48 protein-coding genes and 3 tRNA genes (2 of these 51 cut by a window edge) are annotated in these 57,671 nt (G+C 60.7%); 12 read left to right on the top strand and 39 right to left on the bottom strand.

Annotation, left to right across the window (positions count from 1 at the left end; all coding sequences use genetic code 11):
• Positions 1-632, bottom strand: the 5' end (the start) of a protein-coding gene (locus tag AD659_RS03450) for an alpha-xenorhabdolysin family binary toxin subunit A (RefSeq protein ID WP_053118394.1). 1,630 nt of this gene lie to the left of the window's left edge; the window shows 632 of its 2,262 coding nt (coding positions 1-632); the start codon lies at positions 630-632; its stop codon lies beyond the left edge, outside the window.
• A gap of 575 nt (positions 633-1,207) precedes the next feature.
• On the opposite strand from AD659_RS03450, the gene AD659_RS03445 reads away from it, so the two are divergent.
• On the top strand, positions 1,208-3,733 hold the full coding sequence (locus AD659_RS03445; RefSeq protein WP_175582346.1) for a PepSY domain-containing protein: 2,526 nt from the start codon (positions 1,208-1,210) through the stop codon (positions 3,731-3,733).
• 145 nt (positions 3,734-3,878) lie between these two features.
• Here AD659_RS03445 and AD659_RS03440 read toward each other — a convergent pair whose 3' ends face one another.
• The 4 genes from AD659_RS03440 to ptsP form a co-directional block, all read right to left on the bottom strand.
• Positions 3,879-5,420, bottom strand: a complete 1,542-nt coding sequence (locus tag AD659_RS03440; protein WP_053118389.1) for an alkaline phosphatase D family protein — start codon at positions 5,418-5,420, stop codon at positions 3,879-3,881.
• Between the two features lie 195 nt (positions 5,421-5,615).
• Complete coding sequence (locus tag AD659_RS03435; RefSeq protein ID WP_053118387.1) at positions 5,616-7,361, bottom strand: PTS fructose-like transporter subunit IIB; 1,746 nt, start codon at positions 7,359-7,361, stop codon at positions 5,616-5,618.
• 13 nt (positions 7,362-7,374) lie between these two features.
• The gene (gene pfkB / locus AD659_RS03430; protein ID WP_053118385.1) at positions 7,375-8,316 is read right to left on the bottom strand and encodes a 1-phosphofructokinase; all 942 of its coding nucleotides are present in this window, start codon (positions 8,314-8,316) and stop codon (positions 7,375-7,377) included.
• On the bottom strand, positions 8,316-11,180 hold the full coding sequence (gene ptsP, locus AD659_RS03425; RefSeq protein WP_053118384.1) for a phosphoenolpyruvate--protein phosphotransferase: 2,865 nt from the start codon (positions 11,178-11,180) through the stop codon (positions 8,316-8,318). The genes pfkB and ptsP overlap by 1 nt, the downstream gene beginning before the upstream one ends.
• Before the next feature lie 288 nt (positions 11,181-11,468).
• On the opposite strand from ptsP, the gene cra reads away from it, so the two are divergent.
• Positions 11,469-12,464, top strand: a complete 996-nt coding sequence (gene cra, locus AD659_RS03420; protein WP_053118382.1) for a catabolite repressor/activator — start codon at positions 11,469-11,471, stop codon at positions 12,462-12,464.
• Between the two features lie 20 nt (positions 12,465-12,484).
• Positions 12,485-13,261 carry a TatD family hydrolase gene (locus tag AD659_RS03415; protein ID WP_053118380.1) on the top strand — a complete coding sequence of 259 codons (777 nt, stop codon included), beginning with the start codon at positions 12,485-12,487 and terminating at the stop codon, positions 13,259-13,261.
• A 35-nt stretch (positions 13,262-13,296) separates the two neighbouring features.
• Here AD659_RS03415 and AD659_RS30445 read toward each other — a convergent pair whose 3' ends face one another.
• The 4 genes from AD659_RS30445 to AD659_RS03395 form a co-directional block, all read right to left on the bottom strand.
• A complete protein-coding gene (locus tag AD659_RS30445; RefSeq protein ID WP_411387461.1) occupies positions 13,297-14,001 on the bottom strand; it encodes a methyl-accepting chemotaxis protein in 705 nt (234 codons plus the stop codon).
• Positions 14,002-15,650: 1,649 nt separating this feature from the next.
• Positions 15,651-16,487: a regulatory signaling modulator protein AmpE gene (ampE, locus tag AD659_RS03405; RefSeq protein ID WP_053118376.1), complete on the bottom strand. Its 837-nt coding sequence runs from the start codon at positions 16,485-16,487 to the stop codon at positions 15,651-15,653.
• Positions 16,484-17,044 carry a 1,6-anhydro-N-acetylmuramyl-L-alanine amidase AmpD gene (gene ampD, locus AD659_RS03400; protein ID WP_053118374.1) on the bottom strand — a complete coding sequence of 187 codons (561 nt, stop codon included), beginning with the start codon at positions 17,042-17,044 and terminating at the stop codon, positions 16,484-16,486. Before ampD ends, ampE begins: the two co-directional genes overlap by 4 nt.
• Positions 17,045-17,108: 64 nt before the next feature.
• Entirely contained in the window at positions 17,109-19,322 is a 2,214-nt protein-coding gene (locus tag AD659_RS03395; protein WP_053118373.1) for a DUF1631 domain-containing protein, read from the bottom strand.
• 223 nt (positions 19,323-19,545) lie between these two features.
• On the opposite strand from AD659_RS03395, the gene nadC reads away from it, so the two are divergent.
• A complete protein-coding gene (gene nadC / locus AD659_RS03390) occupies positions 19,546-20,394 on the top strand; it encodes a carboxylating nicotinate-nucleotide diphosphorylase (RefSeq protein WP_053118372.1) in 849 nt (282 codons plus the stop codon).
• 39 nt (positions 20,395-20,433) lie between these two features.
• Here the strand turns inward: nadC and AD659_RS03385 are convergent, their stop codons facing one another.
• A complete protein-coding gene (locus tag AD659_RS03385; protein ID WP_053118369.1) occupies positions 20,434-20,739 on the bottom strand; it encodes a DUF6388 family protein in 306 nt (101 codons plus the stop codon).
• 353 nt (positions 20,740-21,092) lie between these two features.
• Here AD659_RS03385 and AD659_RS03380 point away from each other — a divergent pair, with 353 nt between their 5' ends.
• Positions 21,093-21,344 (top strand): type II toxin-antitoxin system HicA family toxin, encoded by a 252-nt coding sequence (locus tag AD659_RS03380; protein WP_053118367.1) that lies wholly within the window; start codon positions 21,093-21,095, stop codon positions 21,342-21,344.
• Positions 21,341-21,682: a type II toxin-antitoxin system HicB family antitoxin gene (locus tag AD659_RS03375; protein WP_053118365.1), complete on the top strand. Its 342-nt coding sequence runs from the start codon at positions 21,341-21,343 to the stop codon at positions 21,680-21,682. The genes AD659_RS03380 and AD659_RS03375 overlap by 4 nt, the downstream gene beginning before the upstream one ends.
• 22 nt (positions 21,683-21,704) lie before the next feature.
• Here the strand turns inward: AD659_RS03375 and AD659_RS03370 are convergent.
• From AD659_RS03370 to rlmE, 16 genes are all read right to left on the bottom strand, one after another.
• Positions 21,705-21,777 (bottom strand) — tRNA-Thr (locus AD659_RS03370).
• Positions 21,778-21,902: 125 nt separating this feature from the next.
• The gene (pnp, locus tag AD659_RS03365; RefSeq protein WP_030139794.1) at positions 21,903-24,008 is read right to left on the bottom strand and encodes a polyribonucleotide nucleotidyltransferase; all 2,106 of its coding nucleotides are present in this window, start codon (positions 24,006-24,008) and stop codon (positions 21,903-21,905) included.
• A 194-nt stretch (positions 24,009-24,202) separates the two neighbouring features.
• Positions 24,203-24,472: a 30S ribosomal protein S15 gene (gene rpsO, locus AD659_RS03360; RefSeq protein ID WP_003177875.1), complete on the bottom strand. Its 270-nt coding sequence runs from the start codon at positions 24,470-24,472 to the stop codon at positions 24,203-24,205.
• A 143-nt stretch (positions 24,473-24,615) separates the two neighbouring features.
• Positions 24,616-25,533: a tRNA pseudouridine(55) synthase TruB gene (truB, locus tag AD659_RS03355; protein WP_030139793.1), complete on the bottom strand. Its 918-nt coding sequence runs from the start codon at positions 25,531-25,533 to the stop codon at positions 24,616-24,618.
• 3 nt (positions 25,534-25,536) lie between these two features.
• Positions 25,537-25,938, bottom strand: coding sequence for a 30S ribosome-binding factor RbfA (gene rbfA, locus AD659_RS03350; protein WP_053118363.1), 402 nt, complete (start codon positions 25,936-25,938; stop codon positions 25,537-25,539).
• Between the two features lie 159 nt (positions 25,939-26,097).
• On the bottom strand, positions 26,098-28,617 hold the full coding sequence (infB, locus tag AD659_RS03345) for a translation initiation factor IF-2 (RefSeq protein ID WP_053118361.1): 2,520 nt from the start codon (positions 28,615-28,617) through the stop codon (positions 26,098-26,100).
• Positions 28,618-28,644: 27 nt separating this feature from the next.
• Positions 28,645-30,126, bottom strand: a complete 1,482-nt coding sequence (gene nusA, locus AD659_RS03340; protein ID WP_003177868.1) for a transcription termination factor NusA — start codon at positions 30,124-30,126, stop codon at positions 28,645-28,647.
• 59 nt (positions 30,127-30,185) lie between these two features.
• Positions 30,186-30,644: a ribosome maturation factor RimP gene (rimP, locus tag AD659_RS03335; RefSeq protein ID WP_053118762.1), complete on the bottom strand. Its 459-nt coding sequence runs from the start codon at positions 30,642-30,644 to the stop codon at positions 30,186-30,188.
• Between the two features lie 140 nt (positions 30,645-30,784).
• Positions 30,785-30,861 (bottom strand) — tRNA-Met (locus AD659_RS03330).
• A 97-nt stretch (positions 30,862-30,958) separates the two neighbouring features.
• A tRNA-Leu gene (locus AD659_RS03325) sits at positions 30,959-31,044 on the bottom strand.
• Between the two features lie 21 nt (positions 31,045-31,065).
• Positions 31,066-31,449, bottom strand: a complete 384-nt coding sequence (gene secG / locus AD659_RS28985; RefSeq protein WP_025211789.1) for a preprotein translocase subunit SecG — start codon at positions 31,447-31,449, stop codon at positions 31,066-31,068.
• Positions 31,450-31,453: 4 nt separating this feature from the next.
• Positions 31,454-32,209 carry a triose-phosphate isomerase gene (gene tpiA, locus AD659_RS03315; protein WP_053118357.1) on the bottom strand — a complete coding sequence of 252 codons (756 nt, stop codon included), beginning with the start codon at positions 32,207-32,209 and terminating at the stop codon, positions 31,454-31,456.
• 66 nt (positions 32,210-32,275) lie between these two features.
• Positions 32,276-33,613 (bottom strand): phosphoglucosamine mutase, encoded by a 1,338-nt coding sequence (gene glmM / locus AD659_RS03310; RefSeq protein WP_053118355.1) that lies wholly within the window; start codon positions 33,611-33,613, stop codon positions 32,276-32,278.
• 16 nt (positions 33,614-33,629) lie between these two features.
• Positions 33,630-34,481 carry a dihydropteroate synthase gene (folP, locus tag AD659_RS03305; protein WP_053118353.1) on the bottom strand — a complete coding sequence of 284 codons (852 nt, stop codon included), beginning with the start codon at positions 34,479-34,481 and terminating at the stop codon, positions 33,630-33,632.
• A gap of 8 nt (positions 34,482-34,489) precedes the next feature.
• Positions 34,490-36,403, bottom strand: a complete 1,914-nt coding sequence (gene ftsH / locus AD659_RS03300; RefSeq protein ID WP_053118351.1) for an ATP-dependent zinc metalloprotease FtsH — start codon at positions 36,401-36,403, stop codon at positions 34,490-34,492.
• A gap of 200 nt (positions 36,404-36,603) precedes the next feature.
• Positions 36,604-37,236, bottom strand: coding sequence for a 23S rRNA (uridine(2552)-2'-O)-methyltransferase RlmE (rlmE, locus tag AD659_RS03295; RefSeq protein ID WP_003177853.1), 633 nt, complete (start codon positions 37,234-37,236; stop codon positions 36,604-36,606).
• A 105-nt stretch (positions 37,237-37,341) separates the two neighbouring features.
• Here rlmE and AD659_RS03290 point away from each other — a divergent pair, with 105 nt between their 5' ends.
• Entirely contained in the window at positions 37,342-37,650 is a 309-nt protein-coding gene (locus AD659_RS03290) for a YhbY family RNA-binding protein (RefSeq protein ID WP_003177852.1), read from the top strand.
• Positions 37,651-37,659: 9 nt separating this feature from the next.
• On the opposite strand, the gene AD659_RS03285 is transcribed toward AD659_RS03290, so the two are convergent.
• The 8 genes from AD659_RS03285 to grpE all read right to left on the bottom strand — a co-directional run bounded on the left by AD659_RS03285 (position 37,660) and on the right by grpE (position 48,106).
• Positions 37,660-38,064 (bottom strand): hypothetical protein, encoded by a 405-nt coding sequence (locus tag AD659_RS03285; protein WP_053118347.1) that lies wholly within the window; start codon positions 38,062-38,064, stop codon positions 37,660-37,662.
• A 28-nt stretch (positions 38,065-38,092) separates the two neighbouring features.
• The gene (greA, locus tag AD659_RS03280; RefSeq protein ID WP_053118761.1) at positions 38,093-38,569 is read right to left on the bottom strand and encodes a transcription elongation factor GreA; all 477 of its coding nucleotides are present in this window, start codon (positions 38,567-38,569) and stop codon (positions 38,093-38,095) included.
• Positions 38,570-38,571: 2 nt separating this feature from the next.
• On the bottom strand, positions 38,572-41,793 hold the full coding sequence (gene carB, locus AD659_RS03275) for a carbamoyl-phosphate synthase large subunit (protein WP_053118345.1): 3,222 nt from the start codon (positions 41,791-41,793) through the stop codon (positions 38,572-38,574).
• A 105-nt stretch (positions 41,794-41,898) separates the two neighbouring features.
• Complete coding sequence (gene carA / locus AD659_RS03270; RefSeq protein WP_053118343.1) at positions 41,899-43,035, bottom strand: glutamine-hydrolyzing carbamoyl-phosphate synthase small subunit; 1,137 nt, start codon at positions 43,033-43,035, stop codon at positions 41,899-41,901.
• Between the two features lie 255 nt (positions 43,036-43,290).
• Entirely contained in the window at positions 43,291-44,097 is an 807-nt protein-coding gene (gene dapB / locus AD659_RS03265; RefSeq protein ID WP_053118341.1) for a 4-hydroxy-tetrahydrodipicolinate reductase, read from the bottom strand.
• A gap of 9 nt (positions 44,098-44,106) precedes the next feature.
• Positions 44,107-45,231, bottom strand: coding sequence for a molecular chaperone DnaJ (gene dnaJ, locus AD659_RS03260; RefSeq protein WP_053118339.1), 1,125 nt, complete (start codon positions 45,229-45,231; stop codon positions 44,107-44,109).
• Positions 45,232-45,521: 290 nt separating this feature from the next.
• Complete coding sequence (gene dnaK, locus AD659_RS03255) at positions 45,522-47,438, bottom strand: molecular chaperone DnaK (protein ID WP_014336568.1); 1,917 nt, start codon at positions 47,436-47,438, stop codon at positions 45,522-45,524.
• 101 nt (positions 47,439-47,539) lie between these two features.
• The gene (gene grpE, locus AD659_RS03250; protein WP_053118337.1) at positions 47,540-48,106 is read right to left on the bottom strand and encodes a nucleotide exchange factor GrpE; all 567 of its coding nucleotides are present in this window, start codon (positions 48,104-48,106) and stop codon (positions 47,540-47,542) included.
• 243 nt (positions 48,107-48,349) lie between these two features.
• Between grpE and recN the strand changes: the two genes are divergently transcribed.
• A complete protein-coding gene (recN, locus tag AD659_RS03245) occupies positions 48,350-50,023 on the top strand; it encodes a DNA repair protein RecN (protein WP_053118332.1) in 1,674 nt (557 codons plus the stop codon).
• 76 nt (positions 50,024-50,099) lie between these two features.
• Here recN and fur read toward each other — a convergent pair whose 3' ends face one another.
• Positions 50,100-50,504 carry a ferric iron uptake transcriptional regulator gene (fur, locus tag AD659_RS03240; protein WP_003197684.1) on the bottom strand — a complete coding sequence of 135 codons (405 nt, stop codon included), beginning with the start codon at positions 50,502-50,504 and terminating at the stop codon, positions 50,100-50,102.
• A 97-nt stretch (positions 50,505-50,601) separates the two neighbouring features.
• Here fur and AD659_RS03235 point away from each other — a divergent pair, with 97 nt between their 5' ends.
• Positions 50,602-51,129: an outer membrane protein assembly factor BamE gene (locus AD659_RS03235; protein ID WP_053118331.1), complete on the top strand. Its 528-nt coding sequence runs from the start codon at positions 50,602-50,604 to the stop codon at positions 51,127-51,129.
• A gap of 59 nt (positions 51,130-51,188) precedes the next feature.
• Here the strand turns inward: AD659_RS03235 and AD659_RS03230 are convergent, their stop codons facing one another.
• The 3 genes from AD659_RS03230 to AD659_RS03220 are packed head-to-tail and all read right to left on the bottom strand — an operon-like array spanning position 51,189 to position 53,342.
• Positions 51,189-51,491 (bottom strand): RnfH family protein, encoded by a 303-nt coding sequence (locus tag AD659_RS03230; protein WP_053118330.1) that lies wholly within the window; start codon positions 51,489-51,491, stop codon positions 51,189-51,191.
• On the bottom strand, positions 51,488-51,931 hold the full coding sequence (locus tag AD659_RS03225; RefSeq protein ID WP_053118329.1) for a type II toxin-antitoxin system RatA family toxin: 444 nt from the start codon (positions 51,929-51,931) through the stop codon (positions 51,488-51,490). Before AD659_RS03225 ends, AD659_RS03230 begins: the two co-directional genes overlap by 4 nt.
• Before the next feature lie 7 nt (positions 51,932-51,938).
• On the bottom strand, positions 51,939-53,342 hold the full coding sequence (locus tag AD659_RS03220) for a sodium-dependent transporter (protein WP_053118760.1): 1,404 nt from the start codon (positions 53,340-53,342) through the stop codon (positions 51,939-51,941).
• A 118-nt stretch (positions 53,343-53,460) separates the two neighbouring features.
• Between AD659_RS03220 and smpB the strand changes: the two genes are divergently transcribed.
• Complete coding sequence (gene smpB / locus AD659_RS03215) at positions 53,461-53,943, top strand: SsrA-binding protein SmpB (protein ID WP_042730880.1); 483 nt, start codon at positions 53,461-53,463, stop codon at positions 53,941-53,943.
• A 117-nt stretch (positions 53,944-54,060) separates the two neighbouring features.
• On the opposite strand, the gene AD659_RS03210 is transcribed toward smpB, so the two are convergent.
• Positions 54,061-54,828: an FCD domain-containing protein gene (locus AD659_RS03210; protein ID WP_053118328.1), complete on the bottom strand. Its 768-nt coding sequence runs from the start codon at positions 54,826-54,828 to the stop codon at positions 54,061-54,063.
• Positions 54,829-55,091: 263 nt separating this feature from the next.
• Here AD659_RS03210 and AD659_RS03205 point away from each other — a divergent pair, with 263 nt between their 5' ends.
• Positions 55,092-56,786 carry a lactate permease LctP family transporter gene (locus AD659_RS03205; protein WP_053118326.1) on the top strand — a complete coding sequence of 565 codons (1,695 nt, stop codon included), beginning with the start codon at positions 55,092-55,094 and terminating at the stop codon, positions 56,784-56,786.
• Between the two features lie 150 nt (positions 56,787-56,936).
• A protein-coding gene (locus AD659_RS03200) for a (Fe-S)-binding protein (RefSeq protein ID WP_053118324.1) crosses the window boundary here: on the top strand, positions 56,937-57,671 show its 5' portion. 90 nt of this gene lie beyond the right edge of the window; 735 of the gene's 825 nt are visible here — the first part of the coding sequence; it begins with the start codon at positions 56,937-56,939; the stop codon falls past the right edge of the window.

The following is a 57,671-nucleotide window of genomic DNA, read 5'->3' as shown; positions in this document are numbered from 1 at the left end:
AACGAAGCCAACTGTTCCTTGATCGCGGTGACGCCGTCCAAGTTATCCTTGATCCGTTTGAAAATCTGATCCAGATAATATCCAAAATCACTGATGGTGTCGGGTTCCAGCTCGATACCCGGGAATTTAACGCCCAGTTCCAGTTCCAGACGTTTTAACTCCTCCAACGTCCTGATGTTATGTTTATCGATCAAACCGGAAGGTCGGACATCGGCATAGACTTCTTCCATGTCTCGACCGTAACGGCGCATGCTTGCAGCAAATAATTTCAATTGACTACCGGTCAGCATGATTGCTTCGCGCAACGGCGACCAACGCTGGGCATGACGGCGAGTGGCGCTGAAGGTCCTTAGAAAATCCTCATGTTTGAGCCCCGCGCCTGCATCGGCGCCAAAGTTCAGGTAATCCTTCACATCCGCCAGGGTGAAGGGCAGCGCCAGGGCAGCGGCTTCGTATTTGCGCAGGTCAATGATCTGTTTTTTCGTCAGCAATAACCCTTTGCCACGGGACTCGCCTTCCTGCTCTGGCGTGGAGGCATTGGCGAGGGTCTTGGGCGCAAGTTGTGCAAACCGCGCAAGGTCATCGGGAGAGGCACCTTTAAGTGCCTCACCCCACAAGTTGTTAGCATTCATAATTAATCCTTTAATTAAATTACCGTCCTGATTACTTGCTCCATGACTGCACGTCAAAAACAAGTGCAGTGACACGGACACTAAGCCATCGAGACAAATCGAGTCAAAGGGGGAAATCTATATAAATATGAGCGAACAATACTAACCTGGCGGTGACCATCGGCAGTCACTGGGTAAACACTAAAGCAATCGCTTTATCCATAAACCGGCCAGCGGGCTTTCCAACTGTTCAATACGTGTCCGATACGCGTCAATCAACGGTGACACATCCGCCAGGTTAACGTGCCAGCGTGTCTGGACAGCCATGCGAAGAACGCCGAGATGTGCGGCGGTCGTGCCTGACGCAACCAGAATAATTCTATTCAGTATCGCCTTGAGGCTGCGCGTCACATGGGGACGCGGAGCCTCCCGGGCGGCATTCCCACGTGGAGCGTGGGAACGATCAACATCGAAGGCCTAAAAGCCCCGCTCATGCAAATGATCGGGGCTTTTAGGTGTGTTTATGAATGCTTCTCGATAACACACGGCATAATGCACGCCGTGACAAACAGTATTGAATGAACAAGGCGGGCGACGTGTTGAAGAAAACCCTGTTCCAGTTGCACTGGTTTTTCGGCATCAGTGCCGGGCTGGTCCTGGCGTTGATGGGCATTACCGGGGCCGTGGTGTCGTTCCAGGATGAAATCCTGCGGGCTCTGAACCCGCAGGTATTGACGGTCGAGAAACAACCGGCGGGCGTCCTGCCGCCCGCCGAACTGGTGGAGCAGATCGAAGCGGCCTCCGGCAAGACCGTCGCCATGCTTTGGGTCGAAACCGACAGCGGCAACGCGGCGCGGGCGATTTTCACTGCCCCGCCCGGAGAGAAACGCGGGCCGATGCGCTACTTCAACCCCTACAACGCGCAGTTCCTGGGCGATGTGGTGGGCCAGGATTTCTTTGGCCTGATGCTCAGGCTGCACCGCGTCCTGACCTTGGACGACGTAGGCCGGCAGATCACGGGCGCTTGCACGCTGATCCTGGTGTTCTTCTGCCTGTCCGGGCTCTACCTGCGCTGGCCGCGCCAATGGAAAAGCTGGCGCGCCTGGCTGACCCTCGACTGGCGGAAAAAAGGCCGTAGCTTCAACTGGGACCTGCACTCGGTGGCGGGCACCTGGTGCCTCATGTTCTATCTGCTGGCGGCATTGACCGGGCTAACCTGGTCCTACGAGTGGTACAACAAAGGCGTGACCCGCCTGCTCTCCGACTCGCCCAAGGACGAGCGCGTGCGCAACCGCGGTCCGGCACCGAGCGGTCCGGCGCCGATCGCCGATTACCGGGCCATGTGGAGCAGCATCTACAGCGCCGCCGGTCCTGGCCTGTCTGCCTATAATGTGCGCATGCCACCGGTGGCCGGGCAACCGGCGACCGTGTTCTACCTGCTCAAGGACGCCCCCCATGACCGCGCCCTGAACCAACTCATGCTCGACCCGGCCACCGGTGTCGTCAGCCGTCACAGTCGCTACGGCGACAAAAGCCTCAAGGCGCAATTGCTTACCAGCATTTATGCCCTGCATGTCGGCAGCTATTTCGGCCTGATCGGGCGGATCCTGGTGACCGTCGCCGCGCTGGCCATGCCGCTGTTTTTCATCACCGGCTGGCTGCTGTACCTGGACCGTCGCCGCAAGCAGCGTCAAGTCCGCCAGGCTCGCCAAGCGCTCGCCGCCCACCCTGGCGATGCCCCGGCGTGGCTGATCGGCTTCGCCAGCCAGAGCGGTTTCGCCGAGCAATTGGCCTGGCAGACCGCCGGCCAGCTCCAGGCCGCCGGGCTACCGGTAAAGGTGCAGCCGTTGGCCGGCGTCAGCGAAAAAGACCTGAACAACGCAACCCGCGCCCTGTTTGTCGTCAGCACCTTTGGCGACGGCGAAGGGCCGGACAGTGCCCGCGGTTTCGAGCGCAAGGTGCTGGGCCAGGCCTTGAGCCTGGAGCGCCTGCAATACTCGGTACTGGGCCTGGGCGACCGGCAGTACGAAAACTTCTGCGGTTTCGCCCGTCGACTGCATGCCTGGCTGGCGGAGCACGGCGGCAAGACGCTGTTCGCTCCGGTGGAAGTCGACAGCGGCGACCCTTACGCCTTGCGGCACTGGCAACAGCAACTGGCCGAACTGACCGGCCAGGCCCCGGTGGATACATGGCAAGCGCCGAGCTTCGAAAACTGGACGCTCAGCCAACGCACCCTGCTCAACCCCGACAGCAGCGGTTCGGGCGTGTACCTGCTGGGCCTCACCGCCCCCGGCCCGAGCAGTTGGCTGGCCGGCGACCTGGTGGAAATCCTGCCGCGCAATGACCCGTGGGCCATCGAACATTTCCTCGATGGCCTGGGCATCGCCGGTATCGCTCGGGTGCAGGTCGATGGCTTGCACCAGACGCTCGAACAAGCCCTCGCCACGCGCCAATTACCGGAAAACCGCGCCCATCTGGTCGGTCTGCATGCCCAGGCACTGGTGGATGCGTTGGCACCGCTGGCGATGCGCGAATATTCCATCGCCTCGATCCCGGCCGACGGCGTACTGGAATTGATCGTGCGCCAGGAGCGTCACGCCGACGGCAACCTGGGCATCGGTTCCGGTTGGCTGACCGAACATGCACCGCTGGGCAGCGCCATCAGCTTGCGCGTGCGGCGCAACAGCAGCTTCCATTTGCCGGCCCAGGGTGTGCCGATGATTCTGCTGGGCAACGGCACCGGCCTGGCGGGCCTGCGCAGCCTGCTCAAGGCGCGCGTCACCGAGGGCATGCAGCGCAACTGGCTGCTGTTTGGCGAACGCCACCGCGAACACGATTTCCACTGCCGCGATGAGCTGCAGGAATGGGTGACCTCCGGTGACCTGGAACGCTTGGACCTGGCGTTTTCCCGGGACCAGAAGCAGAAAGTCTACGTCCAGGACCGCTTGCTGGAATCGGCCGCGCTGCTCAAGCAATGGCTGGCCGATGGCGCGGTGATCTATGTCTGCGGCAGCTTGCAGGGCATGGCCTCCGGGGTGGATCACGTACTCAACAACGTGCTGGGACGCGAGGAAGTGGAACGGCTGATCGAGCAGGGGCGGTATCGGCGGGATGTCTACTGACAGACACTTAACTTGAATTCACATGGAGTTCCCTGTGGGAGCGAGCTTGCTCGCGATAGCGGATCGTCAGCCAAGGCTTCATTGACTGACACATCGCTATCGCGAGCAAGCTCGCTCCCACATGGGCTTGGGGTGAGCTTCAAATTCAAACCGGCTGCAACTTCTTCTCGAACACCGCCACGCCTTCCAGATCCCGCAACACCACGCTCATCTCCCCGCTCTGCCCGTCGATGTTCACCTCGCCAAAGAACTGATACCCGGCGAACGGCGAGGTGTTCTGGGCCGGTGGCGCCTTCTGGAACACCACTTCCGGGCCGAAGGTCTTGTCCAGGGCGTTGGGCCCGAAGCTACCGGCGTTCAATGGCCCGGCGACGAACTCCCAGAACGGTTCGAAATCCTGGAATGCGGCTTGCTCGGGGTGATAGTGATGGGCGGCGCAATAGTGGACATCGGCGGTGAGCCAGACGTAATTGCGCACCTGATGCTTGCGCAGGTAACCCAGCAGCTCGGCGATTTCCACTTCACGCCCCTGGGCCGCGCCCGGGTCACCGTTGGCGACCGCCTCCCAGCGCGGCACGCCGGGGCTGACCTCGCCATCCGGCACACCGAGGCCGATGGGCATGTCGGCGGCGATGACTTTCCACTGGGCACGGGACTGCTTCAATTCGCGCTTGAGCCAATTCAACTGCTCACGCCCCAGGAACGGCTTGGCCGCGCCAAGGTTGGCGTCGTTGGCTTCGCGGTAGCTGCGCATGTCCAGCACGAACACATCCAGCAGTGGCCCGTAACCGAGCTTGCGGTAGATGCGTCCACCGCCGTCGGCCTTCTGCCGGCGCATCGGTGCGTATTCCAGCCAGGCCTGGCGCGCACGCCCCACGAGGCTGTGGATATCCTTGGTCTGGTAGCGATCGTCCAGTTGCTTGCCCGGCGACCAGTTATTGACCACCTCATGGTCGTCCCACTGCCAGATCTGCGGCACTTCGGCGTTGAAGCGGCGGACGTTTTCGTCCATCAGGTTGTAGCGATAGTTGCCGCGATACTCATCCAGGGTCTCGGCAACCTTGCTCTTGGCTTCGGTGGTGAGGTTGCGCCAAATGCGCCCACCCTCGGCGGTGATTTGCGCCGGCACCGGGCCATCGGCGTAGATGGTGTCACCGCTGTGGATAAAGAAATCCGGCAGGCGCAGGCGCATGGCTTCGTAGATACGCATGCCGCCAATGTCCGGGTTGATGCCGAAGCCCTGGCCGACAGTGTCGCCGCTCCAGACAAACCGGATGTTGCGCTTGAACTGCGGCACGCTGCGCAAGTGGCCCAACCAAGGTTCGCTGGCGACGCCGCTCTGGGCGTCTTCGAAATGCACACGGTAGAAAATCGCTTGGTCGCGGGGCAGCCCGGTGAGTTCGACCCGGGCGGTGAAATCGCTGCGGGCATCGGCCATGGGCGAGACAACGCGGCGGGGATTGCCGAACTTGCTGCGGGTGTCCCACTCCACCACCATCCGCGCCGGACGGTCGCTGCGGCTCCAGATCATTGCCCGGTCGCCCTGCAGGTCGCCGGACTGCACACCGTCGGTGAGCACCGGCCGATCCTTGACCGAAGCCATCACCGCCGGCGCCAGCCCCGGCAACAACAACCCCGCCCCCACGGCTTGCATCACACGACGACGGCCCAGGTCGAATTCGCTCATGGTGTTCTCCCTTGAAATGGGAAAACTTAAGCATGGGAGTGTGAAGTGGGTGTGACAGGAACTCATGAACACCGCAGAACGAAATGTGGGAGCGAGCCTGCTCGCGATAACGGTGTATCAGTCGACAAATAGGCTGTCTGACACTCCGCTATCGCGAGCAGGCTCGCTCCCACAGTAGGCAAAGCAGTGATGATCTCAGGCTTTTGCCGGCTCCAACGCCATCTCCACCACCTCCGGCCGCTTGAGCAGCGCATACGCCACCGCCGTCAGCAAACTCCCCGCCACGATCGCCAGCAGGTACAGCAGCGCATGGTTGATGGCGTTGGGGATCAGCATCACGAACAGACCGCCGTGGGGGGCCATGAGCTTGCAGCCGAAGTACATCGACAGCGCACCGGTCAGCGCGCCGCCGGCGATGCTCGCCGGGATCACCCGCAGCGGATCCTTGGCCGCGAACGGGATCGCGCCTTCGGAGATGAAGCACAGCCCCAGCACCAGCGCCGCTTTGCCGGCCTCGCGTTCGGTCTGGGCAAATTTGCGCCGGGCGATGAACGTGGCGATGCCCAGGCCAATGGGCGGCACCATGCCGGCCGCCATGGCCGCGGCCATCGGTGCATAACTTTGCGACGCCAGCAGCCCCACCGAAAACGCATAGGCGGCCTTGTTGATCGGCCCGCCGAGGTCGACGCACATCATCGCCCCCAGCAACACGCCCAGCAGGATCGCATTGGTGGTGCCCATGCTGTCGAGGAAGTGGGTCAGGGCTTCAAGCATGCCCGCCACCGGTTTGCCGACGATGTAGATCATCACCAGCCCGGTGAACAGGCTCGCCAGCAGCGGAATGATCAGGATCGGTTTGAGCGCTTCCAGGCTCTGGGGCAAGCGCGCGTAGCGGTTGATCGCCTTGGCCGCGTAACCGGCCAGGAACCCGGCGATGATCCCGCCGATGAAGCCGGCGCCGAGGGTGCTCGCCAGCATCCCGCCGATCATGCCCGGCGCCAGGCCCGGACGGTCGGCGATGGAATAGGCGATGTAGCCGGCCAGCAGCGGCACCATCAATTTGAACGCGGTTTCGCCGCCGATCTGCATCAGCGCGGCCGCCAGGGTGCCAGGTTCCTTGAAGGCCTCGATGCCAAATACGAACGACAAAGCGATCATCAAACCACCGGCCACCACCATCGGCAGCATGAACGATACGCCCGTCAGCAGATGCTTATAGGCACCGCTTTTTTCTGCTTTCGCCGCAGCACCGGAAGCCCCGTTCGCCGCGCTTTCCTGGCGCCCTTCGGCCAAGGCTTTTTTCAGCGTGGCTTCGGCCTGTTTCAAGGCAACGCCGGTGCCACAACGATAAATTTTCTTGCCGGCAAAACGTTCGGTGGCGACTTCGATATCCGTCGCCAGCAGTACCACATCGGCCTCGGCGATTGCCTCGGGGTCCAACGGATTGCGCGCGCCCACCGAGCCCTGGGTTTCGATCTTCAAGTCGTAACCCAAGCGCACAGCTGCCTGCTGCAAGGCTTCGGCGGCCATGAAGGTGTGGGCGACGCCGGTCGGGCAAGCCGTGATCGCCACCAGGCGTGGAGCGCGCTCGGTCGAAGTCGCCGGCTCTGGCGCGAACACGTCGGCATCGTTCAGAACCTCAGCTTCTTCGGCGCCGCGACGCAGCACCGCATCAACGTCCTGGAGGGCCAGGGCCGGCGTGCTGCGAAACACCCGCTTGCCAACGAACCGCGACAGGTCCACCGGGCCGCTGGCGACCAGCAATACCCATTCGGCCGCTTCGAGGGTCGCCGCCGACAACTGGCGTTCCGGATGGGCCGCGTCATGGACTTCGACACTGGTGCTCCAACCCTGGCGCTGCGCCGCCGCGTCCAGCAGGCGGGCGCACAACACACTGGTCACCATGCCGTTCGGGCAGGCCGTCACAATGGCTAATTTCATCTTGCGAACCCTCTTATTGTTCTGTCAGGGGGCGCATGCGCACGCCCTGTTCAAGCGACGCCAGCAACGCGGTGTCGTGGATGCCAAAACCGATCTGCGTGACCGCCATGGCGGCGATGGCCGTGGCCGTGCGCAGCGTCTGCTCCGGGGTGTCGGCGCTGAGCAGGCCGTGGAGCATGCCCGCCAGCAGCGAATCGCCAGCGCCCACGGTACTGGCAACCGTCACCTTGGGCGGCGAGGCATGCAGCGCCGCACCGACGCTGAACCAGTTCACGCCATCGGCACCGTGGGAAATCACCACGTGCTCGACGCCCTGGGCGTGCAGGCGCTGCGCCGCTTGCGCCTGGGCCAGTTCGGTCACCACGTCGCAACCCAGCGCATCGGCCAGTTCTTCGGTATTGGGCTTGATCAGCCATGGGCCCGCCGCCAGGGCGACGCGCAAGGCTTCGCCGCTGGTGTCGAGGGCCACGTTCAAGCCGAGCTGTTTCAGGCGCGTGATCAATGCCTGCAACCACTGCGGGCTGACGCCCCGGGGCAAGCTACCAGCCACCACGACCACATCGTGGCCTGGAGCGATTTGCTCGAGGCGCGCCAGCAACGCTTGTTGCGCGGCGGCATCGACCACCGGACCCGGCCCGTTGAGGTCGGTGATGCGCCCGTCCTGCTCGGCCAACTTGATGTTGCTGCGGGTTTCGCCGGGGACCCGGATAAAGGCATCGACGAAACCACGCTGGGCGAAAAGCGTCTCGAACACTTGGGCATTGTCTTCGCCCAGAAAGCCACTGACCGTCAGCGTATGGCCGAGATCGGCCAACACCTGGGCCACGTTCACGCCCTTGCCAGCGGCGTGGGCGTGCATGGCGTCGCTGCGGTTGACCTGGCCCGGCTCCAGGCGCGCCAACTCTACCGTGAGGTCGAGCGCCGGGTTGAGGGTCAGGGTAAGAATCTTCGCCATTACAGCGCCTCCACTAATGCGCGCACGTCATCGGCGCTGCCCACGGCCAACGCCGCTTGGGCCAGGGTTTGTACTTGCGCCAGGCTCAATTCGCGAACCCGCGCCTTCACCTCGGCAATGCTGCGGGCCGAGACACTCAGCTCGTCCACGCCCAGGCCCACCAGCACCGGCACCGCCAACGGATCGGCCGCCAGTTCGCCACACACACCGACCCATTTGCCATGGGCATGGGCGGCGCGCACGGTGATGTCGATCAGTTGCAGCACGGCCGGGTGCAAGCCATCGGCCTGGGCCGAAAGGGTCGGGTGACCGCGGTCGATCGCCAGGGTGTATTGGGTCAGGTCGTTGGTGCCGACGCTGAAGAAGTCGACTTCCTTGGCGAGCACCGGCGCCAGCAATGCGGCGGACGGCACTTCGATCATGATCCCCAGTTGCAGGTCTGCCACGGGAATTTCCCGGCGCAGGCGCTCGGTCATGTCCCGGGCCTGGCGCCACTCATCGACGCTGCCCACCATCGGGAACATGATCCGCAGCGGACGGCTGTCGGCCGAGCGCAACAAGGCCCGCAGTTGCGCTTCCATGACTTGTGGACGCTGCAAGGTCAGGCGAATGCCACGCACGCCGAGGAACGGGTTTTCCTCTTTCGCGATCGGCCAGTACGGCAGCGGCTTGTCGCCGCCCACATCCAACGTACGCACCACCAGTGGCCGTCCGGCCAGGCCATCGAGCACTTTGCGGTATTCGGTCTCCTGGGTCGCTTCATCCGGCGCCTGGGTATGGGCCATGAAAATCAGCTCGGTGCGCAACAGGCCAATGCCTTCGGCGCCCTGCTCCACCGCGCTGGCGACGCCGGCGCTTTCGCCGATGTTGGCGAACACTTCCACGGCATGCCCGTCACGAGTCACCGCCGGTTCGTGACGCTGCTCGGCGGCGATCTTGAGGCGCTGTTCGCGGGTGTCGCGTTCTTCCTTGGCGCGCTGCAAGGTGACGGCGTCAGGGTCCACGTGCAGGCGACCGCGCTGGCCATCCAGCAGTAACGAGGTGCCCGGCGCCAGCAGCAACACCGCCGCACCGGCGCCTACCAGCGCCGGAATGCCCAGGGCCCGGGCGACGATGGCGCTGTGGGCGGTGGCGCCGCCACGGGCGGTGAGAATCCCCGCCACCCGCGTCGGGTCCAGGCGGGCCACGTCGGACGGGCCGACTTCGTCCATCACCAGGATATAGGGTTGATCGGGTTCGTTCGGGGTTTCGACGCCACACAGTTGCGCCAGCACCCGACGGCCGACGTCCCGCAGGTCGGCGGCACGTTCGGCCAGCAAGGCATCCTGCAAGGCTTCCTGTTCTTTGGCGGCGGCTTCGATCACGCCCATCCACGCCGCTTGTGCACTCTCGCCCAGCTTCAAGCGGGTGTCGACTTCGTCGGTCAGTTCCGGGTCGTCGAGCATTTCCTGGTGCGTGATGAAGATCTCGCGGATGGCCTTGGCCTTGGCGCGCTCGATCAGGCCTTGGATATCGCGGCGCACTTGGTTCAAGGCGTTTTGCAGGCGCTCGCGTTCGATGGCCGCCGATTCACCGCGTAACGGATAGTCGATGGCCTGCAAGACTTGGATGTGGGCTGGGCCGATGGCAATGCCTGGGGCGGCGGCGACGGCCTGGATCAGGCTGCCGGATTCGGGCGCCAACAGGACGGTCGCGACTTCGGCCATCGCGGTTTCCCGCTGCGCACTCGGTGGCGGCAGCGGTTCGACTTCTTCGCCAAGGCCTTCTTCGATGGCGGCCAGCAGCGCCGGCAACGCGTCGGCGGCAATGCCCGGCTCGGCGATGAATTCCAGGACCTGGCCGCGACGGGCGCCAAGGCTCAGCAACTTGCTCAGGCTCTTGGCCGACACGGCGCTGTCCTGCCCGTCGACGATGCGCACGCGGATCTCGCCTTCGAAGCTTTTCGCCAACTGGGCAAGGATTTTCGCCGGACGGGCATGCAGACCATGGGCATTGGCCAGGCCGATGCGCGCGCTGGGCCAGTCGGCGGGCAATTCACCGCCGAGCACTTCCAGCACTTTACGGCTGCTGGTGGCGCGGCCCAGTTCGTGGCCGCGGCCTTCGATCAGCAAGGCGCAGAGCCTTTCCAGCAAGGCCTGGTGGGCCTCGCCGAGGCTGGCGAGGCAGAACAGACCGCTCAACGGTTGGCCCAGGTAACGGATGGGTTTGTCCGGGGTGACGAACGCCAGGCCCGGGCGCTTGACGGTCTGTTCGCTGTGCAGCCACCACAAGCCATCGCCCAGGGGCAGCGCATCGACTTGCTGCAACACCCCGGCAAAGCCGTTGCTCACGCAGTCGGCCTGGCGCAGCAGGCGGGCGCCGCGCCACACCAGCTCTTCAAAATCGTCAGCCGACACACCAAGGCCGATCATCTGGGCATCCAGGGCCAGTTCCTGCGGCGCGCCTTGCAGCAGCTTCAACAATGCTTCGGCGCTACTGGCACGGCGTAGGGCCTGGCCCAGGTCCGTCTCGCCAAGCGCGCGGGTCAGCAACTGCAGCAGGCGCAGGTGTTCGTCGGACTTGGCGGCGATGCCGATGGCCAGGTAGACAATCTGACCATCGCCCCAGTCCACGCCTTCGGGGAACTGCAGCAGGCGCACGCCGGTGGAATAGACCAGGTCGCGGGTCTGTGGCGTGCCGTGGGGGATGGCAATACCTTGGCCAAGAAAGGTCGAACCCTGGGCTTCGCGAGCCTGCAAGCCGGCAAGGTAACCCTCGGCTACCAGGCCATCGGCCACCAGTTTGTCGGCGAGCAGTTGCAGTGCAGCGTCTTTATCCACAGCCGTCTGCGCCATGGATATCTGCTCTAGAGTGAGCTCGAGCATGCTTTCTCCTTTTTGGCGTCCGGTTGGCGCCAGGTATTGTTTTGAATGAATCAGCTTAGCGTTGCAGGACAGCTTTTGGCGGTATCGCGGCAGTGCGGCCAAAAATCCTGCGAGCCTTGAAAATACGCTTGCTGAAACGTTTAATCTAGAAAGATTGGCACGTTACTCGATAATCTCTCATCCTTGAAGTGCAACTTGTCGTAAGCGCTTGGACGGTGACCGTCAGCTTGAATCGGGTAGGATGGTCCTTATCGTCGAGGCTAACTCGAAAAAACAAGGAAAACCGGGTTGAAACTCAGTGATATTGCCCAACTGGCCGGTGTGTCCGTGACCACCGCCAGTTATGTCATCAACGGCAAGGCCGAACAGCAACGCATCAGCAGCGCCACCGTCGAACGGGTGCGGGCGGTGGTCGAGGAACACGGCTTTACGCCCAATCCCCAGGCCGCCGGGCTGCGCAGTCGGCACACCCGCACCCTGGGCTTCATCCTGCCAGACCTGGAGAACCCCAGTTACGCACGCATCGCCAAGTTGCTGGAACAAGGGGCACGGGCGCGGGGCTATCAGTTGCTGATCGCCAGTTCCGACGACGCACCTGACAGTGAACGGCAACTGTTGCAATTGTTCCGCGCCCGGCGCTGCGATGCGCTGATCGTCGCCAGTTGCCTGCCGGCCGGCGACGACAGCTACCTGCAATTGCAGGCCAAGGGCATCCCGATCATCGCCATCGACCGGGTGATGGAACCGGCGCATTTCTGCTCGGTGATCAGCGACGACCGCCAGGCCAGCCTGCAATTGACCCGCAGCCTGCTGGAGACCCACCCCCGGCAAATCGCCTTGATCAGCGCCCGTCCCGAGTTGAGTATCAGCCAGGAACGGGCCGCGGGCTTTCGCGAAGCCTTGGACGGGTTCGACGGTCAGGTGTTGATCGAACATGGCGAGGCGTTCAGCCGTGAATGCGGCCGCCAATTGATGGATGAAATGCTCGCGCGCCTGGGGCATCTGCCCGATGCGCTGATCACGACGTCCTACGTGTTGCTGCAAGGGGTGTTCGACGCCCTGCACGATTTCCCGCTCAAGTCGCGTCCGCTGCGCCTGGGCACGTTTGGCGACACGCAGTTGCTGGATTTCCTGCCGCTGCCGGTCAACGCCATGTCCCAACAGCATCAGCTGATCGCCGACAAGGCCCTGGAACTGGCCTTGGCGGCCATCGAAAACGATGACTACCAGCCTGGCGTGCAAGCCATCGCACGGACGTTCAAGCAGCGGATTCACCAGGGCTGAAGACTCTTCAGGATTGATTTATGGAGCTGATCGACACCCACACCCACCTGGATTTCCCGGACTTTGACGCGGACCGCCCGGCCCTGCTGGCTGAAAGCCGCGCTCTGGGCGTGCGGCAAATGGTGGTGCTGGGCGTGTACCGGGACAATTGGCAGCGGGTCTGGGACCTGGTGCAAAGCGACCCGGACCTGCATGCCGCCCTGGGCCTGCACCCGGTGTACCTCGATCAGCACCAACCCGACGACGTGGCACTGTTGCGCGACTGGCTGGGCCGCCTGGCCGGGCACCGGCAATTGTGTGCGGTGGGGGAAATCGGCCTGGACTATTACATCCAGACCCTCGACCGGGACCGCCAGCAAGCGCTGTTCGAAGCGCAGTTGGAACTGGCCGTGGAGTTCGAACTGCCGGCGCTGATCCACGTGCGCCGCAGCCATGCCGCCGTGATCGCGACCCTCAAGCGCATTGGCCCGGCGCGCTCGGGCATCATCCATGCCTTCGCCGGCAGTTTTGAAGAGGCCCGCGAATACCTCAAGCTCGGCTTCAAGCTCGGCCTGGGTGGCGCCGCGACCTGGCCCCAGGCCCTGCGCATGCACCGGGTGCTGGCGAAATTGCCGTTGGACGCGGTGGTGCTGGAAACCGACTCACCGGACATGGCCCCGGCGATGTTCCCCGGGCAACGCAACAGTCCGGCGCATTTACCGGCGATTTGCGAGGCATTGGCCGGAATCATGGCGATCAGCCCTGAGCGACTGGCCGAGGCCAGCACGGCCAACGCCCGCCAATTGTTCAACTGGTAACAACCTCCCACATTTGAAGTGCGGCGAACTCAGGATCACACCCGAAACGCATTGATCAACTGCTTGAGCTGCACCACCTGGGCGGACAACGCACGGCTGGCGTCTTCGGTCTGGTGAGCACCTTCGGCGGTGCGTTCGCCGGCGCGGTTGATCTCGACGATGTTCTGGTCGATGTCATGGGCCACGGCCGTCTGCTGCTCCACAGCGGCGGCGATCTGCTGGTTCTGGTCGACGATCATGCCGACGGCACCGAGGATATTCTCCAAGGCCTGCTGGACCTTTTCCGATTGGCCGACCGTGCCGCTGGCCATCTCATGACTCGTGCCCATCGCCTTGACCGCGGCGCCGACACCGCCGTGCAAACGGGTGATCATCGCTTCGATTTCTTCGGTCGATTGCTGGGTCCGCTTGGCCAGGGTCCGGACTTCATCGGCCACCACCGCAAAACCACGCCCCTGCTCACCGGCCCGGGCGGCTTCGATGGCGGCGTTGAGGGCCAGCAGATTGGTCTGCTCGGCGATGCTCTTGATCACATCCAGCACGCGGCTGATGGCCTGGCTGTCGGTCGCCAGTTGATTGATGACCTGCACCGACTGATCGATCTCGCTGGCCAAGCGGGCGATGCTGCCCTGCTGGGACTCCACCAGCCCGCGCCCGCTGAGGGTCTCGTCGTTCACGCTGTGGGCGCTGCTCACCGCAGCAGCGGCACTGCGGGCCACTTCCTGGGCCGTGGCCGACATCTGGTTCATTGCCGTGGCCACCAGTTCGATCTGGCTGCGCTGGCCGGCGACGGCCTGGTTGCTCTGGGCCGATACCGTTTCCACCTGCCCGGCCTGGCGTTCGACTTCCGCGACGGTGCGGCCAACCTGTTCGATCAAGTCATGGATCTTCGCCACCGTACCGTTGAACACTTCACCCAATTCGCCCAGCTCGTCCTTGCTGCGGGCAACGAAATTGACCGTCATGTCCCCCGCCGCCACTTTGTCCATCATCTGGCCCAGGTGCTGGAGGGTGGTGCGGGTCGACGCGTAGAAACCGGCGTAGAGGTAAAAGATCAACAGGAACACCGCCACCAGCGCCACGGCTTGCAACACCATATGGCTGCGATTCTGCGCCAGGCGCTGTTGCAACTGCACACCGAGAAAGCCTTGGGTCGCCTCGTTCAACCGATAGGTCTGCTCCATCAGGCCGCTGACCTGTTCAAAGAACGCCGGCCACGGTGCATCGAGGGTGTCGGCCATTACCACCTGTTCCTCGATCAGCTCCGACGCTTTCTTGAGGGTGTTTTTGCTGTCATCGGCCTGAGTGGCGAGGGCTTGCCCGGCCGCCTTGCTGGAGCCGAGGGCGTCCTGCAGTTTCAAGTCGTACTCGCCCTGAAGCTTTTCGATCTGCCCCAGCAACTCGTCGAAGCGGGTGCTCGACGCCGAATTGAGAAACCCCAGCCCCAATGAGGAGGCACCCAATGCCCGGCCTTCACCGAGGATCTGGGTGACCTTGGGGGTGGTGCCGATGATCAACTCGCTGAGTTGGCGGATGTCGCTCTGGTTATCGCGGCTCAGCCCCGCCTGGCTGGCGATGATCTGGCTGAACATCTGGGCGCTGTTGAGCAACTTGCCGATCAGCGCACTTTTGCTCTGCAGGGAGCTTTCGGCCTGCTGGGCCTTGAAGGCGCCGATCATCTCGTCGCGCTTGGCCTCGAAGGCGCTGACCTGCTCAGGCTCGATGGCCATGGCGGTCATGCCTTGCAGCCGCGCGAGGACCTGTTGTTCCAGGCTGCCGATCTTCGCTTCGACATCACCGGCCTTGCCGGACTGGCCCAGGCTGGCGTTGATCTGCACCAGGTTGTTGAGGGTTTCCAGGTCCCGACGCAGGGTCAGGCTGCTGCCCAGCAGGTCGAGACTTTGCAGCTCCACCTGGGTGCCCTGGAATTCCCGATAGGAATCACGCACCAGAAAGAAGTTGGTCACCAGCATGGGCAGCAGGAACAGCACGCTGATCAGGCTGAACTTCATGCCGAAGCTCAGGCGGTTCATCAGCGCGACGGCGGGCCAGAGCAAACTCTTCACAAGGAAGTCTCCCGGTAGTGTTCTTATTGTTATGAGCTCGCGCACCGAGACAGCAGAAAGCCACTATTCGGGCGCTGTCCCTGTATAGCCTAAATCGGCGGGAAGATTTGTAACTTAAGGTTAACGGTGTAGGAGCTGTGTAGGAGCTGTCGAGTGCAACGAGGCTGCGATCTTTCCAAAGACACTTGAATCTAAAGCGAAAGATCAAGATCAAGATCAAGATCAAAATCAAAAGATCGCAGGCTTCGCCAGCTCCTACAGAGCCGAGCGGGAGCAAGCTCCCTCGCCACAAAAGAGCCTAGCTACAACTTTGCTCGCGTTGATCAGGCCAACACCGTCCACAACGCAAACCCGGCATACCAGAGCACCGCCGCACGCAGCAGCAATTCCCATAGACGGTCCAGGCTGTTGATACCGTCCGGCCCGGCGACGGGCTTGGGAATCTCGCCAGCCACCAGGCCGACCTTGTCGATGAGGTCGGCGGCGCTGATGTTCCAGTTCAACAGCTCATGCAACATGACCCGGCTGACCGCGACGAAATTGCCCACCAGGGCGAAGCTCGCCGCCAGCAACCGCACCGGCACCCAATCGAAGGCATGGCGCATCTGCGCGGCCCGCTCGGCCACGCCGGGGTTCTGGCTGTGCTCGGCGGTCAGTGCCAGCAGCCGATAGCTCAAGGCCGCGACCGGGCCCAATACGAAGTACCAGAAAATCACCGCGAAAAAGCTCTGGTAGGCCTGCCACAACAAATGGCCCTGGACCCGCTCCAGCAACTGCTCACCGTCATCGGCTTCGATGTCCAGGTCGCGCTTGGCGACATGGGCCGCCGCCTGCAGGTCTTCCCGCCGCCATGCATCGCGAAACGGCCCGAGGGCGGCCAGCAGGTCACCGCGTCCCAGGCTGTAAATCACCACCAGCAAGTGTACCGGCAGCGCCAGCAGACCGTAGGCCACCGGCTCCAGTACCCACAAAAGCAACGCCAGCAGGGCCACGGGTAGCAGGACCATCACCATCAGCACCAGCCAGGGCCGGTCGTTCCAACGAGGGCTTGCCTCGAGCTTGTTCAGCTCGCGCAGCCAACCGCCGTCGCGCTGGACCCGCTGGCGCAAGGCCGAGAACTTCTCGATCCAGACGGCCAGCAGCAACACCAGAAAACTCATTGTCCTTCCCCTTCTATCAGGGCCGCGCGGTAGCGCGCCCAGTCGAATGCCGGTCCCGGGTCGGTCTTGCGCCCCGGGGCGATGTCGCTGTGCCCGCAGATACGCTGCACAGTGATCGCCTTGAACGCCGCTTGCAACTGCCGGGTCAGGTCCACCAGTGCGCCATATTGCGCGTCGGTGAACGGCAGATCATCCGTGCCCTCAAGCTCGATGCCCAGGGAAAAATCGTTACAGGTCTCGCGCCCCTCGAAGCACGAGACGCCCGCATGCCACGCACGGTCCAGACAAGAGACAAACTGGGTCACGGCGCCGTCACGCTCGATCAGGAAATGTGCGGAGACACGTAGGTCGGCGATACCGACAAAGTAGGGATGTTCCGTGACATCCAGACGATTCTGGAAGAATTCCTGCACCTTGCCCGTGGCGAATTGTGCCGGTGGCAGGCTGATGTTGTGGATCACCAGCAGGGAGATTTCGCCTTCCGGGCGCGCATTGAAGTTGGGCGATGGGCAATGACGCACCCCCTCGCACCAACCGCTCGCGGAGTCCAACTGCATACAGGTTCCTTCGATGACGACGGTGGATGCCGTCAGTATGCCGTGATCGGCCCGGGCTGCGCGATCACTTGCCGCGATTGAGCTGGCGCAGATTGCCCAGCACCGACTCCAGCGCCCGGTCGAACAACAGGGTGTCGTCCAACAGCCGCGCCGCGCCCCGGCGGAACTCCAGGGCCAGGCTAGTGCGGCTGTGCTCCAGCACCTTGAGGCCGGTGCGATTGACGAAGACGTATTTGCCGGTGGCCTCAATGATCGCCGCCAACTTGCAACGCAGGGTATTGTCATCGTCCTCCTGGAACTCGACCCAGCTCCCCAGGTGCAACTGGTCGACCTGCAGCAGGCCGACATCATCCGATGGCAAATGCACCGCCACGCTCTCCCCCGCCGACTTTTGCGGGGGGCGCAGGACAATTCTTTCCGACACCTCGACCATGGCCGGCGAATCGGACGACTGGGCCTGCTCCGTTGCCTGGCCCATGCGCTCGAGCGCCTGCACATGGAGGACTTCCAGCTCACTGAAAAACTCGCTGGTGGCAAACGGGTCGAACGCCGAACGGCTCAGGCCTTCACGCAGAGCCTTGAGCAGCTCCGGCACCATCGCCAGCAAACGCACGCCAGCGTCGGGCTCGTCGTGAGGCTGGACGCTCCAGATCAATTGCTCCAGGGTCAAGACGTCGGCCTGCCACTCGGCGGAATACTTGCCGTGCTTGAAGCAGGTCAGCAACAACACCTGGCTCCAGGCCTGTTGCACGAACTCGACCACGGCTTGCGGCAACACTTTGCCCAACATCACCTGGTTCAGCGCCCCTTCGACCCGTTGGCGCGCCAGTTCAGCCTTGGCCCGGCCTTCTTCGGCATCGCGGATACGCTGTTCAAGCAACTCGCTGCGCCGCCGCTCGTCACTGGTGAAGGCCAGGAAATCGGCCAGCAGCTCGGAGAAAATCGCCGGGTCATCGACATAGTCATTCAACAAGCGTTGCACGACTTGCTCGATGCGCAGGTACAGGCTGTCGCGCTGATGATCGTCGCAATCGCCCCAGCCCATGGCAGCGGCCGCGATTTCGTTGAGCAGCCGCCGGGCCGGATGGTTACCGCGGCTGAAAAAGCTCTTGTCCTGCACCGCGACCTTGAGCATCGGGATTTGCAGGCGGCCAATCAGGGCCTTGAAGGAATCTGGCAGGTTATGGTCGTCGAGGATGAATTCGAACATCATCGAGATCAGGTTGATCACATCCTCATCAGCGCCGTCGACCACCCGGGACTTGCCACTCCTGACGCTGACCCGGGTCAGCAATTGTTCGAGTTGGCTACGCAAGTCGAACTCGTCCTGCACGGCTGGCGCCGGCACGTATTGCTGCAAATGCGAGAGCAGCCGCAGCAGGTCACGGGTGGAGATCGGCTGGGGCGATGCGCTGGCTTCCAGGGTCGGCGCCACGCTGCCACGCACTTGCATCAATAGTTTCTGCAAGGCAGCGAACACTTCCTGCACGCTGTCATCGACCTCGGCATCGCTGGGCGTGGCAGCGATCTCGGCGCTGGGCCTGGGGTTATCCTCGGGACGATCCGAAACCCGGCGCGCCGGCGTCACCTTGAGTTCCGGCAAGATGCCCGTGGCGGCCAGCAACTGGTTGGCCTCGGTATAGAGTTGGTCGCACTCGCTGAGCACATAACGCTCGAACAGCTTGAGCAGGATCAGCTTGACCTTGATGCCCACGCCCAGGTTGCGTCCGGCCTGCAAGAACTTCTCGCACAACAGGGCCGGGCTCAGGGGGTTGTGTTGATTGGCCAGCGGTCGGGCCAGCAGCACGCCGAGCCGGGCCGTCAATTGTTCCAACGCCACGCTATCGCGCCTGAGCACCCGAGTGACCATCGCCTCGACCGCCAACTGCCGCTCCAGGTCGTCGTGGGAGCGCTGGGCCTGGCCGTCCGTCGCCAGGGTCGGCGCCAAGGTAGCGTGGGTCAGGTCGTATTGGGCGAGGCTGACGAAGGTCTCGAAAAACTGCTCGATGAACTCACGCTCGATGCTCTTGCGCTTCAGACGCAGGTCTCGCATGGCTTCGAAGTACAGGTTCTGCTCGACGTCGTCGCGCGCCCGGTCGGCCATTTCGAACAAGGTGTCGTCGGCGTTATCGAACAGCCCCTGCAAGCCCAGGCGCAACTGTTGGGCGGCCTTGTCACGAACCTGAAGCAGAATCACAGGCAGGCGGGCGAGCGGCGAACGAGTCGCCTGATCGGTAGCCACCTTGTGCAAAGGCACTACATTCCCGTCGTTGTGCATCCTGGCCTCCTGAAACGGTTTTCGGTTCGCAACGTCAAAGCTATGACGTCAATCGAAAGGCGGATTATCGGGTAAAACAACCCCGTCATACCAGCAGACTCTGTGATCCAGCTCGAAATACGGCGCAATAAGTGACCGGAAAAATGAGGAAATGTTGCGAGGACGCGACCAAATGCAGGTTTCGACACCCTATAATCAGGCCACTTTGTTTGTGGAGCCCGTTATGCCGAATCTACGTCTCGCCGATCTGACCGCCGAAATCGAAGCCAACGTGCGCCGTGCGTTACTCGAAGACATCGGCAGCGGCGACATCACCGCGCAACTGATCCCCGCCGAACGCCTGGCCAAGGCCACTATCATCACCCGCGACGCGGCGATCATCAGTGGCACGGCGTGGGTCGATGCCGTGTTCCGGCAACTGGACCCGCGTGTCGCGGTGCATTGGCAAGTGCGCGACGGTGAGCGGGTCAGCCCCGATCAGGTGCTGTTCCACCTGGAAGGCCCGGCCCGCTCGCTGCTGACTGGCGAACGCAGCGCGCTGAACTTCCTGCAAATGCTGTCGGGGGTGGCCACCCGGGCCCGCTACCTGGCCGACTTTGTCGCCGGTACCCACGTCAAGCTGCTGGACACCCGCAAGACCCTCCCCGGGCTGCGCCTGGCCCAGAAGTACGCGGTCACCTGCGGTGGCTGCCATAACCACCGCATCGGCCTGTACGATGCCTTTTTGATCAAGGAAAACCACATCGCCGCCTGCGGCGGGATCGCCCAGGCCATTGCCGCCGCCCACAAGATCGCACCGGGCAAACCGGTGGAAGTCGAAGTGGAAAGCCTGGCGGAATTGAAAGAAGCCTTGGCGGCCGACGCCGACATCATCATGCTCGACGAACTGAGCCTGGACGACATGCGGGAAGCCGTACGCCTCAATGGCGGCAAGGCGAAACTGGAAGCCAGCGGCGGGATCAACGAAAGCACGTTACGCCCGATTGCCGAGACCGGGGTGGACTACATTTCGATCGGGGCGATGACCAAGGATGTGAAGGCGGTGGATCTGTCGATGCGCTTGAGCCTCTGACAACAAAAAAATGCCAGCCTTGAAAGGCTGGCATTTTTTTCAGACCACCAGATTGTTCATCTCGCAGTACTCATCCCACTCCACACCCAGCACCTCGGCCGCCTCCTTGTGCAACGCAAGGCGCTGCGCCTCGAATTCTTCGGGTGTGCTGGTGTACTTGAGCGTCAACTCCCAAGGCTGCAGCCCCTGCGCTTCGGCCTCGTCCTCGAACGCCCATTGGATCTGGTCTTTCTGATCGTCGACGGACAGGTCCTTGATCTCTTCCAGCAACTGGGGCGCATCCAACACGTACTTCTTCAGCGCTTCTTCGTGCCTGGCTTCCTGGGTCAATTCTTTAACAGTCATGGCGTTCTCGTTGATCTGGGGAATGGAAGATGGATCTGGATCATCAAGGATCTCTCTGACGCAGGAAGCCGTTAGAAGCCCGGTTTACCTGGCCTTCAGAACCATTCGTGGATCATCTGAAAACAACGGTGTTTGTTTTTGGGACAGGGGAATCCTAACAGAGACGCAAGCCAGTGCAACAACCGGAATCAATGGAGGGGCGCGGTATGTGCGCGGTTACAGTTTCTCGGTTCCATACCCGGAGTTCACCCGTATAAATTTCTACCTTCCTCATCCAGGTTTCGACGAACAGAGGCCTTCACATTGACCGTCCAAGGACATGCAACTATATTCAGTTGCAAGAAAAGGCATTCATGTCAAAGAATGAAAAACTTCTCGCGAAGCTACTCAACGGGCAAAGCGCATTCACTTGGTCGGAGCTTGTCACGCTGTTATGTCGGCTTGGCTATTCCCAATTAGAAGGATCGGGCAGTAGGGTCAAATTCGACAATGGAGACCCGAGTGCAATGATCAGCCTGCACAAGCCGCATCCCGGAAATGAGCTCAAAGCGTATATAAGACGCCAGATTATTGAGCAATTGAAAACAGGAGGCCTGATTCCATGAACTCCCAGCTGCAATACAAAGGCTATGTCGGCTCAATTGAAGCAAGCACTGAGGACAAGTGCTTGTTTGGAAAGCTCTTATTCATTAGGGCGCTGGTGAGTTATGAGGGACAAACGGTAGCTGAACTTGAAACAGCTTTTCGCGAGGCGGTCGATGATTATCTACAAACCTGCCAGCAGCTCGGGCAGAAGCCAGAAATCCCATGCAAAGGATCGTTCAATGTCCGTATCGGTCACGATTTGCATCTAGCAGCCGCTTTGGCGGCAACCCGCCAGAATGTATCCCTGAATGATCTGACGCGCCAAGCACTGAACGAATACCTACAGCACCACGCATAAAATCGCTGGCGAAAAAGCTTTTTGCCCGAGACAGGAATCGAACCTGCGACCTTCGCGTTACGAGTGCGCTGCTCTACCGACTGAGCTACACGGGCGGTGGCTAAAACTAGCATCGTCCTCGGTGGCCAGGCAACCTGTGACACAGGGATTTTCACCACACAGCAAAACGCCCCGAACCAGTCGGGGCGTTTGCTTGTTCAGCGGTTAGACAACGAGGTGATTAAACGCCCGATGCCTTGGCTGCTGCGACGTCCTTGATGGACAGCTTGATACGGCCGCGGTTGTCCACGTCCAGTACCAGCACTTCCACTTCCTGGCCTTCCTTCAGGATGTCGGTCACTTTCTCGACGCGAGCATCGCTCAGCATGGAGATGTGAACCAGACCATCCTTGCCCGGCAGGATGTTGACGAACGCGCCGAAGTCGACGATGCGCTCAACCTTGCCGACGTAGATCTTGCCGATCTCGGCTTCTGCGGTGATCCCCAGGACGCGCTGGCGTGCCGCTTCTGCCGCTTCCTTGGTCTCGCCGAAGATCTTGATCGAACCGTCGTCTTCGATGTCGATCGAAGCCTTGGTTTCTTCGCAGATCGCACGGATGGTCGCGCCGCCTTTACCGATGACATCACGGATTTTGTCGGTGTCGATTTTCATCGCGATCATGGTCGGAGCATTTTCCGACAGCTCGGTACGGGACTGACCGATGATCTGGTTCATCTGGCCGAGGATGTTCAGGCGCGCTTCCAGGGCCTGGCCCAGGGCGATTTCCATGATCTCTTCGGTGATGCCCTTGATCTTGATGTCCATCTGCAGTGCGGTGACGCCCTTGGCGGTACCGGCCACTTTGAAGTCCATGTCGCCCAGGTGGTCTTCGTCACCCAGGATGTCGGTCAGGACGGCGAATTTCTCGCCTTCTTTAACCAGGCCCATGGCGATACCGGCAACCGGTGCCTTCATCGGCACACCGGCGTCCATCAGGGCCAGGGAAGCGCCGCAGACCGAAGCCATCGAGCTCGAACCGTTGGATTCGGTGATTTCCGATACCACGCGAATGGTGTACGGGAACACGTCAGCGGCTGGCAGCATGGCCTGGACCGAACGACGGGCCAGACGGCCGTGACCGATTTCGCGGCGACCGGCGCCACCCATGCGACCACACTCGCCTACCGAGAACGGAGGGAAGTTGTAGTGCAGCATGAACGGGTCTTTCTTTTCGCCTTCCAGGGTGTCCAGCAGTTGCGCGTCACGGGCGGTGCCCAGTGTTGCAACGACCAGCGCCTGGGTTTCGCCACGGGTGAACAGTGCCGAACCGTGGGTCTTCGGCAGAACGCCGACTTCGATGTTCAGCGGACGTACGGTGCGGGTGTCGCGACCATCGATACGCGGCTTGCCGTTGACGATGTTTTCGCGAACGGTGCGGTATTCGATTTCACCGAAAGCGGCCTTGACGTCGCTGGCCGATGGCTGGCCTTCTTCGCCGGAGAACTTGGCAACGACCTGGTCTTTCAGCTCACCCAGGCGCGCGTAGCGGTCGGCCTTGATGGTGATGGTGTAGGCCTGGGAGATCGCGTCGCCGAACTCGGCACGGATCGCGCCCAGCAGTTCGGTGGCTTCTGGCTGTGGAGCCCAGGTCCAGGTTGGCTTGGCGGCTTCGGCGGCCAGTTCCTTGACGGCGTTGATCACCACCTGGAACTCGTCGTGGGCGAACAGCACGGCGCCCAGCATCTGGTCTTCGGTCAGCTCTTTGGCTTCGGATTCAACCATCAGCACGGCTTCGGAAGTACCGGCCACGACCATGTCCAGGCTCGAAGCCTTCAACTGCTCGTAGGTCGGGTTCAGCAGGTAGCCGGTGCTTTCGTGGAACGCGACGCGGGCAGCGCCGATCGGGCCATCGAAAGGAATGCCGGAGATGGCCAGGGCAGCCGAGGTACCGATCATCGCAGCGATGTCCGGATCGGTTTTCTTGCTGGTGGACACGACGGTGCAGACAACCTGCACTTCGTTCATGAAGCCTTCCGGGAACAGCGGACGGATCGGACGGTCGATCAGTCGGGAAGTCAGGGTTTCTTTCTCGGAAGGACGGCCTTCGCGCTTGAAGAAACCGCCAGGGATCTTACCGGCAGCGTAAGTTTTTTCCTGGTAGTGAACAGACAGAGGGAAGAAGCCCTTGCCTGGATCGGCTTGCTTGGCACCGACAACGGTCACCAATACGCTGACGTCGTCGTCAACGGTGACCAGCACTGCGCCGGAGGCCTGACGGGCGATACGGCCAGTCTCGAGGGTAACGGTCGACTGACCGAACTGGAATTTTTTGATTACCGGGTTCACGGTGTCCTACCTTCTTTGTGGCTCTTGGGGAACTTGTCTTCTTGCGAAATTCTTGGGCAATGACGGGAATCGGCCCGACGCCTGTCCAGGGTAAAACGTGTATCCAGATAAAACTTGAGGCTGGGAGCCTGCCATGCGCCAGCGGGAAACCCACTGACGCACGACAGACCACCAACCTCTAGCGCAATCGCTGATTAGCGACGCAGACCCAGGCGACCGATCAGAGTCTGATAACGACCCAGATCCTTGCCTTTCAGGTAGTCCAGCAGCTTGCGACGCTGGTTTACCATGCGGATCAGACCACGACGGGAGTGGTGATCTTTACCGTTGGCCTTGAAGTGACCTTGCAGCTTGTTGATGTTGTGGGTCAGCAGTGCAACTTGCACTTCTGGCGAACCAGTGTCACCAACAGCTTGCTGGTAGTCAGCTACGATTTGAGCTTTTTCTTGAACGTCGAGAGCCATGAGGCAATCCTTTTAGTCAGGAAGCTGTTCCGAGGAAACAGCTTCAACAGGCCAGGGACAAATCCCTGTATCTATAAATGAGTAGTGACCGTGCCTGTTAACAGCCACACTCGCCAACCTGTTGTTATGCAGGCTGGTTCCGGTCATTCCGACCGAATCAGTCGACGCGGCGCAATGCGCCCGTCTTCGCTCACTTCACCGATACCGATGAAGCGACCGTTGTGATCCTGCACCCGGACCATGCCGAACTTCGGCGCATCCGGGGCACGTACTGGCTGGCCATTGAGCCAGTAGAACGCGCTGTGTTCGGAGAACTGCAGCAGTGGCCAGTCAAGCAAGCCGCTGTCCGATGGCATCAGGAAACGGTCGACCGCTTCGTTGCCGCCTTCGGCATGCACCGCTTCCAGCTCTTCCAGCGTGACCGTCTGGGCCAAGGTGAAAGGCCCGGCCTGGGTCCGTCGCAATTCTGCCACGTACGCGCCACAGCCGAGCTGCTCACCAATATCCTCCACCAAGGTGCGGATATAGGTGCCTTTGCTGCAATCCACGGCAAGCCGCGCAGTATTACCGTCAAAGGCCAGCAATTCCAAGCGCGCAATAGTAACAGAACGCGGTTCACGCTCCACTACTTCGCCTGCACGGGCCAGTTTATACAACGGCTGCCCATCGCGCTTCAAAGCGGAGTACATCGGCGGTATCTGGCTGATTTGCCCACGAAATTTCGGCAACACCGCTTCGACATCCGCCTGACCAACGGTCACCGGACGCTCCAGCAAAACCTCACCTTCGGCATCCGCCGTGGTGGTGGTCTTGCCCAGTTGCGCCAGGGTTTCATAACCCTTGTCGGAATCGAGCAGATACTGGGAGAACTTGGTCGCCTCGCCAAAGCACAGCGGCAGCACGCCGGTGGCCAGCGGATCGAGGCTACCGGTGTGCCCGGCCTTCTCGGCATTGAGCAGCCAGCGAACCTTCTGCAACGCCGCGTTGGACGTGAACCCCAGCGGCTTGTCGAGCAGGATGATACCGCTGACATTACGACGGATACGTTTGACCTGAGCCACCGATTACTCCTTGGTGTCTTCGGGTTCAGCCGCAACCGGGTGCTGGCTGTCTTCGGCCACGGCACGCTCGATCAATGCCGACAGATGGGCACCCCGTGCGACGCTTTCGTCGTAGTGGAAGTGCAACTGCGGGACGCTGCGCAGCTTCATTTCCCGGGCCAACTGCATACGCAGGAAGCCGGCGGCCGAGTTGAGCACCTTGATGCTCTGGGCGATTTCTTCGGCGCTGTCCTGGCCCATCACGGTGATGAAAATCTTGGCGTGACCGACGTCACGGCTGACTTCCACTGCGGTGATGGTGACCAGGCCGACGCGCGGGTCTTTGACTTCGCGGCGGATCAGCTGGGCCAGCTCGCGCTGCATCTGATCGCCGATTCGTTGGGTACGGCTGTATTCTTTTGCCATGTCTTGTTACCTGTTACTGCCCCACGGTGAAACCCGTGAGGTCTGAAAGCGGCAAACGCCCGGCCTGGCAAAAGCCAGACCGGGCGTTGCGTTTAGAGTCCGCTCGCGAGGCAGTGCATGTTCATGCAACTGCCCGGTGCGGCTCTTGAAGTGCGCGAGTCAGAGGCTGCGAGCAACCTGGACCTTCTCGAAGACTTCGATCTTGTCGCCGACCTTGACGTCGTTGTAGCTCTTGACGCCAATACCGCATTCCATGCCGGCGCGTACTTCCGAAGCGTCATCCTTGAAGCGACGCAGGGATTCCAGCTCGCCTTCGAAGATCACGATGTCTTCACGCAGTACACGGATCGGACGGTTACGGTGAACGACACCTTCGATCACCATGCAACCGGCGATGGCACCGAACTTCGGCGAACGGAACACGTCGCGAACTTCGGCCACACCCAGGATGTTCTCCCGGACGTCGCTGCCCAGCATACCGGTCAACGCTTTCTTGACGTCTTCGATGATGTCGTAGATCACGTTGTAGTAACGCATATCCAGGCCTTCCTGCTCGACGATCTTGCGAGCGCCGGCATCGGCACGCACGTTGAAGCCGAACAGTACAGCGTTGGAAGCCAGTGCCAGGTTGGCGTCGGACTCGGTGATACCACCGACACCGCCACCGACCACACGCACTTGCACTTCGTCGTTACCCAGGCCATTCAAGGCGCCGTTCAACGCTTCCAGCGAACCACGGACGTCGGATTTGAGGACGATGTTGAGCGTCTTCTTCTCTTCCTGGCCCATGTTCTCGAAGATGTTTTCCAGCTTGCCGGCGTGAGCACGAGCCAGTTTGACTTCGCGGAACTTGCCTTGACGGAACAGAGCCACTTCACGGGCTTTCTTCTCGTCAGCCACAACGCTCATCTCGTCGCCAGCGTCCGGGGTGCCGTCCAGGCCGAGGATCTCGACCGGGATAGCCGGACCGGCTTCCTTGATGGGCTTGCCGTTCTCGTCGAGCATGGCGCGCACGCGGCCATAGTTCGAGCCGACCAACACCATGTCGCCTTGACGTAGCGTACCGTCCTGAACCAGGACAGTCGCCACCGGGCCACGGCCCTTGTCGAGGCGCGATTCAACGACCACACCACGGCCAGGCGCCGAAGGCGTAGCGGTCAGTTCAAGAACCTCGGCTTGCAACAGAACGGCTTCGAGCAGTTCGTCAACGCCGGTACCCATCTTCGCCGAGACCGGAACGAATGGCGTGTCACCACCCCACTCTTCGGAGGTCACGCCGTGGACCGACAGTTCGCTGCGGATGCGATCGAGATCGGCGCCCGGCTTGTCGATCTTGTTCACCGCAACCACCAGCGGCACGCCAGCAGCCTTGGCATGCTGAACAGCTTCGATGGTTTGCGGCATGACGCCGTCGTCCGCTGCAACCACCAGGATCACGATGTCGGTCGCCTTGGCACCACGGGCACGCATCGCGGTAAACGCGGCGTGACCCGGGGTGTCGAGGAACGTCACCATGCCGCGGTCGGTTTCAACGTGGTACGCACCGATGTGCTGGGTAATACCACCCGCTTCACCGGCCGCCACCTTCGCACGACGAATGTAGTCGAGCAGGGACGTTTTACCGTGGTCGACGTGGCCCATGACGGTCACGACTGGAGCACGGGAAACCGCCTCACCTTCAAACTTCAGGGACTCGGCCAGGGAATCTTCCAGGGCGGTGTCGCTGACCAGGGTCACTTTGTGGCCCAGCTCTTCAGCAACCAGTTGGGCAGTTTCCTGGTCCAGTACCTGGTTGATGGTAGCTGGCGTACCCAGCTTGAACATGAACTTGATGATTTCAGCAGCCTTGACCGACATCTGCTGGGCCAGATCGCCCACAGTGATGGTCTCGCCGATCTTCACTTCACGCACGACAGGGCCGGTAGGGCTCTGGAAACCGTGGGCGTTGCGTTTCTTCAGCTTGGCCTTGCCGCGACCGCCGCGACGGAAGCCATCGCTTTCCTCGTCAGTGGTACGTGGCGCAACACGAGGTGCTGGCGCCTTTTCCTTGACCGAAGCACGATGAGGCGCGTTCTTGCGCTCGCCATCGCCACTGCCACGACGGTTGTCGTCGGCACGTGGTTTGTCCGGACGACGCTGCTCGTCGCGCTTGCGAGTATCGGCTGGAGCCGGAGCCGCAGCCACGGCTGGCGCCGCTTCGCGCACCGGTTCGGCGACCGGGGCAACAGCCTCGACGGCTTCTACCGGAGCGGTTTGCGCAGCAGCAGGCTGGCGGCGCGCTTCTTCTTCGGCGCGACGCTTGGCTTCTTCTTCAGCCTTCTGACGAGCAGCATTTTCTACTGCGCGACGTTCTTCCTGTTCGCGTTTGCGCTCGGCTTCGATTTCTTCCGGGCTGCGCTGTACGAAGACTTTCTTCTTGCGTACTTCAACGCTGATGCTTTTGCTACCGGCAACACGCAGGGTGCTGGTGGTTTTACGCTGCAGAGTGATCTTGCGCGGTTCTTCCACTTTTGCCTTGTGACTGCTCTTCAAGTGAGTCAGCAGGGACTGCTTCTCACTGTCGGTCACATGTTCCTCGGCGGCGGTGTGCGGCAGACCTGCCTCACGCATCTGCTGCAACAGGCGCTCTACCGGTGTTTTGACCTCATCGGCCAGTTGTTTCACCGTGACTTGCGTCATGCACTTCTCTCCTCAGGCCGCGCCTAATTACTCGAACCAGTGGGCTCGGGCGGCCATGATCAACTTGCCGGCACGATCATCGTCAATGCCGTCGATGTCGAGCAGATCGTCAATAGACTGCTCGGCCAGGTCTTCGCGGGTAATTACGCCGCGCACCGCCAGTTCCATCGCCAAATCCTTGTCCATGCCCTCAAGCGAGAGCAGGTCTTCGGCCGGATGGGCGTCTGCCAGCTTTTCCTCAGTAGCGATGGCTTTGGTCAACAAACGATCCTTGGCCCGAGCGCGAAGCTCGTTGACGATTTCCTCGTCAAAGCCGTCGATGTTGAGCATTTCCTCCACCGGTACGTAGGCAATCTCTTCCAGGCTGGTAAAGCCTTCATCCACCAGCACCTGCGCCAGCTCTTCATCGACTTCAAGCTCTTCGATGAAGTTGCGCAGGATATCGCCGGTTTCAGCTTGCTGCTTAGCCTGGATGTCCGATTCGGTCATCACGTTCAGGGTCCAGCCAGTCAATTGGCTGGCCAGACGCACGTTCTGACCACCGCGACCGATGGCCTGAGCCAGATTGTCTGCGCCAACGGCGATGTCCATGGCGTGGGCATCTTCGTCGACGATAATTGCCGCCACTTCAGCAGGCGACATGGCATTGATCACGAACTGAGCCGGGTTGTCGTCCCACAGGACGATGTCCACGCGCTCGCCGCCCAACTCGCCGGATACGGCCTGGACACGCGAGCCCCGCATGCCGATGCAGGCACCTTGCGGGTCGATACGCTTGTCCTTGGAGCGGACCGCGATCTTGGCGCGCGAACCCGGATCACGGGAAGCGGCCATGACTTCGATCAGGCCTTCAGCAATTTCCGGCACTTCGATGCGGAACAACTCGATCAGCATTTCCGGCGCTGTACGCGACAGGATCAGCTGCGGGCCCCGGTTCTCGGTGCGGATTTCCTTGAGCAGCGCACGCAATCGCACGCCAACCCGGAAAGTTTCGCGAGAGATGATGTCTTCGCGAGCCAGCAACGCTTCGGCGTTGTTGCCCAGGTCGACGATCACGTTGTCGCGGGTCACTTTTTTCACGGTGCCGGAGATGATTTCCCCCAGGCGCTCGCGATAAGCGTCGACAACTTGCGCGCGCTCGGCTTCGCGAACTTTCTGCACAATGACCTGCTTGGCAGTCTGTGCAGCGATGCGACCGAACTCAATGGATTCGATTTTTTCTTCGACGACATCACCGACCTTGGCGCCCGGGTGCGTTTCTGCAACCTTGCTCGGCCAGGTTTCGATAGCTGGATCGTCCAGGTCGGCTTCCTCGACGACTGTCCAGCGACGGAAAGTCTCGTAGGCACCGGTGTGGCGATTGATCTCCACACGCAAATCAACTTCGTCTTCGAACCGCTTCTTGGTAGCAGTGGCCAGGGCCAGCTCCAGCGCTTCAAAAATAACGTTAGCCGGTACGCCCTTTTCATTGGATACCGACTCAACAACCAGCAGTACTTCTTTGCTCATCGTACGCCTCGCCTTTCGCAAGCCATTGGATCCGCGGGATCCGCAGTATCTGGCACGTATCAGTCAAAACTGGGAATAATGTTGGCCTTGTCGATCATATCGATCGGCAACAGGAACTCATGGTCGTCTACCTGCACCACGACGTCCTGCTCTTCTACACCGCGCAGAAGGCCTTGGAAGTTGCGTCGACCTTCGAAAGGCGAGCGCAGCTTGATCTTCACTTGTTCACCGGCAAACAAAGCGAACTGTTCAAGAGTGAACAGGGGGCGCTCCATGCCAGGCGAGGAAACTTCAAGGGTGTATTCGGAGGTGATTGGATCTTCAACATCCAATACACCGCTGATCTGACGGCTGACGATGGCGCAATCGTCCACCAACACGCCGCCTTCCTTATCGATATAAACGCGCAACAGTGAGTGGCGACCTTGAGCCGAAAACTCAATACCCCAGCATTCATAGCCAAGGGCCACGACCACCGGGGCCAACAAGGCCTGCAACTGTTCTAGCTTGCTCGACACCTGAACCCCCTCGTGCATGTTTGTGCATGCTGTGCAAATAAAAAAAAATGGGCGAATCGCCCATCCCTGAAACGCCGTCGAACAGCGGCGTTATAAAGTGTCCAGCTAACAAAAAGCCCCTTGGAAGGGGCCCCTGAAACTGGTTGCGGGAGCCGGATTTGAACCGACGACCTTCGGGTTATGAGCCCGACGAGCTACCAGACTGCTCCATCCCGCGACAAAGCTGGGGCGGAAGTATACGACCGATCCCTTACAGGGTCAATGTAACCCTTCCACCTACAAGAAAGCCCGCATTCGCGGGCTCTCCTGATAATTGGTACCGAGAAGGGGACTCGAACCCCTACACCCTATGGGCACAACCACCTCAAGGTTGCGTGTCTACCAATTCCACCACCTCGGCAATACAGCATTTGAAACCTTCTTACTTCTGCTCTTGAGCTGGAGGTACGTCAGTCGCCGGGTTGGCCGACTTTTGCTCTTGAAGCACCGGGACATCATCAGAAGCCGGTTGTTGCTTTGGCGCCTCCAGTACCGCTGGGTTTGGCAAACCTACTTGAGTCAGCTCGTGAGCTTTCTCTTTAGCAAAGTAACCTAACCCTAAGCTGGTTATGAAGAAACCGGCGGCAAGTATAGCAGTAAACTTACTGAGAAAGGTAGAGGAACCTTGGCTTCCGAACACAGTATTTGAAGCACCTGCACCGAAAGATGCACCAGCATCCGCACCTTTACCCTGCTGCAGCAATACGAGAGCAACTACGCCCAGTGCACCCAGCAGATGAAAAACGACTACGACTGTTTCCAGCATTTTTTCAGTTTCCCGCGGCGCGACAGATCGCACCGAACTCATCTGCATTCAGGGACGCTCCACCAATGAGCCCCCCATCGATATCCGGCATGCCGAACAGTTCGACCGCATTGGCCGCCTTCACGCTGCCGCCGTATAGAAGCCGCACACCTCGTGCCACTTCAGAATTCTCTGCCGCCAACTGCGCGCGGATGGCTGCGTGCACATCCTGCGCTTGTTGCGGCGAAGCCGTCAGCCCGGTGCCAATGGCCCAGACCGGCTCGTAAGCAATGACCGCTTTTGCAAAAGCGCCGACACCCAGCTCTTCAATGATGCTGCCCAGCTGACGCCCGACAACTTCAAGGGTCTTGCCGGCTTCACGCTGCTCGCGGGTTTCCCCTACACACAACACCGGAATCAGACCACAGGCCTGGGCCGCGGCAAACTTGCGGTTCAAGGTCTGGTCCCGCTCGCCCATGATCTGGCGACGCTCGGAATGCCCGACCAGGACCAGGGAACAACCTGCGTCCACCAATTGACTCGGTGCAATCTCACCGGTCAACGCACCTTGCATGGCTTCCATCGCAGAGTTCTGCGCGCCGACCGAAATCGACTTACCCTTCAAGCCATCAATCACTTGATTGATATACAAGCAAGGCGGGAAAACCGCGACATCAACACCGCTTGGCAAGGCCAGATGACGAAGGCCATTGATCAGCTCAGCGACGCTGGCGCGGGTACCGTGCATCTTCCAGTTACCAGCTACCATAGGGCGACGCATGCTGTACCTCGTCGGTCAAAGTGGGCGCAGATGTTACCCAACGGATTCATGACTGGCAAGCCGAATTCAGGCAGAAATTTCAGTAACCAGTTTTGCCAGCTCCTCGGCATAACCGCGAACTTGCGCTTCATCCTCGCCTTCGACCATGACACGCACCAAAGGCTCTGTACCGGACTTGCGCAACAACACGCGCCCACGCCCCGCCATCGCCTCTGTCACACGCTCACTGGCCTGCTTGACCTGCGCATGTTCAAGAGGGTTTACACCGCCACCGAAACGCACGTTGATCAACACTTGCGGACATTTGCGCAATGCCTGGCGCGACTGTGCAAGACCTTCGTTGCGCGCCTTGAGCGCCATCAGCACTTGCAGGGCCGCGATAATTGCATCACCAGTGGTGGTGTGATCGAAGCATACGATGTGGCCGGAGTTCTCGCCCCCGATCACCCAATTGCGCTCCAACAACTCCGAGATCACGTAGCGGTCGCCCACGTTGGCGCGTACGAACGGGATATCCAGGTCAGCCAGGGCCAACTCAAGCCCGAGGTTGCTCATCAACGTGCCGACCACGCCGCCCTGCAGCTTGCCGCGCCCGTGCAGGTCGCGAGCAATGATGAAGAGCAGTTCGTCACCATCGACGACCGTACCGGTGTGGTCGACCATCAAGACCCGATCACCATCGCCATCGAAGGCGATGCCGAGATCGGCCTGCTCAGCCAGCACCGCAGCCTGCAACGCCTCGGTATGGGTAGAGCCACAGTTGTGGTTGATGTTCAGGCCATTAGGTTGAGCGGACAGCACCACCACGTCGGCACCCAGCTCGCGAAACACGCTCGGCGCCACTTTATAGGTGGCCCCATGAGCACAGTCGACGACGATTTTCAGACCGGAAAAACTGGTACCGGTCGGCACGCTGCCTTTGCAGAACTCGATGTAGCGACCCGACGCATCGTTGATCCGCGATACCTTGCCGATCTTGCTCGACTCGACCACCGTCATCGGCGTGTCCAGCAGCTCTTCGATCATCAACTCGATATCATCCGGCAGCTTGGTGCCCTGGCCCGAGAAGAACTTGATGCCGTTGTCATCATGCGGGTTGTGCGAGGCACTGATCACGATGCCTGCCTGGGCCTGGAACGTACGGGTCAGGTAGGCAATGGCTGGCGTCGGCATCGGGCCGAGCAGCATCACATCGGCGCCCGCCGACGTCAGGCCGGCCTCGAGAGCCGATTCGAACATATAGCCGGAAATTCGCGTGTCCTTGCCGACCAGCACCTTGCAGGCGCCCATCTTGCGGAAGGCCATCCCGGCAGCCCAGCCGAGCTTGAGCATGAAATCTGGGGTAATAGGGTATTCGCCGACCCGACCACGAATACCGTCGGTGCCAAAGTATTTCTTGCTCATAAGTGCTCCGTCATTCTTATTCGGCTGAATCCACAGCTGCGATCATCCGCACGACATCCATCGTTTCGGCTACATCATGCACGCGCAGTATGCGTGCACCCTTAGTAAGGGCCAAGGCCGCCAGGGCAAGACCGCCATACAGGCGCTCTCCCACCGGGCGACCCAGGGCATTGCCTATCATGCTCTTTCGCGAGACCCCAACCAACAGGGGTCTCCCCAGGGCATGCAAGGCTTCCATATGCTTGAACAGGCTCAGGTTGTGCGCCAATGTCTTGGCGAAGCCGAACCCGGGATCAAGAATGATCCGCTCGGCGGGAATCCCCACCGCAGCACATTGATCCAGACGCGCCACCAGGAATTCACCCACCTCCCTGGTCACATCATCGTAGTGCGGATCATTCTGCATGGTCCCCGGCTCGCCGAGCATATGCATCAGGCACACCGGCAACCCGGTGGCCGCCGCTGCATCCAGGGCGCCATCGCGCTGCAGGGATCGAACATCATTGATCAAACCCGCTCCCAGTCGCGCAGTCTCGCGCATGACCGCAGGCGTGGATGTATCGACTGAAATAATGACATCGAGTTCGCGATGGATGCGCTCGACAATCGGCGCCACACGCTCAAGCTCTTCTGTAGGCGAGACCGCCCGCGCACCCGGTCGGGTCGATTCACCACCCACATCGATCAACGTTGCGCCGGCGGCCACCATGGCCTCGGCATGCCGCAGCGCAGCATCGAGCTGACTGAATCGACCACCATCGGAAAAGGAATCAGGGGTGACATTGAGGATGCCCATGACATGCGCATGGGCTAAATCAAGAACCCGGTTGCCGCAAGGCAACCGGGTCGAGGACTGAACAGAAGTCATTTCAAGCCTTAGACATCAGCGGCCGGACCGCCAATCGGTGTTTCCGGACGCTCGCCCTGGACCGCCGGAGGCGTACCGGAGGTCCCTGTACCGCCGCCCGACCAGTCACGAGGTTCGCGAGGTTCGCGACCCGCCATGATGTCGTCGATCTGCTCGGCATCGATGGTTTCGTACTTCATCAGTGCATCGGCCATGGCGTCGAGCTTGTCACGGTTATCCGTGAGGATCTGCCGGGCAGTGCCGTAGCACTGGTCGATGATGCTCCGCACTTCGGAATCGATCAGCTTGGCCGTCTCGCCGGAGAAGCTTGCATGCTGGCCACCGCCACCACGACCGAGGAACACCTCGCCCTCTTCTTCGGCATACATCAGCGGGCCAAGCTTCTCGGACAGGCCCCACTTGGTGACCATGTTCCGGGCGATCTGGCTGGCACGCATGATGTCGTTGGACGCCCCCGTGGTCACACCGTCGAAGCCCAGCGTCATTTCTTCAGCGATACGGCCGCCGTACAACGAACAGATCTGGCTGATCAACGCTCGTTTGGACAGGCTGTAGCGATCTTCTTCCGGCAGGAACATGGTCACGCCAAGGGCACGACCGCGGGGGATGATCGAGACCTTGTAGACCGGATCATGCTCGGGCACGACACGACCGACGATCGCATGACCCGCCTCGTGATACGCGGTGTTCTGCTTTTCTTTCTCAGACATGACCATGGATTTGCGCTCCGCGCCCATCATGATCTTGTCCTTGGCCAGCTCGAACTCCTTCATCTCCACGACGCGCTTGCCGGTACGTGCGGCGAACAGCGACGCTTCGTTGACCAGGTTCGCAAGGTCGGCACCGGAAAAGCCCGGCGTACCACGCGCGATGACTGCCGGAGCGACGTCGTCACCCATTGGCACCTTGCGCATATGGACCTTGAGGATCTGCTCGCGGCCACGAATGTCCGGCAGACCGACCACGACCTGACGGTCGAAACGACCTGGACGCAACAGCGCAGGGTCGAGCACGTCAGGACGGTTGGTGGCGGCGATCACGATGATGCCGTCGTTCATTTCGAAACCGTCCATCTCGACCAGCAACTGGTTGAGGGTCTGCTCGCGCTCGTCGTGACCGCCACCCATGCCGGCGCCACGATGGCGACCGACGGCGTCGATTTCGTCGATGAAGATGATGCAAGGCGCGTGTTTCTTGGCCTGTTCGAACATGTCGCGAACACGGCTGGCGCCTACACCGACGAACATTTCGACGAAGTCGGAACCGGAAATCGTGAAGAACGGCACCTTGGCCTCACCGGCAATCGCCTTGGCCAGCAAGGTTTTACCGGTACCTGGCGGGCCCACCATCAGCACGCCGCGCGGAATACGACCGCCCAGGCGCTGGAACTTGCCTGGATCGCGCAGGAACTCGACCAGTTCGCCCACTTCTTCCTTGGCTTCGTCGCAACCCGCTACATCAGCCAAGGTGGTTTTCACCTGGTCTTCGGAAAGCAGTCGGGCCTTGCTCTTGCCAAAGCTCATCGGCCCGCCCTTGCCACCGCCGCCACCCTGCATCTGGCGCATGAAGAACATGAACACGGCGATGATCACCAGGATCGGGAAGCTGGCCACCAGGAGCTGGGTCCAGATGCTTTGCTGTTCAGGCTGCTTGCCTTCGACCACGACATGGTTGTCCACCAGGTCGCCAATCAGGCCATTGTCCTGGATTGCCGGACGGATGGTCTTGAAGCTGTCGCCATCGGTGCGCTTGCCGGTAATCACATAGCCATCAACGGCTACGCGCTCGACCTTGCCATCCTTGACCTGCTGGATGAAGTCGGAATAGTTGAGGGTCTGCGGCTCGTTAGGGCTGGAGAAGTTGTTCATCACGGTCACCAGGACAGCAGCGATGATCAACCACAGGATCAGATTCTTTGCCATATCGTTCAATTAACTACCCTCTGAAGCAAGCTCCGCTACTGGCGCGCGCTTCGCATGATATTCACCGGCCTAACTTACTACATTACCTACGACTCTGGCAGGCGCCGTCTGTAACCCTTTGTGAAACACTTTCTACACAATATTCGCTAATGCTCACGGGACGAAATACGAAAAACCTATCACCCCGGTCGAAAAAACCCTTATTCCTCACTGCGACCACGGAAACCACGGCCCAGCAGGTACTGCTCGCGTGAGCGATCACGTGATGACTTCGGCTTGCGCGTCGTGACCTTCTCGAACTGCTTGCGCACGCTCTTGTGGTATTCGTCGAAGCCTTCACCCTGGAAGACCTTGATCAAAAAATCACCACCTGGCTTCAACACCCGGGTCGCAAGATCCAGTGCCAACTCGCACAGGAACATCGATCGCGGCATATCAACCGATGCCAGTCCACTCATATTGGGGGCCATATCGGAAATCACAAGGTCCACCTCGTTTTTTCCAACCGCCTCAAGGATCTGCGCCAGTACGGCGTCCTCGGTAAAGTCGCCCTGAATGAAGGTCACATCCGGGATGCTGTCCATTTCCAGGATATCGGAAGCGATCAGCGTGCCTTGCCCACCAATCAGACGACTGGTCACTTGGGACCAGCCACCCGGGGCGGCGCCCAAGTCGATCACGCTCATGCCTGGACGGATCAAACGGTCTCTTTCCTGAATCTCCAGCAGCTTGTAGCTGGCACGGGAACGATACCCGTCTTTTTGCGCCATTTTCACGAATGGGTCGTTGAAATGCTCTTGCAGCCATTTAAGACTTGTCTTGGAACGGGCCACGGGCCACCTCAAAAATAAAACGGGTCGTGATTAAGTGGGCGGTCCCGGACTTGCTCGGGTAAACTGGCCGCCGCTTTTTACAAGATCAGACGCAGGGGTCAGATTATGCCGCTCACTCAAGAGCAGAAGAAACAATACAAATCCATTGGCCACCATCTGAAACCGGTTTTGACTGTGGCTGACAACGGTTTGACTGAAGGTGTACTCGCCGAACTGGAACGCGCCTTGGGCGATCACGAGCTGATCAAGATCAAGCTCAACATCCTCGATCGCGAAGCCCGCCTGGCTGCCGTTGCCGAACTGTGCAAGACCGGCAAGGCAGACCTGGTGCAGGTCATCGGCAAGATGGCGCTGATTTATCGCAAGAATTTCAGCGTCAACAAGCAACTGTCGAACGTTCATCGCTTCAAGTGATGCCAAGGGTCAAGGGTGTGCCTCGCACACCCTGCCACTCCACCCGGGAACCGGCTGCAGCACCAGCACCAGACCGGAAAATCCCAGCACCAGGTAACTGAATACCCGCCACTGGCTCGCATCCGGCCAGCCGAGATGCACGGCAAAGAACATCCCGCACGCGTACAACGACATGAGCAGCAATTGCCCACGAATGTCGCGCCATAGACTGGCAAGGCCCTCGGCCTGAACCAGCACCAACGCCTGGAACATCACGCACACCGCGGAAAAACCCACCAGCAGCGCCGTCAGCATGCCTGCGATTTCATCGATGAGCAGCGGTGCCAGGCCGACTCGGCCCAGCACCGGCAGCAAACCGATGTGCAACAACCAGATGCCGCCCACCCACAACATCTGGGTGAGCTGCCAGATCATGGCGCCGGCTCGCAGCGGGCGCCTTCGTTCAGATGTGACGGACTTCGACAATCTCATACTCGATGACACCGCTAGGCGTCTTCACAGTCACCACATCACCCTCTTCCTTGGCAATCAAGGCACGGGCAATGGGCGAACCGACGGAAATCTTGCCGAGCTTGATGTCTGCCTCGTCCTCGCCAACGATCTGGTAAGTGACGCTTTCATCGGTCTCGACGTTGGCGATTTCCACGGTAGTGCCGAAGATCACCTTGCCGGTGTGCGGGATCGTCGTGACGTCAATGACGACTGCATTCTGCATGCGGCCCTCGATGTCACGGATACGCGCCTCGACCATACCCTGCTGCTCGCGAGCTGCGTGGTACTCGGCGTTTTCCTTCAGATCACCCAGCTCCCGGGCCGTGCCGATGTCCTGGCTGAGCTTGGGGCGAACGACCTTGGTCAGGTGAGCGTGTTCTTCTTCCAGGGCCTTCGCGCCCTGAACTGTCATCGGGTACTTGGTTATGCTCATGCCTTCAATCCTGCATGTAGATCCTGCAAGCGACGCACGGTCTTCTCGGGACCGAACTTGAGCGCTTCGCAGATCGCTTCGCCCGCAGCAATGGTCGTGGTGCAGTAGATCTTGTGCTGCAGCGCATTGCGACGAATGGAGTAGGAATCGGCGATCGACTGACGACCTTCGGTGGTGTTGATGATCAGCGTGACTTCGTCATTCTTGATCATGTCGACCACGTGCGGACGTCCTTCGGTCACCTTGTTCACGCGGCGCACTTTCAGGCCTGCGGCTTCGATCAGCCTGGCAGTACCGGCAGTGGCAACCACTTCGAAGCCCAAGTTGATCAGATCACGGGCTACGCCTGCAACCAGTGGCTTGTCGTCATCACGCACGCTGATGAACGCCGTGCCGCCCGTCGGCAAGACTTCGCTGGCGCCCATCTGGGCCTTGGCGAAGGCTTCACCGAAGGTATCGCCCACGCCCATCACTTCACCGGTGGACTTCATCTCAGGGCCGAGGATCGGGTCCACGCCAGGGAACTTGGCGAACGGGAACACCGCCTCTTTCACGCTGTAGAAGTTCGGAATGATTTCCTTGGTGAAGTTCAGCTCCTTCAGGGTTTTGCCAGCCATGACTCGCGCAGCGATCATTGCCAGGGAAACACCGATGCACTTGGAGACGAACGGTACGGTCCGGGAAGCGCGCGGGTTGACTTCGATGACGTAGATGTCTTCGCCCTGCAGGGCCAGTTGCACGTTCATCAAGCCGATGACGCCCAGTTCCAGGGCCATTTTCTTGACCTGCTCGCGCATCTCGTCCTGGATGTGCGCCGGCAGCGAGTACGGCGGCAGCGAGCAGGCGGAGTCACCGGAGTGAACGCCAGCCTGCTCGATGTGCTGCATGATCGCGCCAATCACCACGTCCTTGCCGTCGCTGACCGCATCCACGTCCATTTCAATGGCGCAGTTGAGGAAGTGATCCAGCAGCACCGGGCTGTCGTTGGACACCTGGACCGCTTCACGCAGGTAGCGCTTGAGTTCGTCTTCCTGATAAACGATTTCCATCGCGCGGCCGCCCAGCACATAGGACGGACGCACCACCAGCGGGTAACCGATCTTCGCGGCGGCACGAATCGCTTCGTCTTCGCTGCGCACGGTGGCGTTTGGCGGCTGGCGCAGGTTCAGGCGCTCGACCATCTGCTGGAAGCGCTCACGGTCTTCGGCGCGGTCGATCGCATCCGGGCTGGTACCGATGATCGGCACGCCGGCGGCCTCAAGGGCACGGGCCAGCTTCAGCGGGGTCTGGCCGCCGTACTGGACGATCACGCCCTTTGGCTTCTCGACACGAACGATTTCCAGCACGTCTTCCAAGGTCACTGGCTCGAAGTACAGGCGATCGGAGGTGTCGTAGTCGGTGGACACGGTTTCCGGGTTGCAGTTGACCATGATGGTCTCGTAACCGTCGTCCCGCAGGGCCAGTGCCGCGTGTACGCAGCAATAGTCGAACTCGATGCCCTGGCCGATCCGGTTAGGACCGCCACCCAGGATCATGATCTTGTCGCGGGTCGATGGCGCGGCCTCGCACTCTTCTTCGTACGTGGAGTACAGGTAGGCGGTGTCGGTGGCGAACTCGGCTGCGCAGGTGTCGACGCGCTTGTAGACCGGGAACACGTCCAGCTTGTGGCGATGAGCGCGCAGGCTCTTCTCGGTCACACCCAGCAGCTTGGCCAGGCGCATGTCGGAGAAGCCTTTGCGCTTGAGGCGGAACATCGTGTCGCGGTCGATGCTGGACATGCCCAGGGTTTTGACCTTCTCTTCTTCCTTGATCAGATCTTCGATCTGTACCAGGAACCAAGGGTCGATCATGTTCATGCCGAAGATCTGCTCGACGGTCATGCCGGCGCGGAAGGCATCGGCCACGTACCAGATGCGCTCGGCGCCCGGCACGGTCAGCTCGCGCTTGAGCACGCTCATGCTTTCCGGGTCGGCCAGGTCCAGCTTCGGATCGAGACCGCAGACACCCACTTCCAGGCCGCGAAGAGCTTTCTGCAAGGATTCCTGGAAGGTCCGGCCGATGGCCATGACTTCACCGACCGACTTCATCTGGGTGGTCAGGCGGGCGTCGGCCTTGGCGAATTTCTCGAAGGCGAAGCGTGGCAGCTTGGTCACGACGTAGTCGATGGACGGTTCGAAGGACGCCGGGGTCTTGCCGCCGGTGATGTCGTTCGACAGCTCGTCCAGGGTGTAGCCCACGGCCAGCTTGGCGGCGACCTTGGCGATCGGGAAACCGGTGGCCTTCGACGCCAGGGCCGACGAACGGGATACCCGTGGGTTCATCTCGATGACCACCATGCGACCGGTGTTCGGGCAGATGCCGAACTGGACGTTGGAGCCACCGGTTTCCACGCCGATCTCGCGCAGTACTGCCAGGGAGGCGTTACGCAGGATCTGGTATTCCTTGTCGGTCAGGGTCTGGGCCGGTGCGACGGTGATCGAGTCACCGGTGTGCACGCCCATCGGGTCGAAGTTCTCGATGGAGCAGACGATGATGCAGTTGTCCTTTTTGTCGCGGACAACTTCCATTTCGTATTCTTTCCAGCCGATCAGGGATTCGTCGATCAGCAGTTCCTTGGTCGGCGACAAGTCGAGACCACGGGCGCAGATTTCTTCGAATTCTTCACGGTTGTAGGCGATGCCACCACCGGTGCCGCCCATGGTGAAGGACGGACGGATGATGCAGGGGAAGCCGAGGCGCTCCAGGACGGCATTGGCCTCTTCCATGCTGTGGGCGATGCCCGAGCGTGGGCAGTCCAGGCCGATGGATTTCATCGCCTTGTCGAAGCGCGAACGGTCTTCGGCCTTGTCGATGGTGTCGGCGTTGGCGCCGATCATTTCCACACCGAATTTTTCCAGGACGCCTTCGCGCTCCAGGTCCAGGGCGCAGTTCAGCGCAGTCTGGCCACCCATGGTCGGCAGCAGCGCGTCCGGGCGCTCCTTCTCGATGATCTTGGCAACGGTCTGCCACTTGATCGGCTCGATGTAGGTGGCATCGGCCATGGCCGGGTCGGTCATGATGGTGGCCGGGTTGGAGTTCACCAGGATGACGCGGTAGCCCTCTTCGCGTAGGGCCTTACAGGCCTGGGCGCCGGAGTAGTCGAACTCGCAGGCCTGGCCGATCACGATCGGGCCAGCGCCGAGAATCAGGATGCTTTTTATGTCTGTACGTTTTGGCATGGGTTTGTCACTCAAATCCGCAGGTCAGTCGGCTAGGCCGTCGAACAATCTTTGAAGCGCCCAAGGGGGCCGCCGCGCTCGGGGCCGCCCTCGGGCTTCACGCGGTCAGCGTCGCTTGGCCATCTCGTTGATGAAGCGATCGAACAGCGGCGCCACATCGTTCGGGCCCGGGCTCGCTTCAGGGTGGCCCTGGAAGCTGAACGCGCTCTTGTCGGTACGCTCGATGCCTTGCAGCGTGCCGTCGAACAGCGATTTGTGAATCGCGCGCACGTTGGCCGGCAGGGTCGCTTCATCTACGGCAAAACCGTGGTTCTGGCTGGTGATCATCACCACGCCGGTGTCCAGGTCCTGCACAGGGTGGTTGGCACCGTGGTGGCCGTGACCCATTTTCAGGGTCTTGGCGCCCGAAGCGAGGGCCAGCAACTGGTGACCGAGGCAGATACCAAACACCGGGATCTCGGTTTCCAGCACGTCCTTGATCGCTTGGATCGCGTAGTCGCAAGGCTCCGGATCACCCGGGCCGTTGGACAGGAACACGCCGTCGGGCTTGAGGGCCAGGACATCGGCGGCCGGGGTTTGCGCCGGAACCACGGTGACGCGGCAGCCACGCTCGACCAGCATGCGCAGGATGTTCAGCTTGACGCCGTAGTCGTACGCCACCACGTGATACGGCAGCTCGGAAGCCTCGATCGTCGCGTGACTGTCGGTCTTCAGGTCCCAGACCGTGGAGCGCCATTCGTATTGCTTCTGGGTGCTGACGACTTTCGCCAGGTCCATGCCCTTGAGGCCAGGGAAACCCTGGGCAGCAGCGATGGCGGCTTCTTCGGAAATGTTGTCACCGGCCATGATGCAGCCGTTCTGCGCGCCTTTTTCCCGAAGGATGCGGGTCAGGCGACGGGTGTCGATACCGGCGATCGCCACGACGTTGTTGGCTTTCAGGTAGTCGGACAGGGACATCGTGTTACGCCAGTTGCTCGCTACCAGCGGCAAGTCACGGATGACCAGGCCGGCGGACCAGACACGATCGGACTCGGCGTCTTCCGGCGTAGTACCGGTGTTGCCGATGTGCGGGTAAGTCAGGGTAACGATTTGCTGGGCGTAGGAAGGATCGGTAAGAATTTCCTGATAGCCGGTCATTGCGGTGTTAAACACCACCTCACCAACGGTCTGACCGTCGGCTCCAATGGCTTCGCCGCGAAAAATGCTGCCATCAGCAAGGGCGAGTATGGCTGGCTTAGTCAAGAAGACCTCCCGTAAATAAAGCCTGAAAGGGCGATCGCAGGTTGTAAAAAAGCGGAGTGACGTATGGACACGTCACCCCGCTTGTTCACTGAATTATTCTGCGCGCTTTTAGTGGACACACTAAAGCTGTAGCTTACAGAAAAAGGCTTTTTTGGTCCACCGCTAATGAGCCTTAAAGGCAGGGGAATGCGACAGGCCGTCGCGAAGCGGTGTAAAACGGGGCGCAGTATAACCTGAACCCCGCTCTTAATGGCATCAACGCAGGTCGAGAACGTCCTGCATATCGTACAAACCAGGCTCGCGGCCATCCAGCCACAGCGCGGCACGTACAGCACCCTTGGCGAAGGTCATCCGGCTGGATGCCTTGTGGGTGATCTCCAGGCGCTCGCCTTCGGTGGCGAACAGCACGGTATGGTCGCCCACCACGTCGCCACCGCGCACCGTGGCGAAACCGATGGTGTCGCGCTCACGGGCACCGGTATGCCCTTCGCGCCCATACACGGCGACTTTCTGCAGATCACGCCCCAGCGCATCGGCAATCACTTCACCCATGCGCAAGGCCGTTCCCGAAGGCGCGTCGATCTTGTGCCGGTGATGGGCCTCGATGATCTCGATATCTGCGTCATCACCCAGAACCCGGGCCGCCATGTCCAGCAGCTTCAGGGACAGGTTCACACCCACACTGAAGTTCGCCGCAAACACGATGGCAATGTCGTTGCCCGCGTCGGCCAGCAGCTGCTTTTGCGCCACATCCAGCCCCGTGGTGCCAATCACCATGGCCTTGCCATGCTTGCGGCAGATCGCGAGGTTTTTCAGCATCACGTCCGGCAGGGTGAAATCGATCAGCACATCGAACTCGTCGAGCACCTTCTCCAGACCGCCAGACATCGGCACGCCGATACGCCCCAGCGAGGCCAGCTCGCCCGCATCAGCACCCACCAGCGTACTGTCGGGCCGAACGATGGCCGCCGTCAGGCCGGAGAGCGGCGAGCGCTGCTGCACCGCCTCGACCAGCGCCTTGCCCATGCGCCCCGCAGCGCCCATCACAGCTATACGTCGCATGCGAACTCCTTACAGGTCGCCGAAGAAGCGCTTCACGCCTTCGAACCAACCGGTGGTTTTCGGGGAGTGGCTGTTGTCATCCGCCAGGGAGTTGCGGAACTCTTCCAACAGTTCACGCTGACGCCGCCCCAGGTTGACCGGTGTTTCCACCGCCACGCGACACATCAGATCGCCTGCGCCACCGCCACGCACTGGCGCGACGCCTTTGCCACGAATGCGGAACTGCTTGCCAGTCTGCGTGCCCTCGGGAATTTTCAGCTTGACGCGACCGTCGAGGGTCGGGATCTCAAGCTCGCCACCCAAGGCCGCATCGACAAAGCTGATCGGCACTTCGCAGAACAGGTGCTTGCCGTCGCGCTGGAAAATCGCATGTTCGCGCACGTTGATGACCACATACAGATCGCCGGTCGGGCCACCCTGGGCACCCGCCTCGCCTTCGCCGGACAGGCGAATGCGGTCACCGGTGTCAACACCGGCCGGCACCTTGACCGACAGTGTCTTGTACTCTTCGACACGCCCTTCGCCGTGGCAGGAGTCGCACGGATCGGAAATGATCTTGCCTTGGCCATGGCAACGCGGGCAGGTCTGCTGGACCGAGAAGAAGCCTTGTTGCATGCGAACCTGGCCAATGCCGCCGCACGTCGGGCAGGTCACGGGCGAGGAGCCTTTCTTGGCACCCGAGCCATCGCACGGTTTGCAGTTGACCAGTGTCGGCACACGGATATTGACGGTGGTACCGCGCACCGCTTCTTCCAGGTTCAACTCCAGCGTGTAGCGCAGGTCACTGCCACGCTGGGCGCCACCACGCGCGCCGCCGCGGCCGCCGCCGAAGAAGTCGCTGAATACATCACCGAAAATATCGGAGAAGTTCTGGCCGCCGAAACCGGCACCGCCGCCGCCCATGCTCGGGTCGACGCCGGCATGCCCGTACTGGTCGTAGGCCGCGCGCTTACTGGAATCGGACAGGACTTCGTAAGCCTCGTTGGCTTCCTTGAACATCTCTTCCGACGCTTTATCGTCGGGATTACGGTCCGGGTGGTGCTTCATCGCCAGGCGACGGTAGGCCTTTTTCAGGTCCGCTTCGCTTGAACCACGCTCGACACCCAATACTTCGTAATAGTCACGCTTTGCCATTAGTCTTTGCACTCTTGTAGGACGTTCGGCAAACCTCTCCTGAGCCTCGCCAAACTCGTTGAGCCCCAATGCAGGCCCGGACCCAACTCACGTCGATTCAACGATCCTGGTCTCGGCGCATATCGCCCGGAAAGCAGGAGCATTCCCGAACACACCGTCAGCACCCGAGCTTTGTCGCATGCTGTAAAAATTCGTTGCCTCCAGACACGCCAACGCGGGAGCAAGCTCCCGCGCGGCGACATCCTACCAGCCACCGCACAAACGCAGTCAACCGGCCGACCAACAAGCGATTACTTGTGGTCTTTCACTTCTTCGAACTCGGCGTCGACGACGTCGTCGGCTTTCTCGGCCGATTCACCCTGCGCAGCCGCGCCTTCGGCAGGCTGGGCCTGCTCGGCGTACATCTTCTGAGCCACAGGTGCGGAGACCTTCGACAGCTCTTCGATTTTCGCCTCAATGGCAGCCTTGTCGTCGCCTTTCACGGCGGCTTCCAGGGCAACCACGGCCGCTTCGATGGCGGTTTTCTCTTCCGCGGTCACTTTCTCGCCAGCATCGGCGATCATCTTGCGGGTCGAGTGCACCAGGGCATCGCCTTGGTTACGGGCGCTGGCCAGCTCTTCGAACTTGCGATCTTCCTCGGCATTGACTTCAGCGTCGCGAACCATCTGCTGAATTTCTTCCTCGGACAGGCCGGAGTTGGCCTTGATCACGATCGACTGGGTCTTGCCGGTGGCCTTGTCTTTCGCGCCGACGTGCAGGATGCCGTTGGCGTCGATGTCGAAGGTCACTTCGATTTGTGGCACGCCACGCGGCGCTGGCGGAATCTCGGCCAGGTCGAACTTGCCCAGGGATTTGTTCTGGGCAGCCTGCTTGCGCTCACCCTGCAGTACGTGGATGGTCACGGCGCCCTGATTGTCATCGGCCGTCGAGAACACCTGGGACTTCTTGGTAGGAATCGTGGTGTTTTTCTCGATCAGCGCGGTCATCACGCCGCCCATGGTTTCGATACCCAGGGTCAGCGGGCTGACGTCGAGCAGCAGAACGTCTTTCACGTCACCAGCCAATACCGCGCCCTGGATAGCAGCACCCATGGCAACAGCTTCGTCAGGGTTGACGTCTTTACGTGCTTCTTTACCGAAGAAATCGGTGACCAGCTTCTGAACCAGCGGCATGCGGGTCTGACCGCCAACCAGGATCACGTCGTTGATCGAGCCAACGTCGATACCGGCGTCTTTCATGGCAATGCGGCAAGGTTCGATGGTGCGCTGGACCAGGTCTTCCACCAGCGCTTCGAGCTTGGCGCGGGAGATTTTTACGTTCAGGTGCTTAGGACCGGTGGCGTCTGCGGTGATGTACGGCAGGTTCACGTCGGTCGACTGGCTCGAGGACAGTTCGATCTTGGCTTTTTCAGCGGCTTCTTTCAGGCGCTGCATGGCCAGCGGGTCACCCTTGAGGTTCATGCCGCTTTCTTTCTTGAACTCGTCGACGAGGTAGTCGATCAGGCGGATGTCGAAGTCTTCACCACCGAGGAACGTGTCACCGTTGGTCGCCAGTACTTCGAACTGATGCTCGCCGTCGACTTCAGCGATCTCGATCACGGAGACGTCGAAGGTACCGCCACCCAGGTCGTAAACGATCACGGTGTGATCGCCCTTGGCCTTGTCCATACCGTAGGCCAGAGCGGCCGCGGTCGGTTCGTTGATGATACGTTTTACGTCCAGGCCCGCGATGCGGCCGGCGTCTTTGGTCGCCTGGCGCTGGCTGTCGTTGAAGTATGCTGGAACAGTGATGACCGCTTCAGTCACCGCTTCGCCGAGGTAATCTTCGGCGGTTTTCTTCATTTTCTTGAGGATTTCAGCCGAGATCTGTGGCGGTGCCATTTTCTGGCCGTTCACTTCAACCCAGGCGTCGCCGTTATCAGCCTTGGCGATCTTGTAAGGCACCATCTTGATGTCTTTCTGAACGACTTCTTCGTCGAACTTGCGACCGATCAGACGCTTCACCGCGTACAGGGTGTTATGCGGATTGGTCACTGCCTGACGCTTGGCCGACTGGCCAACCAGAATTTCGCCATCGTTGGCGTACGCGATGATCGACGGCGTGGTGCGCGCGCCTTCAGCATTTTCAATAACCTTGGCCTTGCCGTTTTCCAGCACGGAGACGCACGAGTTGGTGGTCCCCAGGTCGATGCCGATAATCTTGCCCATGTTAACTCTCCCGGAACTTGGATTTTGTTGCCGCAGCAGTGGTGGCTAACTGCGGTAGCACTTAAACGCTTGACTTATAGATGGGGCCGCTGCGCCCGATTTCAAGCCTGCTCATCGATAGAAGGCGAAACCGGTGCCGGCGCCTTGCTGACCACGACCATGGCCGGACGCAGCAGGCGGCCGTTAAGCAGGTAGCCTTTCTGGAAAACCTTCAGGACGCTGTTTGGCTCGACATCAGCGCTTTCCTGCATCGCCATGGCCTGGTGATGCTCGGCGTTGAAGGGCTCGCCATGCGGATCAAGGGTTTCAAGCTGATAACGCTTGAGAGTGTCCTGGAACATCTTCAGGGTCAGCTCGATGCCTTCACGCATCGGACGGATGTTCTCGTCGTCCGGGTTGGACAGCTCCAGGCCGCGCTCCAGGCTGTCGATGATCGGCAGCAGGTCGCCAGCAAAACGCTCCAGGGCGAATTTATGAGCCTTTTCCACATCTTGCTCGGCGCGACGGCGGACATTCTGCAGGTCGGCTGCTACACGCAACGCCTGATCCTGCGCACCGGCCAGTTGCTCTTCGAGCACTTGTACACGTGCCGCCAAGTCTTCACCGGAATCCTGGGAAGCCTGATTGGCGTCTAGATTTTGCGTGTCCTGCGTCTGTTCGTCAGCCATAGAGATTTCTCCTTTCAACTTCGTCCGCGAGCTCGACTCGCGCTTCTGCCCCGGTATATGGGGCCGGGTTTTCCAGCTTCAAGGGCCATCTGACGAATTAACCTTACAAAAAACAGCTGCATAATCATTCCTCTCCGCGCTAAGAAAATCATTTTCCCAAGCAAATTGAGCTAAGCACGGGCATTGTCAGGCCGAAACAAAACACTGTATAAATAACCAGACCTAAAGCCTGGGAGCGGCCTTATGCTGGTGCACCTGTCCGTACACAACTACGCCATCGTCGAACATCTCGACCTCGAACTCGATCGAGGCATGAGCGTGATCACCGGTGAAACCGGCGCGGGCAAGTCGATCATGCTCGACGCCCTGGGCCTGACCCTGGGCGACCGCGCCGACAGCGGTGTGGTGCGCCCCGGAGCGGACAAGGCCGACATCCTGGCGACCTTCGACCTGGTCGACATCCCCGAGGCCAGCGCCTGGCTGGCCGAACGCGACCTGGACACCGACGGCCTGTGCATCCTGCGCCGGGTCATCACCGCCGAAGGCCGCTCGCGAGGCTACATCAACGGCACGCCCTGCCCCCTCGGCGACCTGAAGGCCCTCGGCGAACTGCTGATCGACATCCACAGCCAGCATGAACACCAATCCCTGCTCAAGACCGATACCCATCGTCGCCTGCTGGATGAGTACGCCGGCGCCACCGACCTGGCCCGGCAGGTCCAACTGGCCGCCCAACGCTGGCGCCAGACCCGGCAGGAACTGGATCGCCTCTCCAACTCCGGCGACGAACAGCGTGCCCGCCACCAGTTATTGAGCTACCAGCTCGAAGAGCTGGAAAACCTGGCCCTGGGTGAGAACGAGCTGGAAGAGCTGGAGCAGGAACACAAGAACCTGACCAACGCCGAAACCCTGCTGGGCATCTGCCGCCAAGTGGTCGAGCAATGCAGCGAGAGCGATTCGGGCAATGTGCTCAATGCACTGACAGCGAGCCTGAACCGACTCTCCAGCGTGAACAATTCAGTGGGCGCCCTGAACGAAGCGACCAACTTGCTGACGAGCGCGCAGATCCAGGTCGAGGAAGCCGTTGGGGAACTGAACCGCTTCCTCGATCATTTCGATGCCGACCCGGCACGCCTGCAATACCTGGAAGAGCGCCTGGACACCATCTATACGCTGGCGCGCAAGCACCGTATCCAGCCAACCGAGGTAGCCGAACTCCAACAGCGACTGTTGGACGAACTGGAAACCTTGAACGCCAACGATGAATCCATCGAGCGCCTGGGGGACGAACTCGCTTCTTATGCCCGCCATTACCAGGAGAGGGCCAAGGAGCTCAGCGAGCTGCGGCGCCAGGCCGCGACAGGGCTGGCCAGTGCCGTGGAACAGGAGATCCAGCGCCTGGGCATGCCAGGCGGACGCTTCACCATCGAATTGCGCCCCAACGCCGGTGACGAGCTCCAACCCAATGGGCTGGAACAGGTGGAATTGCTGGTCAGCGCCAACCCAGGGCAACCGCTCAAGGGCCTGGCCAAAGTCGCCTCCGGTGGTGAATTGTCACGAATCAGCCTGGCCATACAGGTCATCACCGCGCAGACCTCCCGCGTACCGACGCTGGTGTTCGACGAAGTGGACGTGGGCATCGGCGGCCCGACAGCGGAAATTGTCGGTCAATTGCTGCGCCGACTGGGCGAGCGCGGCCAGGTGCTGACGGTGACTCACCTGCCCCAGGTCGCCGCCCAGGGACACCAGCATTTATTTGTGCACAAGGTGCGTGGCGAGGATGCCACTCGCACCGCCGTGTCCAAGCTCAACAAAAACGAGCGGGTGGAAGAAGTGGCACGAATGCTGGGTGGGATCGACCTCACCAAGGAATCCCTGGCCCACGCGAAAAAAATGGTCGTTACCGCGAAAATTTGAGAACGGCAGAAAGCACGAAGGCGACCCTGGGGTCGCCTTCGTTCGTTTCGCGAACCCTAAAGTCCGCGCGACATGCTTACTTTTTCTTGCGTACGTACAGCACAAGATTGTGATCAACCATCTCGAAGCCATACTTGTCGACGATTGCTTTCTGCAGCCGCTCGATTTCTTCGTCGAAGAATTCGATGACTTCACTGGTCTCGACGTTGACCATATGGTCGTGATGCTTGCCGTCGTCCAGCTCGAAGACCGCATGGCCTCCGTCGAAGTTGTGTCGCACCACAAGGCCAGCTGCCTCGAACTGGGTCAGAACACGGTAAACCGTGGCCAGACCGACGTCCTCACCAGCCTCCATCAGCGCCTTGTAGACATCCTCGGCGCTCATGTGGCGTTGCTCGGCGGAATCGAGCATTTGTAGAATCTTGACCCGTGGCAGGGTCACTTTGAGGCCGGCTTTGCGTAGTTCGCTATTTTCAACCATGGTCAGCTTTCTCGCGATGCTGCTTCGCAGCTTCTCTTAATGCGGGTATGATCGGCGTTTACGTTGTCCCAGCCAAGATAGTGGAAGTCGCCCACCGATGCAAAACACCAAGCTCTTGCTAACCAGTTTCACCTTTGTGGGACTGCTCGCACTCGCCGGTTGTTCATTCCCCGGGGTTTACAAAATCGACATCCAGCAGGGCAATGTCGTCACGCAGGACATGATAGACCAGTTACGCCCGGGAATGACCCGCCGGCAAGTACGGTTTATCATGGGTAACCCTCTGCTGACCGACACGTTCCATGCCGATCGCTGGGATTATCTGTACAGCTTGCAGCCAGGCGGCGGTGAGCGCCAACAGGAACGCATCAGCGTTATCTTCAGCCCTGACGACCAACTTGTCAGCCTGTCGGGCGATTTCATGCCTGGCGTGAGCCGTGACGAGGCCATTCTGGGCAAGGACAGCGGCACCACCGTGACCGACCCGGTCCAGAATGCCGAACAGCCGAAACCGGAAAAACCGGCCAAGCCAGGTTCGCTGCTGGACCAGATCCAGAAGGACGTGGACAAAGTCGAGACCGTACCGGTCCCGACACCAGAGCCCCTGGACACCTCGCCGCAATAAATTGCGACATGAAAAAACCCGGCATGCCGGGTTTTTTATTGCTTGCGACTCAGGTCAGGCTATTGCTCTGATTGTCGCGCCTGAGCAGCCTTGGCCGCGCGCAGGCGACGAATCTCCTTCGGATCAGCCAGCAGCGGTCGATAAATCTCCAATCGATCGGCCGCCTGCACCACCTGACGCTCCGGATCGGCAACCACCTTGCCAAAAATCCCGACCGGGCAAGTCGCCAGGTCCAGCTCCGGGAACGCGTCGGCAATCCCCGAGGCCATCAGCGCCGCGCGAACACTGGTGCCTTCCTGCACCACGCACGCGCGCAAGACCTGACGCTCCACCGAGGCATACACCACTTCTATCTCAATCAACGCTTGAGCTCTGCATTCTGCTTGGCCCGCTGGCAAAACGCATCGACCAGGGTATTGGCGGCCTGATTGAACAGTGGCCCCAACGTCGCTCGCACCAAAGGGCCGGCGTAGTCGAACGACAGGTCCAGGCTGATCTTGCAGGCCTTTTCGCCCAGCGGCTTGAACACCCAGACGCCGTGGAGCTGATTGAAGGGCCCCTCCTCCAGGTTCATCTCGATGGACTGCCCCGGCACCAGCGTATTACGCGTGACGAAGCGCTGGCTCAAACCGCCCTTGGCAATATTGAGACTGGCGCGCATATGGGTTTCAGAGCTTTCCAGCACCTCGGCGGACGAGCACCACGGCAAGAACTCCGGGTAGCTCGCCACATCGTTGACCAGGTCATACAGCGCCTGCGCCGGATAGGGCAGCAAGGCCGAGCGTTGAATATGTGTCGTCATGTAAGCGTCACTTCCACAGCTGGGCGGCAAACACTACGAGAATGCCGATGGGCGCCACATAGCGCATCAAGAACAGGCTCAAGGCAAAGAGTACCGGGCTGCGCAGCGACAATTCATCACGTACCGCTTCACGCCCCATGACCCATCCTGCAAACACCACGAAACACAAACCACCCAGTGGCAGCATGATCCGTGATGTGAAGAAATCAATCACGCCGAAGAAATCCAGCCCTCCGGTTGCTCCCCACTGGTAGAGATGAAACAGCCCGCCTTCGTTCACGAAAAACTTCGCTTGCTTCCATATATTGAAGGAAAACACCGTGCCCAGGCCGACAAACCAGCAGGTGAACGCCAACCAGAAGGTTACCCAGGCACGGCTGAGTCGGGTCCGCTCGACCAGGTAGGCCACCATGGGCTCCAGCAGGGAGATGGCCGAACTCCAGGCTGCGATGGCCACCAGGAGGAAAAACACCACCCCCATTACCTGGCCGAACGCCATGCTGCCGAAGGCAAAGGGCAGGCTGACAAACATCAACCCCGGCCCTTCGCTAGGGTTCAGGCCAGCAGCAAACACAATCGGAAACAATGCCACACCCGCCAGCAGCGACACGAAAGTGTCCAGCAGGGCGACGCCGAAAACGGTGCGGGTCAGGGAGGCGTTCTTGGGCATGTAGGCGCCATAGATCATGATCGAACCGACCCCGACGCTCAGGGAGAAAAATGCATGCCCCATGGCTGGCAGCAGGCCGTCCAGGACTTTCTCCGGCTGGAAGTCGAACATGAAATGCACGCCTTCCATGAAATGCCCGGTGGTCATGCTGTAGCCCAGCAGCACCAGGATCATCACGAACAATAACGGCATCATGATCCGCAGGCTGCGCTCGAGCCCGGCGACCACGCCTCGGGCAATCACCACGGCGGAAAGCACCATGAAAAGCGTGTGCCAAAGCGTGAGCCTCCAAGGGTCGGCGATCACATTGCCGAAGTAAGCGCCGACCTGATCAGGCGTCGCGCCTTGGAAATCGCCTCGCCCCATGTCGATGATGTAGTCCAGCGACCAGCCACCGACCACGCTATAGAAGGACAGGATCAACAGTGCCGTGATCATCCCGGCGAACGCACCCCAGGACCACTTCGGCGAATGTCCGGCCTCCACAGCCAACACCTTCAGGGCGTTGGCCGGGCTTTGTCGGGCGCGACGGCCAATCAGTGTCTCCGCCAGCATGACTGGCGCGCCGATAAGGGCGATGCATGCCAGGAACATCAGTACGAAGGCGCCGCCACCGTAGACGCCGACCATGTACGGAAACTTCCAGATACTACCCAGCCCCACAGCAGAACCGGTCGCCGCGAATATGAAGACCCAGCGGCTAGCCCAACTGCCGTGGACAGAAACCTTGTCTGTCGACATCGTGATCACGCCCAAGCGTTCAAAAAAGAGGCCGCATTGTCCGGGATTCACTCAACGTGCTCAAGCACGCAGCTTCACCGTAGCCGACACGCACGCAACTGCCTATAATGCCGCCCCTATGGCTAAACAGAAGAAACACCCCACAGGGACCATCGCGCAAAATAAAAAGGCGCGACACGATTACTTCATCGAACAACGTTTCGAGGCTGGCATGGTCCTGGCCGGCTGGGAAGTAAAGAGTCTGCGTGCCGGCAAGGCGCAACTGGTCGACAGCTACGTGCTGCTCAAGGACGGCGAGGCCTGGCTGCTGGGCAGTCACATCACGCCACTGACCACCGCCAGCACCCACGTGATCGCCGACCCGGTGCGCTCGCGCAAGCTGCTGCTCAACAAGCGCGAGTTGGAAAAACTCTTCGCCTCCGTGCAGCAGAAGGGCTACACCTGCGTCTGCACCTCGTTGTACTGGAGCAAGCACTTGATCAAGTGCGAAATTGCCCTGGGCAAGGGCAAGAAGGAGTACGACAAGCGCGATACCGAGCGCGAACGCGATGCCGGCCGCGAGCTGCAGCGCGCGGTGCGCAACAAGGGCAAGGAAGACTAGCCCGAGGTCAACTATGGGAGCGAGCTTGCTCGCGATGACGACGACACATCCAACATTGATGGGTCAGGCAGACCGCCATCGCGAGCGAGCTCGCTCCCACAGGACTCGCGGGCACGATTACATTCCCTTGCGCCGCTCCGCCCGCGCTACGCGCTGCACTTCCTGGCGCACCTCTTCCAAGACTTCCTGCACATACAAGATATGTCGGCTGGAAACTTCCCGTGCCTGCTCGGCATGCCCATCCATAATGGCCTGGAACAATTCCCGATGCTGGCTGATCAGCATGTCGCGGGTTTCACTGCGCTGCTTGTACATGCCGCCGATATTGGTGACGACGTTGCGCTTGAGCAGGTCGAACAGGCCGCGAATGGTGTGCAGCAAGACCGCGTTATGACTGGCCTCGGCGATGGCCAGATGGAACCGCGCATCCGCCGCGCCCTCCTCCGCCCGGCTCACCTCGTCGTGGCGCGCGTAACAATCCTGCAACTCATCAAAGGCCGCCGTCAGCCGCTCGCGATCCACTTCCGTGGCCCGCAGTGCTGCGTAATAGGCGCAGGACGCTTCCAGGGTGTGACGGAACTCCAACAAATCGCGCTGTGCTTCGGGATTGCTTTCCAAAAGCTGCAGCAGCGGATCACTGAACGTCGAGCCCAGCGACTCCACCACATAGTTGCCGCCGCCCTGGCGACTGATCAACAAGCCTTTGGCCGTCAGCTTCTGGATCGCTTCACGCAACGAAGGGCGTGACACACCGAACTGCTCGGCCAGGGTCCGTTCGGCGGGCAGTCGCTCACCCGACTTCAGCGTGCCCTCAAGGATCATGCCTTCAAGCCGCTCGACAATATCGTCAGACAGACGGCGCTGACGAATCTGATCAAACCCCATAACTCAATTCTCCACGAACCCGACAGCTCGCCGGGCTCTCTATTCTGGCCCATCCGGGCCGTGCTCACACCCACCAAAAACCATTTGTTCGAACGGATCAGATGCTCTCTGCACCGCTTATTCGACGAAAGTTTCAGGGCGGCAAATTGACACACGACAACCAAGGCTTTTACCCTAGCCGACAGCGCTTGTAAATTGGTATTACCAATTAACCAAAACCGCTGACCAGTGCCTGACCAACAACAATTAGGGGCCCACCCATTATGCAAACCTGGCAACAGCTCTACAGCCCGCTCGGCAGCCTCGGCTTGTCCGCACTCGCGGCCGTTATTCCCATCGTGTTTTTCTTCCTGGCCCTGGCGGTGTTTCGCCTCAAGGGACACGTGGCCGGCAGCATCACCTTGGCCCTGGCGATTGCCGTGGCGATCTTCGCGTTCAACATGCCCGCCGACATGGCGTTTGCCGCCGCCGGTTATGGCTTCGCCTATGGCCTGTGGCCCATCGCCTGGATCATCGTTGCCGCAGTGTTTCTCTACAAACTGACCGTCAAGAGCGGCCAGTTCGAGGTGATTCGCAGCTCGGTGCTGTCGATTACCGATGACCAACGCCTGCAAGTGTTGTTGATTGGCTTTTGCTTCGGCGCCTTCCTGGAAGGTGCCGCCGGTTTCGGTGCACCGGTGGCGATCACTGCCGCCCTGCTGGTCGGCCTGGGCTTCAATCCCCTGTACGCCGCAGGCCTGTGCCTGATCGCCAACACCGCCCCCGTGGCATTCGGCGCGCTGGGCATCCCGATTATCGTGGCCGGCCAGGTCACCGGGATCGACGCCTTCAAGATCGGCGCCATGACCGGTCGCCAACTGCCCTTGCTGTCGCTGTTCGTGCCGTTCTGGCTGGTGTTCATGATGGATGGCCTGCGCGGCGTCCGGGAAACCTGGCCAGCAGCGCTGGTGGCCGGCTTGAGCTTCGCCATCACCCAGTACTTCACTTCCAACTTCATTGGCCCGGAGCTACCGGACATCACCTCCGCCCTGGCCAGCCTGATTTCCCTGACCTTGTTCCTGAAAGTCTGGCAGCCCAAGCGCACCGCCGGCGCCCAGATTGCCGGCGCGACCTCCAGCGCAACGGTCACCGCCAGCGTCGGCGGTTTCGGCCAGCCGCGCAGTACCGTGGCTTCGCCCTACAGCCTGGGGGAAATCATCAAGGCCTGGTCGCCGTTCCTGATCCTGACCGTGCTGGTGACGATCTGGACCCTCAAGCCGTTCAAGGCCATGTTCGCCGCTGGCGGCTCGATGTACGGCTGGGTGTTCAATTTCGCCATCCCGCACCTTGACCAGATGGTGATCAAGGTCGCGCCCATTGTGATCAACCCCACCGCCATCCCGGCCGTGTTCAAGCTTGACCCGATTTCCGCCACCGGCACGGCGATTTTCTTCTCGGCACTGATCTCGATGCTGGTATTGAAGATCAACCTAAAAACTGGTCTTACCACTTTTAAAGAGACGCTTTTCGAGCTTCGCTGGCCGATCCTGTCCATCGGCATGGTGCTGGCGTTCGCGTTCGTCACCAACTATTCGGGCATGTCGTCGACCATGGCCCTGGTGCTGGCCGGCACAGGCGCGGCATTTCCGTTCTTCTCGCCGTTCCTGGGTTGGCTGGGCGTGTTCCTGACCGGCTCCGATACGTCGTCCAATGCCCTATTCAGCTCGCTGCAAGCCACCACCGCACACCAGATTGGCGTCAACGACACCCTGCTCGTCGCGGCCAACACCAGCGGCGGCGTGACCGGCAAGATGATCTCGCCACAATCGATCGCCGTGGCCTGTGCGGCGACCGGGTTGGTGGGCAAGGAATCGGATCTGTTCCGTTTCACCCTCAAACACAGCCTATTCTTTGCAACGATTGTCGGTCTGATCACGTTGGCCCAGGCCTACTGGTTTACCGGCATGCTGGTTCATTAAGTCCTACACGCAATACTGGAAAAACCGACGCCGAACCGTGATTCGGCGTCTGCTATTCACAACCGGGTCTGCAAGGCTGCTGAAAGATTTCCTGGCTATATTCAGCAGCCTCAGCGGACGGATAACCGGGACCACCCGGAGACACGCCTGATGAGCGAGCTTTTTTACAACGCCGTACCGAACGCGACCCGTGTCGCCCCGCCCTTGCCTGAGCCTCGGCAGTACCCCAGCGAGAAACCCCGTCGGGTCTATCTGTTTGGCACGTGCGTGGTGGACCTGTTCTATCCCGAAGCCGGCATGGATGCGATTCATCTGCTGGAGCGCGAAGGGATCCGGGTGGACTACCCCCAAGGGCAAAGTTGCTGCGGGCAACCGGCCTATACCTCGGGTTACACCGAGCAGGCGCGGACCGTGGCCCGGGCGCAACTGGCCTTGTTTGCCGAAGATTATCCGGTGGTGGTGCCCTCGGGTTCCTGCGCCGGCATGTTGCGCGAGCATTACGCCGACCTGTTCAAGGATGAGCCGGACACGCTCAAGCAGGTCCAGGCCCTGGCGGCCCGGACCTATGAACTGGCCGAGTTCCTGCTGTTGGTCTGCAAGGTGCAGTTGAACGACAGCGGTGCGCCGGTGAAGGTCGCGCTGCATACGTCCTGCTCGGCACGGCGTGAAATGAATACCCACCTGCATGGCCGTGCGTTGTTGGCGCAGCTGCGTAATGTGGAGCGAGTCGAACACAGCCACGAAAGCGAATGCTGTGGCTTTGGTGGGACGTTCAGCGTTCGCATGCCGGATATTTCCGGCGCGATGGTGGCCGACAAGACTCGGGCACTGAAGGAATCCGGCGCGCACCAGATCGTCAGCGCCGACTGCGGTTGCTTGATGAAC

This window comes from Pseudomonas thivervalensis (genome assembly GCF_001269655.1).
Taxonomy (GTDB): domain Bacteria; phylum Pseudomonadota; class Gammaproteobacteria; order Pseudomonadales; family Pseudomonadaceae; genus Aquipseudomonas; species Aquipseudomonas thivervalensis.
Note: the sequence above shows the minus strand (reverse complement) of the source record. Positions and strands in the feature narration are given on the sequence as shown.

Bases quoted from the DNA above. Each gene is read 5' to 3' on its own strand.
- AD659_RS03380 (WP_053118367.1), top strand. From the start codon at position 21,093: ATGTCAAAGAATGAAAAACTTCTCGCGAAGCTACTCAACGGGCAAAGC.
- infB (WP_053118361.1), bottom strand. From the start codon at position 28,617: ATGACGCAAGTCACGGTGAAACAACTGGCCGATGAGGTCAAAACACCG.
- AD659_RS03375 (WP_053118365.1), top strand. From the start codon at position 21,341: ATGAACTCCCAGCTGCAATACAAAGGCTATGTCGGCTCAATTGAAGCA.
- AD659_RS03435 (WP_053118387.1), bottom strand. From the start codon at position 7,361: ATGAAATTAGCCATTGTGACGGCCTGCCCGAACGGCATGGTGACCAGT.
- AD659_RS03385 (WP_053118369.1), bottom strand. From the start codon at position 20,739: ATGACTGTTAAAGAATTGACCCAGGAAGCCAGGCACGAAGAAGCGCTG.
- AD659_RS03415 (WP_053118380.1), top strand. From the start codon at position 12,485: ATGGAGCTGATCGACACCCACACCCACCTGGATTTCCCGGACTTTGAC.
- rbfA (WP_053118363.1), bottom strand. From the start codon at position 25,938: ATGGCAAAAGAATACAGCCGTACCCAACGAATCGGCGATCAGATGCAG.
- AD659_RS03395 (WP_053118373.1), bottom strand. From the start codon at position 19,322: ATGCACAACGACGGGAATGTAGTGCCTTTGCACAAGGTGGCTACCGAT.
- pfkB (WP_053118385.1), bottom strand. From the start codon at position 8,316: ATGGCGAAGATTCTTACCCTGACCCTCAACCCGGCGCTCGACCTCACG.
- dnaJ (WP_053118339.1), bottom strand. From the start codon at position 45,231: ATGGCAAAGCGTGACTATTACGAAGTATTGGGTGTCGAGCGTGGTTCA.
- recN (WP_053118332.1), top strand. From the start codon at position 48,350: ATGCTGGTGCACCTGTCCGTACACAACTACGCCATCGTCGAACATCTC.
- dnaK (WP_014336568.1), bottom strand. From the start codon at position 47,438: ATGGGCAAGATTATCGGCATCGACCTGGGGACCACCAACTCGTGCGTC.
- ftsH (WP_053118351.1), bottom strand. From the start codon at position 36,403: ATGGCAAAGAATCTGATCCTGTGGTTGATCATCGCTGCTGTCCTGGTG.
- grpE (WP_053118337.1), bottom strand. From the start codon at position 48,106: ATGGCTGACGAACAGACGCAGGACACGCAAAATCTAGACGCCAATCAG.
- AD659_RS03235 (WP_053118331.1), top strand. From the start codon at position 50,602: ATGCAAAACACCAAGCTCTTGCTAACCAGTTTCACCTTTGTGGGACTG.
- smpB (WP_042730880.1), top strand. From the start codon at position 53,461: ATGGCTAAACAGAAGAAACACCCCACAGGGACCATCGCGCAAAATAAA.
- fur (WP_003197684.1), bottom strand. From the start codon at position 50,504: ATGGTTGAAAATAGCGAACTACGCAAAGCCGGCCTCAAAGTGACCCTG.
- tpiA (WP_053118357.1), bottom strand. From the start codon at position 32,209: ATGCGTCGCCCTATGGTAGCTGGTAACTGGAAGATGCACGGTACCCGC.
- ampD (WP_053118374.1), bottom strand. From the start codon at position 17,044: ATGCAGTTGGACTCCGCGAGCGGTTGGTGCGAGGGGGTGCGTCATTGC.
- folP (WP_053118353.1), bottom strand. From the start codon at position 34,481: ATGACTTCTGTTCAGTCCTCGACCCGGTTGCCTTGCGGCAACCGGGTT.
- carB (WP_053118345.1), bottom strand. From the start codon at position 41,793: ATGCCAAAACGTACAGACATAAAAAGCATCCTGATTCTCGGCGCTGGC.
- AD659_RS03290 (WP_003177852.1), top strand. From the start codon at position 37,342: ATGCCGCTCACTCAAGAGCAGAAGAAACAATACAAATCCATTGGCCAC.
- nadC (WP_053118372.1), top strand. From the start codon at position 19,546: ATGCCGAATCTACGTCTCGCCGATCTGACCGCCGAAATCGAAGCCAAC.
- nusA (WP_003177868.1), bottom strand. From the start codon at position 30,126: ATGAGCAAAGAAGTACTGCTGGTTGTTGAGTCGGTATCCAATGAAAAG.
- AD659_RS03210 (WP_053118328.1), bottom strand. From the start codon at position 54,828: ATGGGGTTTGATCAGATTCGTCAGCGCCGTCTGTCTGACGATATTGTC.
- ptsP (WP_053118384.1), bottom strand. From the start codon at position 11,180: ATGCTCGAGCTCACTCTAGAGCAGATATCCATGGCGCAGACGGCTGTG.
- secG (WP_025211789.1), bottom strand. From the start codon at position 31,449: ATGCTGGAAACAGTCGTAGTCGTTTTTCATCTGCTGGGTGCACTGGGC.
- AD659_RS03440 (WP_053118389.1), bottom strand. From the start codon at position 5,420: ATGAGCGAATTCGACCTGGGCCGTCGTCGTGTGATGCAAGCCGTGGGG.
- AD659_RS03205 (WP_053118326.1), top strand. From the start codon at position 55,092: ATGCAAACCTGGCAACAGCTCTACAGCCCGCTCGGCAGCCTCGGCTTG.
- dapB (WP_053118341.1), bottom strand. From the start codon at position 44,097: ATGCGACGTATAGCTGTGATGGGCGCTGCGGGGCGCATGGGCAAGGCG.
- AD659_RS03225 (WP_053118329.1), bottom strand. From the start codon at position 51,931: ATGACGACACATATTCAACGCTCGGCCTTGCTGCCCTATCCGGCGCAG.
- AD659_RS30445 (WP_411387461.1), bottom strand. From the start codon at position 14,001: ATGTCGGCCACGGCCCAGGAAGTGGCCCGCAGTGCCGCTGCTGCGGTG.
- AD659_RS03220 (WP_053118760.1), bottom strand. From the start codon at position 53,342: ATGTCGACAGACAAGGTTTCTGTCCACGGCAGTTGGGCTAGCCGCTGG.
- ampE (WP_053118376.1), bottom strand. From the start codon at position 16,487: ATGAGTTTTCTGGTGTTGCTGCTGGCCGTCTGGATCGAGAAGTTCTCG.
- AD659_RS03285 (WP_053118347.1), bottom strand. From the start codon at position 38,064: ATGATCTGGCAGCTCACCCAGATGTTGTGGGTGGGCGGCATCTGGTTG.
- glmM (WP_053118355.1), bottom strand. From the start codon at position 33,613: ATGAGCAAGAAATACTTTGGCACCGACGGTATTCGTGGTCGGGTCGGC.
- rpsO (WP_003177875.1), bottom strand. From the start codon at position 24,472: ATGGCTCTCGACGTTCAAGAAAAAGCTCAAATCGTAGCTGACTACCAG.